Source organism: Sphingopyxis sp. (assembly GCF_036261875.1).
Classification (GTDB): Bacteria; Pseudomonadota; Alphaproteobacteria; order Sphingomonadales; family Sphingomonadaceae; genus Sphingopyxis.
Window position 1 is genome coordinate 115344 of sequence record NZ_DATAJZ010000013.1, and the last position, 57157, is coordinate 172500.

Consider the following 57157-nt stretch of genomic DNA (forward strand, 5'->3'; position numbering starts at 1 on the left):
CGAGGCGGCGCTCTTTGCCTATCTCTATTTCTGGTTCCGGTCGATCGATCCCACGATGGGCGACCATGAAAAGGCGCGAATCTTCAGCCTCGCGCTGACCATCGCGGTGCCGGTCGCGCTGCTCGCCGGACGCTGGGCCGACCGCCACGGCCGCCCTTTCGTGCCGCTCGCCGTCGCCGCGGTGCTGACCTGCGCGGGGCTGATCGGCATGGCGCTCGCCGCCGATCCCACGTCGGCGAAGGCGGCCTATCTCGTTTTCGGGATCGCGACGACCGCCTTTCTGTCGCTCCATAGCGGACAGACGCTGCGTGTCCTGCCGCGCGCCGACCATCGCGGGCGCGACCTCGGCATCTTCAACCTCACCAACACCATCCCTTCGCTGATCATGCCGTGGCTCACCATCTCGCTCGTGCCCGGCTTCGGCTTCGACGCGCTGTTCCTGCTGCTCGCGGCGCTCGCGGCGACGGCGGTGCTGCTTCTCGCCACGATACCGCGCACCGCCTGATTCCCGTTGCCGAACAGGATGCTTGATTTCGCGCAGGGGCTGTGCGAGAGGAAAATTGATAACGTTCACAAATATCGAGGATGGGAGAGACGATGCGGAAGGCGATGGCTCTGGCGACGGCGCTGCTGCTGGCGGGAAGCGCCGGCATGGCGATGGCGGACAGCCCCGCGCCGGGTTCGGCGACGGTCCATCCCGATCGTTGGCCGGAAGCGAAAAGCCCCGCCGCGATCACCGATGCCGCGACCGAAGCGCGTATCGACGCGCTGCTCGCGCGCATGACGATCGAGCAGAAGGTCGGCCAGCTCATCCAGGCCGACATCAGCACGATCACCCCCAAAGACCTCGAAACCTACCCGCTCGGTTCGATCCTCGCCGGCGGCAACAGCGGCCCCAATGGCAATGAGCGGTCGAGCGCGGAGGATTGGGCGAAGCTGGTCGGCGCATTTCGCGCCGTGTCGCTGCAGCCGCAGGCGAATGGCGTCGCGATCCCGATCATCTTCGGCGTCGACGCCGTTCACGGTCATAACAATGTCCCCGGCGCGACGCTGTTCCCGCATAATATCGGCCTCGGCGCCGCGCACGATCCCGAACTGATCCGGCGCATCGGACAGGTCACCGCCGCCGAGATCGCGGGCAGCGGCATCGAATGGACCTTCGCCCCGACGCTCGCGGTGCCGCAGGACCTGCGCTGGGGGCGCAGCTACGAAGGCTATGCGTCCGACCCGAAGCTCGTCGCCGATTATGCGACAGCGATGGTGCTCGGGTTGCAGGGACCGCTCGTCGCCGGACGCTCGGTCGACGGCACGCATGTCGCCGCGACCGCGAAGCATTTCCTCGCCGACGGCGGCACCTTCGAGGGCAAGGATCAGGGCGACGCCCGGATCGGCGAAGAGGAGCTGATCGCGAAGCATGCGCAGGGCTATCCCGCGGCGATCGACGCGGGCGCACTGACCGTGATGGCCAGCTTTTCGAGCTGGAACGGGGTCAAGAACCACGGCAACAAGGGGCTGCTCACCGACGCGCTCAAGGGCCGCATGGGCTTTCAGGGGTTCGTCGTCGGCGACTGGAACGGCCACGGCCAGGTCGCGGGATGCAGCGTCACCGATTGCCCGCAGACGATCATGGCGGGGCTCGACATGGTCATGGCGCCCGACAGCTGGAAGGGCCTCTATGCCTCGACGCTTGCCGAGGCGAAGGACGGGCGCATCACCGCGGCGCGGCTCGACGATGCGGTGCGGCGCATCCTGCGCGTGAAGTATAAGCTCGGCCTGTTCGACGTCGAGCATGTCGACCGCGGCGACGTGTCGGCGGTCGGCGCCCCCGACCATCTGGCGATCGCGCGCGAGGCGGTCGCGAAATCGCTGGTGCTCCTCAAGAACAATGGCGGCGTGCTGCCGATCCGGCCCGGCGCGCGCGTGCTCGTGACCGGCCCCGGTGCCGACGACATGGCGATGCAGGCGGGCGGCTGGACGATCAGCTGGCAGGGCACCGACGTCACCCACGCCGATTTCCCGAACGGGCAGACGATCTGGGAAGCGCTGGACAAGGCGGTGCGCGACGCGGGCGGGACCGCGACGCTGTCGGCGGACGGCGCTTATGCGGAAAAGCCTGACGTCGCGGTCGTCGTCTTCGGCGAGCGCCCCTATGCCGAGTTCCAGGGCGACGTTCCGACGCTCGACTATCAGCCCGCCGAGGCGAAGGATCTTGCCGTCCTGAAGACGCTCAAGGCGGCGGGGATTCCGGTCGTTGCGGTCTTCCTGTCGGGACGCCCGCTGTTCACCAATCCCGAGATCAACGCCGCCGACGCCTTCGTCGCGGCCTGGCTGCCGGGGTCGCAGGGCGCCGGCGTCGCCGACGTGCTGGTCGCGCAGCGCGACGGCAAGGCGGCGCGCGACTTCACCGGCACGCTGCCCTTCGCCTGGCCCGCCGACGCGCGATCGCCGATCGAAAAGCCCCAGTTCGCGGTCGGCTATGGCCTGACCTATGCCGACCGAAAGACCGTGCCGCTGCTGTCCGAAAAACTCGGGGTCGATATCGCGGCGATGCTCAATGTCGCCAATTTCTTCTCGGGCGGTCGCGCCCGCGCGCCGTGGCTGCTCTCGATCGTCGACGCCGGCGGCTCGCGGCAGGTCGAATCGGCGCCGGTGGACAGCAGTTACGGCCTGCTCAGCGCGCGCTCGGTCGACGTCGCGGCGCAGGAGGATGGCAAGAGCTTCGTCTGGACGGGCCCGGCCTCCTTCCGCCTCGCGGGGCCGCCCGCCGACATGACGCGGCAACTGAACAACAGCTTCGCGCTCAGGATCGACTGGCGGATCGATGCGGCGGGTCCGGCGACGCTGGCGTTCGGCGGCAAGGCCTTCGATCTGACCGCGCTCGTCGCGGCGGCACCCGCGGGCAAGGTGGCGACGATCAAGGTTCCGCTGCGCTGCTTCGCCGACGCGGGCGCCGATCTGGCGCATGTCGATTCGCCGGTGACGATTAGCGGCGACAAGGGGCTGGCGGTGACGCTGGTGAATACGAATGTCGAGGCGGTGGGTGAAAATCTGGCTTGTCCACCCGCAGCGCACGGCTAACAGGAAAAGCTGACCGTAAAAAGGGCCGCGCCGCCGGTCCGGAGATATCAGGGGAGAAGATCATGGCATTGGCGCCGAACGTCGCGACGAGCACCGATCCGAATCCGGAGGCAGGCCAGAGCGGCGGCAGCACGCGGGTCGTGCTGATCCTCGCCTTTGCGGTGTTCTTCCTGCTCGGCGGAGTGACGAACATCAACGACCTGCTGGTCGGCAAGTTCAAGCCGATGTTCCACCTGACGCACGCGCAGGCGAATCTGGTGCAGATGGCCTTCTTCATCGCCTATGCCGCCTTCTCGATCCCCGCCGGTATCATCATGTCGAAGCTCGGCTATATCCGCACCTTCGTGCTCGGCTTCGCGATCGTCGCGGCGGCGGCCTTTCTGTTCATTCCGGCGTCGGCCGCGGCATCCTACCCCGGCTTCCTCGCCGCGCTTTTCTGCATCGGCGCCGGGATCACGGTGCTGCAGGTAGCGATGAATCCGGTGATCACGACGCTGGGGCCGGTCGAAACCTCGCACAGCCGCCTGACCTTTGCGCAGGCGTTCAATTCGATCGGCGTGTTCCTGATGGTCTATGGCGGCGCCACCTTCCTGCTCGGCGATTCGCAGCCGCTCGACGCCGAGACCGCGAGCGAAGCGCAGATCCAGGCGTATCGCGTCGCCGAGGGGGCGTCGATCGGCACCGCCTATATGTGGCTCGGCCTGTTGATGCTGGTGATTGCGGCGCTGTTCTGGATGTTTCGCTCGGCGCTCGATCGCGCCAAGGCCGAAGACGTGAAGCTCGATGGCACCTGGGGCCTGCTCGCCCACAATCGCCGCGTCCAGTTCGGCGCGCTGTGCCTCTTCACCTATGTCGGCGCCGAAGTGGCGATCGGCTCGAACCTCATCGCCTATCTCGGCGAACCGAGCGTCATGGGGCTGGACCTTCAGGCCGCGGGCAAGCTGGTCGCGATCTATTGGCTGGGGGCATTGGTCGGACGGCTGCTCGGCGGCTTCATCCTGCGGCTGGCGAAGCCCGGGCGCGTGCTCGCAATCTTTGCCGCCGGGGCAATTTCGCTGATCATCCTGTCGGCCGTGACGACCGGCACGGTGTCGGGCTGGGCGCTGATTCTCGTCGGTTTGTGCAATTCGCTGATGTTTCCGACGATCTTCAGCCTGGGGACCGAGGGGCTGGGCGAGCAGACGCCGCAGGGATCGGGCATCATGTGCACCGCGATCGTCGGCGGCGCGATCGTCCCCTATCTGTTCGGAACGGTGGCGGATATCGGCGGCAACATTCGGCTCGCGCTCGTGGTGCCGCTGATCTGCTACGCGATCATCGCGAGTTTCGGGCTGTGGGCGGCGCGCCGCGCGGCGGCCTGACGATCCTGCGGCCTCCGCTTGCGCCGCCTGCCCGGGCGGGGCATGGCTGACGGGCGCGCACTGTCCGCGCGCACGGCAGGAGCAAGGTCATGGCCCAGGGCATCGCACGCATCGGCAAGGACCGCTATCGCACCGAGATCGAGGTCGGCGGCCGCCCACTCGTCGCCGACGAACCGCCGGCGCTCGGCGGGCAGGGTGCGGGCTTTGCGCCTTACGACCTGCTCCTAGCCAGCCTCGGCGCCTGCACCGCGATCACGCTGCGCATGTATGCCGACCGCAAGGGCTGGCCGCTCGAAACGCTCGAGGTCGGCCTTCGCCTCCACGGCGTCGAGGACCGCCGCATCGCGCGAACGCTGACCATCGCCGGGCTCGACGAGGAACAGAAAGCCCGCCTTGCCGATATCGCCGAACGCACCCCGGTGACGCTGACGCTGAAGAACGGCCTGCCGATCGACACGCGGCTGGGGTAATTCCCTTCGCGGTACGAAATCGACCGATCGGGCGTCCCGGCAAGCTCGTGTCGGTGAAGCGCAGCAGATATGGAGGTCTGTTCCCAACGGGATATGGCAGCGTTCCGCCCTCTTCACGCAATTTTTAGGACTCGTGGGATATCTCTCCGACTCAGGAGATTTGCCATGCGTCGTTCGGTTGTGAAAATCGCTGCCCCTTTTTTCGTCGCTCTCGCGGCCATCGCGGTCCCGGCGAATGCCGCGTCGGGCGACTTGTCGTCGAATAGTTCGTCGGGCTCAGTGACCTTCACTGTCATCATCCCCCCACTCGGGCCGGCCATCCGCGCCGCCAATGCCGGTGCGGTCGGTCTGTGGACGATCGCGGACGCCAATGAAGGCCTTATGATAAAGGTCAACGATCAGGGTGCAAAGCCGACGCTGAGCCTGTTTCATCGCGAAGGCGCGGAGGTTCTGGTCAGCCTGTCGGGGCAGGGAAGCTGCGCGTCGCTCCTCCAATCTGCCAATGACGGTGGCCTCGAAAGCGAGCATTATGGCCTTGCCGGACTTCAGGCAGGTGTGAATGTCTTTACCATTTCGGCGCTTTAGGGATTCTCGGATAAAATATTGATATCGAAGAATGTTATGGGCCGAGGATGCGTATCCTGCGGTCGATTTTCCGCGTAAAGCGCGCAGGTTATGCCCCAAGATAAGTCACGGAAAAAAATCATTATTGTTGATATGTGACGGCTGTAACGGTGACCCCCGACATGTTACTTAACTTCTGATAAATCCTTGTTTCGTTGAGGGACACCATGCATCCCGGCGCATCGGCGCCGGGGAGGCGTGAAAAAGACAATACCCTGTAATAAAATGATTTTTCTCGGACTCTCGTCCCGGGCGCCGTGTGGCTTTTGCCGCCCGGCGTTTTGTCCGTTGGACTTGCTCGCCGCCAGAAGATAACATTTTGTTAAATCAGGACCGAATCACATGATTCGTGGGGGATGGGGATTGGGAAAGCGTTTGAAATTGGTCTGGCGAGCTGGCGCTGTGCTGTGCGGCTTTGCGCTTGCCACGCCTGCTTCGGCGCAGCTTGCGATCGATCGGCTGTGGGTCGATATGGGGGGCGGCAGCGTTCGTCGCTCCGATCTCGTGGTTCGCAACGAGAGCAAAGATAAATATTACATCACTGTCGCGACTTCGGAAATTGTTAATCCCGGTACCGCCCAGGAAACGCGCGAGCCGGGAAGCAATCCCGAGGAACTTGGATTGCTTGTCACGCCGGGACGCATGATCCTCGAACCGGGACAGATGCGCGCGATCCGGATCGTATCCCTGAATCAGGGACTGTCCAAAGACCGCGTCTATCGCGTCAATGTCACGCCGCAGATCGGCGAGCTTGGCGCGGCATCGGCAGCGCCCGACTCGCGGGGGCTGGCGATCAAGTTGCTCGCGGCCTTTGACGTATTGGTGACGGTGCGTCCCGAAAAGGGCGATGCGACGCTGGTCGTGCACCGCGACGGCAATTTCCTGGACCTGACGAGCGCCGGCAACAGCAATGTGTTGCTGCTCGACGGGAAGATTTGCCCCGCAGCGGGGAAAGCGCTGAGCCAGGCGACGCAGGATTTCATCGTCGCGCAGGACGAGCAGGAATATGCGCGTCAGGCGGAGCAGGCGAAGGAAACTGACGGTGAAGCGCCGCCGAAGCCCGAGCGCGATTTCGGGCCCGACGGCTGCGTCGGACTGTCCGGCAAGCGCCTTTACGCCGGCAACAGCTGGCGGCTTCCCGCTGCGGTCGGCGAAGAACTTCGATTCAATCGACGCGATTCGGCGTCGCAGGATTTAGCGCCCATCACGATCCGCTGCGACGCAGCGGACGGCGAGGGGGCCAGTAATTCCAAGTATTGCGTGGGAGCAAGCTTGGAACCCGCGCCGGGGGGGTCGCAAAATGCTCCGGCTAATTCACTTACCCAAACTGCGAATGGAGAGTTTAAATGAAGAAGCTTGCTTTTGCGGCGGCCACGGCCGTTCTTGCCATGTCGGCGCCGGCTTTCGCCGCGACCGATGGCGCGCTTTCGACGACGTCGAGCACGGGCGACCTGCAGCTCAACGTCAACATCCCGAAGATGGTGCGCGTTTCGGGTCTCAACGATCTGACGATCGACGTCACCCCGGCGATGCTCACCGAGCCCTATCACAGCCGTGAAGACGCGACCGATCATTTCTGCGTCTATTCGAACGATGGTGCCGATGGCGCCTATTCGATGGCGGTTACGGGCACGGCCGGCAGCGGCGCTCCGTTCGCGCTGAGCGGTCCGGCCCCGCTGCCCTATTATATGTGGACGTCGGACAATACGAACCAGTTCAAGAGCTATCGCTTCAACGGTTCGACCACCAGCTATCTGTCGAACGGCGACGGCAATGGCCGCCGCACCACGCTCGACTGCTCGGTCGAAGGCGATAATGCGACGATCAAGTTCGGCGTCAACGATTCGGCCCTGATCGCGGCGCAGGCCGGCACCTACACCGACACCGTCACCGTGACGGTTTCGGTCATCTGATCGGGATCGAAGGGCGCCGTCCGCGGCGCCCTTCTTTCTCTTTTTCTTTTGGGGGGATATCCGGATGCCGAAGTTTGCGTTTCCAATGACGCTCCTTTTGGCGTCGGTAGCGATTGCGATGCCGGCTTCGGCCGACGAGGCCTCGGCCTCGCTGAAAATTCTGTCGGGCGCTTCGATGGCGGCTGACTGGTATGGGGACGGCGCGGTCACGATGCGCAAGCAATTGTGCGTCGCCAGTTCGACCGGGCGCTATTCGCTTGATGTCACGATGCCGGGCGCCTTGTTCGGAAAGACGCCGGGCGATTCCGCAATCGAGGTGCGCTTCGCAGATGCGGCGGGTTTTGCGCAGAGCAGGAGCGTTTCGGGACCGAGCCAGATCGTCTTTTCGGGGACTTCGGTCTCGGGCGCTGAGGATTGTCTGTCGGGCACCTTGGCATCGATCGAGATATATGTTCCCGCAACGACATTGATGTCGCAGCCCGCGGGCAATTATTTCGACCAGATTTCCCTCGCTGTTCGTCCTCTCTAGACTCGATAGAAGACGCCGGTGACCAGGCCCATGCATGATCGCTCCGCGAGGGCACCTTGCTTCGCTGTTCGCGGAAGCATCAGTCTTGTCGCGCTGGCGGTTGCGCTGCTGTCGTTCCATGTCGAGGCGCAGGAAGCCGAAAAATCGCCGCCGCCGCGCCAGATCGCGCTAACGGTCGCGCAGAATGTGCCACCGGGTTTCGAGGATATCGACGAAACGGTCGAGACCGTTTTCGACATTTATTTCGCCGGGCGCCTTGTTGGCACTGCGCCCGTCCGCGTCGCGAACGGCCAGGCGACCTTCCTGAATCCGGACGTTGTCGCAAGCATGCTGCCCAGCCGGATCGATCGTCAAAAGGTGATCGCGCTCCTTTCGTCGCCGCTGCCGACGAACGAACGGCTTCGCTGCCTGCCGGGACGTACTGCCGATTGCGGCACTTTGCCGCCCGATCAGGCGGGCGTGATCGTCAATCCCGAACGCTTTTCCCTCGATCTGTTTCTGACTTCCGACTTTTTTCTCGAGCCGTCCGAAGACGATCTCTATCTTTCGGATCCGATCAGCGGCCCATCGCTGATCCAGACCGCGCTGGTGTCGTTCAGCGGCGGCGAGAATGGCGGCGGCAACCTCAATTTCGGCGCAACGCTCGACACGCTCGCCAGTATCGGCCGGACCTCCTTCGTCGCGCAGACCCTGCTGCGGGACGATGGCTCGAATCTCCAACGCGCCTATTTCCAGCATTTCTGGCAGAAACGGTCGGCTGCGGCCGGATTTCTGCAACAGAATTCGTCGATCTCGTTCAACACCTATCGCATGGTCGGCGCCGAATATGGCAGTTTTTTCGGGGCACGCCGCGATCTGGCGGACGGGTTGCAGACGCCGCTCGAAATCATCCTGCCGCGCGCCGCGCAGGTCGAGGTTTATCGCGACGATGTGCTGATTCACGCTGCGCGGCTGGAGGGCGGGCTGCAGCAGATCAGTACCAGTAATTTCCCGTCGGGTTCCTATCAGGTTCATATTATCGCGCGCGACGGCGATCAGATTCTTCTCGACGAAAATCGGCTCTATACCAAGACGACCGACCTGCCACCCGAGGGCGAATGGGCATATCGGATTCGCGCCGGCGTGCGGGTCAGCGATTTCGATGTTTTCACGCCTTTGCCGGGTTCGACGTTGGGTAGCAGGCGACCTTTTTTCCCTCATGTGACGAACGAACCGCTCGTCTCGCTGTCGGCGACGCGCCGGGTCACGCCGGGGATCGGGTTAGGCGGGGAGATTCTGGCGGTCGACGACAGCGTCTATGCCGAAGGGTCAGCGATTGCCTATCTGGGCAATGTCAAGGGAGTCGCGGCCGCCGCGCTCGGCACCGACGGAGCCTATTCCTTCCAGCTCAATTCGATCGCCCAGATCGGACGCTTCAACATCAGCCTGATCGGCCGCCATGCGCGGCTCAAGGATGATTTCATCGGACCGCAGGACGACGAATTCCGGCCCTTCTTCCGGTCCGAAGACACGGTGCAGGGCGGGGTCAGCTTCGACATCGGTAGCGGCAATCTTTCGTTTAGCGGCTCCTATACCAGCACGCCGGGCTTTCGCGATCGTTATATCCTGAGCGCGCGCTATTCGCGCAGTCTGAATATCGGGTCGATGGGTCTTGCGCGGCTTGCTGCCTATGCTCAAAAGGCAAATGACGACTTGCGTGTCGGCTTGACGGTGACGTTCCTCAAGCGGCTCGATCGCAAGACCGTGCTGACCTATGGCGGCGGCGGCGAATATCGGTCGAAAAGCGATGTCGCCCCGAAACGCGAGGGTGCCTATCCGGTCGCCAATGTCCAGCTGTCGCGTCAGGATCGGCTTGGCACTGTTGATCTCACCAGTCAGGCGGGTATCAGCACCGACTCAGAGCGCAACCGCGCCTATGTCTCGTCGACCGCGGTATCGAACTATGGCGCGCTCGATATTACCGCCGATTATGAAAACCGCCGCGGATCGAATTCGCCCGGCGAATTTGGCGTCAGTGGCAATCTGTTCTCCGGCATCGTGATCGGCGGCGGCAAGGTTCGTTTCGGAATTCGCCAGCCTGGCGGCGACGCCGCATTGCTGATCGACGTCGAACGTCCCGAAAGTGATCGCGAGACCGATCTGCGCGACGAGGGACGCTATCGCATCCTGCTCGGCAACCAGTTCATCGGATCGGTTGCGCCCGGCAAGGCGGCGACTTTGGTCGCGCAATCGTTCCGCGACTATCGGGTCGGACTTCAGCCCGAAGGATCGCCGCCATATTCGGTCGATCTTTCTACCCGCCGTGTCCCTCTCTATCCGGGCAACGTCGCGCTGGTGAAATATACGATGACGCGCGTTGTCGCGATTTTCGGCCGCTTGCTCGACCAGGCCGGCCAACCGATCGGCGGCGCGCGCGTGTCGGGTAAAGGCGACACGACGGTTACCGACGACAACGGCTATTTCGTATACTCCGCGAGCAGCGACGACCGGATTGAGCTGTTCGACAAGTCGGACAAGGTCTGCCACACGATTGCGATGGGCGAGGTGCTCAAAGCCATGCCGTCCGGCGGCCATCAGGACTATTTGAAGATCGGGGATATCCGGTGTGACGTCGCCGTCCCCATTCCCGCTTCGCCCGTTCCTGTCGCTGCCGCTCCGGTTGCTCCCGTCCCGGCCGATGCAGCCGATGATGGCGAATCCAAGCCGCAGGCCGAAGCCGATATCGATCTGCGTTTGAACGGTGAGGCGAAGCACGCGCTCGCCATGGCGGAGCCTCGTGGTTATCCGGTCAATCTGCTTCCTGATGGTTTCGATCCGGCACCGGTGGCGGAAGCTGATGTGCGCCTCGACCTTACTGCGCTGCTGAACGCGCGAGGACCGCTGCTGACGGGCAATAGCGCCGATGCGGTGATGAAGTCCTTCAGACGGCTGGAGAGGATCTGCCGCGATTCGGGCATGAATTGTCCGGACGAGCCAACAGGCAGCATGCGCGGTTAGGGTTGGACCCCCGAGAGCCGACATCGTTTATATGCCTCCTGGGCTTGACCGCTGAAAGAGCCGCCCCTCAAGCCATCGTTTACGCCGCCTTTACCACTCCCGGTGCATGACATGCCCGATGTTTGCGACTGGGGACATGTGATGGACAGCTTGCGCGGACTGCTTTCGGGCAGCCACGATCAGGACGAGGGTGCCATCGACGCGCCGCCCGTGGTCGGGGTCGACGAACGGCGGATGCAGGTCAGGGCCTATAATCATTGGGCGTCGCTGCTGGCCGACCGCGCTTATCCTTCGGTCGAGGATCTCGATCTCGATAGCGCCGATTTCGGACCCTATGCGGTCCTGCTCGACTTCACCGCGGGAATGGAAAATCCGGGCCTGTCCTATATCGGCGACCGGCTGCGCGCCGAATCCGCGATCGACGACGAGGTTCACTACATCAACCAGATTCCCGGCCGCTCGCTGCTGTCGCGGCTGACCGACCATTATCTTCAGATCATCGCCAACCGCGCGCCGATCGGCTTCGAGGCCGAGTTCGTGAGCGATCGCGGCGTGACGATCATGTACCGCGGCATCCTGCTGCCCTTTTCGTCCGACGACGACACGATCGATTTCATCATGGGCGTGATCAACTGGAAGGAAGCCGCGCCCGCCGATCAGGCCGAGGAGCTGCAGCTCTCGGTCGAGCAGGCGCTGCGCAGCGCCGCGCCGCTCACCGCGCCGGTGCCGGTATGGGCGGACGGCCCCGATTCCGGACATATCGAGGACGAAGCCGACGCCGCGCCGGGCTTCGCCGCGTTCGCCGACGAGGGCGCGATGCCGGAGGTCGGGACCCTCGACGAGGATGATGCCGCAGACGCGCTTCCGGGCGCCGACGCCGAGCTCGCCGATTGGCTGGCGCTGGCGCGCGAAACCGCCGAGCGCGCGCTTGCCGCCGACAGCCGCAGCCGCTCCGCCCTCTATCAGGCGGTCGGCAAGGCGTGGGATTTCGCGCTCGCGGCCGAGGCACAGCCCGACGCTTTCGCCGAACTGCTCGCCGACGCCGGTATCGCGGCGCAGGAGCGCGCGTCGATGACGCCGGTCGTCAAGCTCGTCTTCGGCGCCGGCTACGACAAGACGCGGCTGGCCGAATATGCCTGTGCGCTCGGCCACGCGAAGGAAGAAGGGGTCGGCGCGGGGGCGCTGGCGGCCTATCTCGACCGCTATCCCGGCGGCCTCAAGGGCCTCGTCAAGGATGCGCGCGCGCGCCGCAAGACGGATGCGCCGGACCGGGCCGACGCGGATGCGAAGCTGGAGGCGCTGCGCGGCGCCCATCCGGCGCTGATCCTCGAACATGACGCGGGCGAGGCCGAATTCGTCGTGCTGATCGCGCGCGCGATGCCCGGCGGCCATATCGGCATCGTCGCCAAGGCGGCGGACGATGCCGCGCTGGTCGCGCGGCTCGCGAAGAAGGCGGTCCCGATCAGCGGCATATAGGGCCAAGCTCGATAACTTCCCGCCATTCCTGTGAAAGCAGGAAGCCCGCTATTCTCCATTTCTTCTTCTTCGTGCCTTTGTGCCTTCGTGCGAGTCCAATAAATCTCGCACAAAGGCACAAAGGCACAAAGGCACGAAGAGAAGCTGGATTCCCGCTTTCGCGGGAATGACGAAGGAAGAGGCGGGCGGATCAGGACTTAACAGTTTCTGACTCTGGAGCCGTTCCGGCATCCCGAAGCCGCCGCGTGATCGACAAGTTTTCTCGAAGAAACGAAGCGCGGCCCGACCCAATTTGCTGCTGCGCAACAGGAAATCCGAAAGTTGAAATTATTTTGCGTGGACCTTGCCAAGGGGTTGAGCCGTGCGCGCCGCAGGCGCATAGGAGCGGATGCGAAAGGGTCATTGCCATCCCCCGGCAGCGACCCGCCTCTTTTCGTTCGGGATGCTGCAACCCTATGTCTTCCAAATTGACCGAATCCGCCGACGCCGAGTCCTCTTCGGCGGCGCCCGCCGCTGTTAAGATCGCCCCCCAAATCTCCAAGGCCTATCAGGCCGCGCTTGCGGGCAGCGCGCTGCCGGGCGAGGGCGATGACCTCGATGCGAAGATGCTCGCGACCGCGGGCGATTTCGCCGCGCGCGCGTCGCTCGAACGCGGCGAGGGCAAGCCGTCGCTGCTTCTCGAACCGATGGCGGGCGACGGTCCCGACCGGCGTATGCGGCTGGTGGTCGTCAACGACGACATGCCGTTCCTCGTCGATTCGACCTCGCAGATCGTGAGTTCGCAGGGGCTGGCGATCCACCGTATCCTCCATCCCGTCGTCTCGGTCGAGCGCGACGCGAAGGGCCGGCTGACCGGCGCCGACGCCGGCAAGGCCGGCAGCCGCCGCGAATCGGTCATCTATATGGAGCTGGAGCGCGGCGATGCGCGCGCGCGCCGCCGCCTGCTCGACGCGCTCGAAGCCTCGCTCGCCGACGTGCGCGCCGCGGTCGCCGACTGGAAGGCGATGCGCGCCGCGATGCTCGCCGATGCCGCGATGCGCGCCGACGGCGAAGCCGCCGAACTGCTGCGCTGGTTCGAGGGCGGGGCGATGACGCAGCTCGGCCACGAATGGCGCACCCGCGACGGCGCCGTCCACGACGCGCTGGGCATTTCGACGAGCAGCGCGGGCCAGCTTCTCTCGCCGAACGCGCTCAAGGCCGCTTTCGACTATTTCGACCGCGGCGGCGCGTCGCCGCTTCTCCTCAAGTCGAACCGCTTGTCGGCGGTCCACCGCCGCGTGCTGCTCGATCTCGTCGTCGTTCCCGAATATCAGGGGAAGAAGGCCGAGCGGCTGTCGATCCATGCGGGGCTGTGGACCAGCGCCGCGCTGTCGACCCCGCCCGCGAAGGTGCCGGTGCTGCGCGCGCAGCTCGACGCGCTGATGACGAAGTTCGGTTTCGATCCGACGGGCCATGCGGGCAAGGCGCTCGCCCACGCGCTCACCGCGCTGCCGCACGATCTGCTCATCGCGTTCGACAGCGCCTCGCTCGAGGAACTGGTGCTGACCTCGATGTCGATCACCGACCGCCCGCGGCCGAAGATCGTGATGGTCCGCAGCGCGCTCGGCCGTCACCTCTTCGCTTTCGTGTGGCTGCCGCGCGACGAAGTGTCGACGGGCCGCCGCCTCGCGGTCGAATCGCTGCTGGTGCGCGAAGCGAAGGCCGGGGTGATCGGCTGGACGATGGTGCTGGAGGATGGCGGCGCCGCGCTGCTCCGCTTCACGCTCGACCTGCGCGGCGACGGCGTGGTGCCCGACGCCGACGCGCTCGGCACCCAGCTCGAACAGATGGTGCGCGGCTGGCAGCCCGAGGTCGAGGCGGCGCTTGCGCTTCGCGGCGACGCGGGCCGCGCCGCGGCGCTCGCCGCGCGCTTCGCCCCGCTCTTCCCCGCCAATTACCGCAACCTCTATAATCCCGAGGAAGCGGCGCGCGACATCCTGCGGCTGCGCGACCTCGACGCCGAGCATCCGCGCAGCGTCCGCCTCGCGAAGAAGAGCCTCGACGGCGACGATCGCCTGCGGCTGAAGGTCTATAGCGCGGCGGGTCCGCTCGCGCTGTCCGACGTCGTTCCGGCGCTCGAACATTTCGGTTTCGAGGTGCTCGAGGAAATCCCGACCGAGCTTCACGTCCGCGGTGCCGACGACGAGGCGGCCGAACAGCCGACCTTCATCCACGATTTCTCGCTGCGCCTGCCCGCGTCGGTCGACGAGACCGCGCTGCTGCCGCATGTCGAGACGATCGAAAAGGCGATCGCCGCGGTGCTCGACGGCCAGGCCGAGAATGACGCCTTCAACCAGCTCGTGCTCGTGACGCAGACCGATCCGCAGGCGATCGTCTGGCTGCGCGCCTGGTTCCGCTATCTGCGCCAGGGTGGCTCGTCCTATGGCCTTGACACGGTGGTCGCGGCGCTGCGCCACGCGCCGAAGCTGACCGCGGCGCTCGTCGAGCGCTTCCGCGCGCTCCACGATCCCAAGGCGAAGGATGCCGCGCGCGCCGAGGCGCTGGGCGCCGAAATCCTCGCCGATTTCGCCGACATCGCATCGATCGACGACGACCGCATCCTGCGGCTGTTCCACGCGGTGATCGGCGCGACGCTGCGCACCAACGCCTTCGCGCCCGCCGCCGCCGAGGCGCTGGCGTTCAAGATCGATTCGAGCCAGGTTCCCGGCCTGCCGAAGCCGCTGCCGTGGCGCGAGATCTGGGTCTACAGCCCGCGCGTCGAGGGCGTGCATCTGCGGGCCGGTCCGGTCGCGCGTGGCGGGCTGCGCTGGTCCGACCGCCGCGACGACTTCCGCACCGAAATCCTCGGGCTGATGAAGGCGCAGCGCGTCAAGAACGCCGTCATCGTGCCGACCGGAGCGAAGGGCGGCTTCTATCCCAAGGCGTTGCCCAGCCCGGCCGAGGACCGCGATGCCTGGTTCGCCGAGGGCACCGAATGCTATCGCATCTTCATCCGCTCGCTCTTGTCGGTCACCGACAATCTGGTCGGCGGCAAGGTCGTGCATCCGAAGAATGTCGTGATCCGCGACGGTGACGATCCCTATTTCGTCGTCGCTGCCGACAAGGGCACCGCGACCTTCTCCGACGTTGCCAATGCGCTGGCGATGGAGCGCGACTTCTGGCTCGGCGACGCGTTCGCGAGCGGCGGCTCGCACGGCTATGACCACAAGGCGATGGGCATCACCGCCAAGGGGGCGTGGATTTCGGTCCAGCGGCACTTCGCCGAGATGGGCATCGACGTGCAGGCCGACCCGGTGCAGGTCGTCGGCTGCGGCGACATGTCGGGCGACGTCTTCGGCAACGGCATGCTGCTGTCGAAGTCGATCCAGCTCGTCGCGGCGTTCGACCACCGCCACATCTTCCTCGACCCCGCTCCCGATGCGGCGAAGAGCTGGAAGGAACGCGACCGGCTGTTCAAGCTGCCGCGGTCGAGCTGGGACGATTATGACAAGAAGCTGATCTCGAAGGGCGGCGGCGTCTTCGCGCGCAGCCAGAAGAGCATCCCGCTCAGTCCCGAGGTGCAGGCGGTGCTTGGCCTGTCGCAGGCCGAGATCGAGCCGACGGCGCTGATCTCGGCGATCCTCAAGGCGCCGGTCGACCTCTTGTGGTTCGGCGGCATCGGCACCTATCTGAAGGCGGCGAGCCAGAATAATGCCGAGGTCGGCGACCCCGCCAACGACGCGCTGCGCGTCGATGCCGAGGATCTGCGCGTCCGCGTCATCGGCGAGGGCGCCAATCTGGGCGTGACGCAGGCCGCGCGCATCGCCTTCGCGGCGAAGGGCGGGCGGCTCAACGCCGACTTCGTCGACAATAGCGCGGGCGTCGACTGCTCGGATAACGAGGTCAACATCAAGATCGCCCTCAATCGCGAGATGATCGAGGGCCGCCTGGCGCAGGACGACCGCGACGCGCTGCTCGTCCGCATGACCGACGATGTCGCGGCGCTGGTGCTCGAGGACAATCGGCTGCAGGCGCTCGCGCTGTCGATCGCCGAAAAGGGCGGGTCGGCGGCGGTGCCGTCGCTGGTGCGGATCATGGAGACGTTCGAGGCGTCGGGCCGGCTCGACCGCAAGGTCGAGGGGCTGGCGGCGAACGACGAACTGCTGCGCCGTGCACAGGAAGGGCGCGGGCTGACGCGGCCCGAACTCGCGGTGCTGCTGTCGACCGCGAAGCTCGCGCTGCAGGACGCGATCGAGGCCAGCGAGCTGCCGAACGATCCGGCGCTCGCCGGCGACCTTGCCGCCGCCTTCCCGGCGGAGATGCAGCGCGATTTCGCGACCGCGATTGCCGAGCATCAGTTGCGGCGGGAGATCATCGCGACCAAGCTCGCGAACCGGATGATCAACCGCATGGGCGTCGTCCATCCTTTCGAGCTGGTCGAGGAGGAAGGCTGTTCGCTCGGCGAGGTCGCCGCGGCCTTCGTGGCGGTCGAGCGGCTGCTCGACATGAAGGATCTGTGGAGCGCGCTCGACAGTGCGAAGATCGACGAGAGCATCCGCCTGTCGCTGTTCAGCCAGGCGGCGTCGGCGATGACCTCGCAGATGGCCGACCTGCTCCGCGTCAGCCCGGCGCTGGCGCAGCCGGGGCCGATCGTCGCGCGTCTCGAACCCGGCGTCGATCGCCTGACCGCGACCGTCGACACGCTGCTCAGCGCGTCGGTTCGCGGCCAGTGGGACATGCTCGCGCAGCAACTGCTCGACGCCGGCGCACCCGAGGCGCTGACCGCGGCGGTGGTGCGGCTGTTCAAGACCGACGGCGCGATCGGCATCGTCGACCTTGCCGCGCGGCGCGGCGACGACGAGGTCGCGGTGACCAGCGCCTTCACGCATCTGGGCGAAGCGCTCGGGCTCGACTGGGCGCAGACGCTGGCGGCGCACATGAGCCCCGCCGACCCTTGGGAACGCCTGCTCGTCAACAGCCTTGCGCGCGACTTCCAGCAGATGCGGCTCGGCTTCCTCGCCGGACTGCCGAAGGGCGATCTCGACAAGGCGGTGACCAAATGGCTCGCGGACAATGCGCCGCGCGTCGCGCAATTCCGCGCCACGGTCGACCGCGCGCGGACGATCCCCAACCCGAACGGCGCCATGCTCTCGCACATCGCGGGGCAGGCGCGCGGCTTGCTGGGGCGGTAGCCGATCTCGTCATTGCGAGCGAAGCGAAGCAATCCAGTGTGGCGTAAACCGCCCTGGATTGCTTCGCTTCGCTCGCAATGACGAATGAAAGAAAGTCAATGAAGTCGATGCCCTACCAGCCGCGCGTCGCGATCCTCGTCCCGGTGCCCGATTACAACGAAAGATGGCAGCCCGCCTTCGCGCGCAAGGCGGCGGCGCTGACCGCCGCCGGGCTGGCCGTCGAGCAGCGCCCGTGGACCGATCCCGGCGATCTTGGGGGCTTCGACCTGATCCTGCCGCTCTTCGCCTGGGGCTATCAGCGCGACGTCGCCGCCTGGTACGGCCTGCTCGATCGGCTGGAGGCCGAGGGCTTGCCGGTCGCGAACCCGGTGCCGGTGCTGCGCTGGAACAGCGACAAGGCCTATCTCGCCGAACTCGGCGCAAAGGGCGTCGCGGTGGTGCCCACGGTCGAGATTGCGGCGCTGGACGACGCGGGCCTTGCCGAAGCGCGCGCCGCGCTCGGCGCCGAAGAGGTGGTGATCAAGCCCGCCATCTCGGGCGGCGCCGACGGCACCCATCGTCTCGCGCCCGGTGCGGTGGTACCGGCGGATGCGCGCGGCCGCCGCCGCCTCGTCCAGCCGCTGATGCCGGGAATCCTGACCGACGGCGAAATGTCGCTCTTCTTCTTCGACGGCCGGTTCAGCCATGCGATCGTCAAGCGCGCCGCCTCGGGCGACTTTCGCGTCCAGGAACAGTTCGGCGGGCGCGAGACGACATGGGACGCCACCCCCGCCGCCCGCGATCTTGCCGCTGCCGCGCTCGCCGCGGCGCCCGACGCTCCGGTCTATGCGCGCGTCGACATGGTCGGCGATGCCGCGGGCCAGCTCCACATCATCGAACTCGAGCTGATCGAACCCTCGCTGTTCCTGCACCACGCCCCCGACAAGGGCGCGGCGTTCGGGCGGGCGGTGGCGGGTGCGGTCACTGGTCTGGCCGCCGCGCGCTGATCGCCAGCCAAGGCCCCTGTCGGCCATCATAGCCACCGCCGATATAGTCCTCGATCGCGTCGATCCGCCACGGCGCCGCCGCGCCATAGGCTGCGCGGAGAGACCCGGCGTCGGGATAATTGAAATAGCGTCCCGCCGCATCGCGCCCGGCGGTCCCGCCGCCCTTGTAAGTCGCGGAATGGGTGCCACCGGGCCTGAGCGCGCAGAACACACGCGTCAATATGCCGGGCAGCGCGGGAAAGGGAACGTGCAGCAGGCTGGCATGGGCCCGGACGGCATCATAGTCTTCGTGTGCATCCAATTCGTCGAAGCGCATAACGCGCACGGTGCGGCCGAGGCGCGTGCTGGCGAGCGCGGCCATTTCGGGGGTGCCGTCGGTCGCATCGACATCGTGCCCCGCCGCGATCATCGCTTCGGCGTCGCGGCCGCTGCCGCAACCCAGTTCGAGAATGCGCGAACCCGCGGACAAGCGGTCGAGGAAGGAGGCGAGCCATCGGCTGACGCCGCCGGGGCCGCTTGCGACATAATCGGGCGCCTCTTTCGTATAGAAGGCCAATGTGGTCGGATCGAAGCTGGTGCTGTCCGAAGGCCGGCTCATTCCTCCGCCCCTCGCTGCCGCCACAGCCATTGCCGGATCGCCGAGGTCAGGTTCGGCGGATCGTCCGCCTCCATCCGCTCGACGTCGATCCGCGCGACCAGCGCGTTGACCGGCAAGGCCTGACGCCGCGCTTCGTCTTCCAGAGCCTCCCAGAACATCGGTTCGAGGCTGATCGAGGTCGGATGACCGGCGATGGTGACCGAACGTTTGACGGGCGGGTGGAGGGGGGCGGGGGCATCCATCCCCCTTATCTGCCGTTCGCATCGCGCCAAGTCGAGAGGCTGTCGAACAGGCGCTGCGCCTTGGGTGCGATCGACCTTGCGTAAAACAACTGTGTCCCCGCGAAGGCGGGGACCCATCTCCGGCCGGTTCCATCTTGCACCGGCCGGAGATGGACCAGTATCGGGTTGACCATGCCCCGCATGGTCAAGGATCGTCCGGGGGACGATCCGACCCGATGCTCCTTCGCGGGGGAACACGGGTTTCAATCGAAGACGATCATCCTCTGACTTATCGTTCGCTTTGCGAACGCCTTCGTTACGCGCCTGCCGCCGTCAATACATATGCTGCCCGCCGTTGATGCTCATCGTCGATCCGGTGACGAAGCCCGCATTCTCGCTGCACAGGAAGGCCACGCCGCGCGCGATTTCTTCGGCCTGGCCCAGCCGCCCGACCGGGATCTTCGCGACGATCTTTTCGAGCACCGGCGCCGGCACCGCGGCGACCATGTCGGTGTCGATATAGCCGGGCGCGATCGCGTTGACCGTCACGCCCTTCTTGGCGCCTTCCTGCGCCAGCGCCTTGGTGAAGCCGTGGATGCCCGATTTGGCGGCGGCGTAATTGACCTGGCCATATTGTCCCGCCTGGCCGTTGATCGAGCCGATGTTGACGATACGGCCCCAGCCGCGCTCGACCATGCCGCCAAAGGTCGCCTTCGCCATATTGAAACAGCCGCCGAGGTTGACGCGCATGACATCGTGCCAGTCGTCGTAGCTCATGCGGGCGAGGGTGCCGTCGCGGGTGATGCCGGCGTTGTTGACGACGATGTCGATGGGGCCGAATTCGGCCGCGATCGCCTCGCAATTGTCGATGCACGCCTGGTGGTCGCCGACGTCCCATTTGCGCGCCGCGATGCCGGTGCGTTCGGTGAAGGCGCGCGCTTTTTCGTCGTTGCCGGCATAGTTGGCGACGACGGTCACGCCGGCTTCCTTCAGCGCGAGGCTGATCGCCTCCCCGATTCCGCGACTGCCACCCGTGACGACTGCGATTCGTGCCATGTTCGATGCTCTCCCAAAAGCGGTTCTGCTCCTTGCTTAAGACGCGGATTCGCGCGCCGCAAGTTGACCGGAACGTCAAGGGAGAGAGGCGGTTAATCGTTCCCCAGCACCCGCATCCGCGAAAAATCGCCCATCGCCAGATCGGCCTTGCGGATCGCGATGACGAGCGACGCGCCGTTCGGATGGGCGAGGCCGAGGAGGCCACCCGGCGGCAGTTCGAGCATCACCGCGTCGCGTTCTTCGTCGAAGCCCGCCATCGCGCGCGACGGGCGATCGGCCATCAGGCCAATCCCGTCCGCCGCCATGGCCGCCCACAAAGGCTCGAAAAAACCGCGCGCCGGGGCGGAGAGCCGGTCGGGATTCGCGCAATAGGCGTGCCGGATCTGATCGAACAGCAGGGCGCGATAGGCATCGACCCACAGGTCGCCGTCGGGGCGGCGTCGTGTCAGCGGCAGGGTCAGCGTTTCGACTTCATCCTCGCCGCTTTCGGGGTCGGGATGCGCCGCGACCTGCGTCCAGCGGATCGCGTGGAGCGCCGCCATCACCGCGGTCGCGTCGCTGGGCAGAAAACCGGCATCGGCGGCGGCGCTTTCGCGGATGATCGCGACGATCTCCGCGGTGCGTTCGGCGGCGTCGCGATTGGCCTCGGCGGCATCCTCGATCGCCTGCGCCAGTTCGTCATTGGCATCCGCGGGCGGCGTGCCGTCGGTGGGCAGCGTGAGGACGCGGCTTTCGAGCATTTCGGCCATCGCCAGCATCGAGGGCCAGTCGAACGGATGAAAGGCGGGGTCGGCGATATCATAGTCCGCCGCGAGCAACATCGCCGCTTCGGCATCGCGCGCTCCGGCGGCTTCGGGGATCATATCGACCGGCCATTCGGGCAAGGCCCGAACGACCAACGCGGCCATGTCGGCGTCCTTCATTCCAAAGGCATGAAAATAGGCGGGTCCCACGGCGTGGGACGGGTCGCGCGGCGCGCCCTCTTCGGTCAGATGCAGCGCGGTCACCGCGCCGCTGTCGGGATGGGTGAAGAAGGCGAGCCAGCCGGTGCGCGGGCCGAGCCCGTCCCACAGCATCGGCGGCAGGTCGGCGCAGGCGATCTGCGCGATGAAGTCGCCCTCGCGGCCGTCGATCACCGGCCAGGACGTCATGGCGGGAAGGCGCGGGCGGCCGCCCATCCAGCTTTTGCGCAGGATCGCGTCGCGCGGCGGAATCTGCGGCATCAGCCGGACGCCGCGCGTTGCGGCCGGGACCGGATCGGCGCCATGCGCCTGCCGTTCGACCTCGGCCGCGAGCGCTTCGAGCGCCGCTTCGTCGATCGCGGGTGTTTCGGGAAGCTGGTCTTCGGCCGGCGAAGAGGGCGCAAGATCGGGGAGGCGGCGCAGATCGGCGATGTCATCCGCCGATTCCGGCTCGGCCTCGGTGGACTGCCTGGCGATCGGATCGGGGTCGTCGAACGGCATGGGTTCGATCGGCCGTTCGACCGCGGCGCGGCTGACCCGCGCGAGGCGCGACGGCGCGATTTCGATGGGCTCGACCGCGGGCTCCTTCTTGCGCGCGAAGCCCGAAAAGCGGCTTTCGCCCGGTTCGCGCGCGATCTTCGGGATTTTCGGTGCAGCGGGTGCCGGGCGTCGACGGTACGACCGCCACGCCGCAAACAGGAAGAGCAGGAAGACTGCCGTGAGGCCGGCCAATATCCATGCCGCCCGATCGAGATCGCTCATGACTCGCCCTTTTGCAAAACGCGACACCGGCCAGACCCGCCGCCGCCGAGGGCCAGTCTAATATAAGGAGTTAAAAAGGAGGTAAGCGCGAACCCTTAGCCGTTTCCCCTTCTCGTCATCCCGGCGAAGGCCGGGATCTCGCCGGTGCGTCAGGCCGAAACGGTGAGATCCCGGCCTTCGCCGGGATGACGTTCCTTCAGGGCTGATCAAGCTCAGAGCCACCCGGCGAGTTCGCGACGGACGAGCGTTTCGAGCATCGCCACCCCCGCCGCGCTGTCGTTCAGGCAGGGGATATAGGCGAAACGCCGCCCGCCCGCCGCCTCGAACCCCGCCTTGCCGCGAATCGCCAGTTCCTCGAGCGTTTCGAGGCAGTCGGCGGCGAAGCCGGGGGCGAGAATGGCGACGCTGCGGCCCTCGCGGCCGAGCCGCGCGAGCGTCGCGTCGGTCGCGGGCTCCAGCCATTTGGCGCGGCCGAAGCGCGACTGGAACGCGACCTCGACCGGGCGGCCGAGCGCCTCGGCGAGCAGACGCGCGGTCAGGACGCACTGGTCGTGATAGGGGTCGCCGAGCGCACGCGTCCGTTCGGGCATCCCGTGAAAGCTTGCGACCAGCGTGTCGGGGACGAAATCGAGCGCGGCGAGCCCCGCCTCGACCGACGCTGCGAGCGCGCCGATATAGGCGGGATCGGCGGGATAGGGCGGTAGGAAGCGCAGCGTGGGCTGCTCGCGCATCGCCCCGAGATGCGCGGCGACGGCATCGACGGCGGTGGCGGTCGTCGCGGCGCAATATTGGGGATAGAGCGGCGCGATCAGGATGCGGCGGCATCCCGAGGCCATCAGCGCGTCGATCGCCGCGCCGATCGCGGGCTCGCCATAGCGCATCGCATAAGCGACCTGGACATGCGCGCCGAGCGCCGCTTGCAGGGCTGCCGTCTGGCGGCGGGTGATCGCGGCGAGCGGCGAGCCTTCGTCGGTCCAGACCTGCGCATAGGCCTCGGCCGATTTGCGCGGCCGCGTCGGCAGGATGGCGCCGCGCAGGATCGGCTGCCACAGCAGCGCCGGAATCTCGACGACGCGGCGGTCGGACAGGAATTCGGCGAGATAGCGGCGCACCGACGCGGGCGTCGGCGCATCGGGGGTGCCGAGATTGACGAGCAGGACGCCGATGGTGGACATCAGAGCGGCTGCGCGGACAGCGGCAGGCGGCGGATGCGATGGCCGGTCGCGGCGAACATCGCATTGGCGATCGCGGGCGCGACCGCGGGAACGCCGATTTCGCCGAGCCCGCCGGGATCGCGGTCGCTGTCGACGAATTCGATCAAAATCTCGGGGATTTGCGCGAGGTGGGGCAGGCCGAGCTGGCCGAACTTGCGCGCGGTCGCGAGGCCGCCCTCATAATCGGTCGTCGCGCCGACGGCGGCGGCGAGGCCGAAGACCAGCCCGCCCTCGACCTGCTGGCGCGCGATCGCGGGGTTCACCAGCCGCCCCGCATCGACGACCGCGACGAACTGTTCGACCTGCAGCCCGCGCTCGCTCGGCCGCGCGGTCGCGACCAGGGCGATATGGCTGCCGCGCATCGAGTGGCAGGCGAGGCCCTGCGCGGTGCCCGACAGGCCGCCCTCCCACCCCGCGAGGCTGGTTGCGGTGAGCAGGCAGCGCGCGAGCAAAGGCGATTTGCCGAGCATCGCCATGCGATAGGAGAGCGCGTCCGACCCCGCGCGCGCCGCCATCTCGTCGATGAAGCATTCGGTGAAGAAGGCGGTGTAGCTGTCGGCATTGCCGCGCCAGCGCGCGGTCGGCAGCCCGATGTCGGCCGGGCAATGATCGACCGCGAAATGCCGGATGTCATAGGCGTTCGCCAGCCCCTCGACCGCGACCGCGTCGGGCGCGCCCGCAGCATCGCGCTGGGCGACGTCGGCGGGGGTGTTGTCGAACAGGCGGGCGCGGACCTCGTGATTGGTCGGCGGCACCGCGATGCGCGCGACCAGCGCATCGATCCCGCCCGCGGCGTTGAGTGTCGCGATCATCTTGGCGCGCGCCGGCGCGCGCGGGATATCGCGCATGATCTCCTCGGCGCGCGACCAGGCGAGTTGGACCGGACGTTTGATCTGCAATGCGATGATCGCCGCCTGCACCGCGACGCTGTGATCGAGGCAGGCGTCGAACGAGCCCCCCGCCATCATCGGAAAGAGGGTGACGTCGGATGGCGACAGGCCGGTCGCCGCCGCGATCGCGTCGCGGCACTGGGCGGGGGCCTGCGTCGCGACCCAGACGCGTAGCCGCCCGCGATCGGGGGCGGCGGTCGCGGTGCGCGTCTCGATCGGCGCGTGGAGCGCGGGGGCGACGGCATAATGCGCCGAGACCTTCGTCCGCCCCTCCATCGCCTCGGCGACGTCGCCGGTCTTTGCGATGCGATAGCCGTCGGCCTTGAGCGCGGCCGCCAGCACCTTGTCGATGCGGTCCGAGGAGATGGGCGTTCCGGCGGTCTCGAACACCGGCGCGAAATGGTCGAGCGCGCGGTTCGCCGCCCACCAGTTGCGCGCGACGGTCGCGAACCAGCGGTCGTGCTCGACAATGTGGAGCAGGCCGGGCGATGTCATCCCCGCCTTGCGGTCGATGCTCTTGAGCCGCGTCGCACCGAGCGGTCCCTGCCGGATCGCGGCGAAGACCATGTCGGGCAGGCGGATGTCGCCGGCATAATTGGCCGACCCGTCGACCTTCGACGGCAGGTCGAGTCGCGTCAGTTCCTTGCCGTAAAGCGGGTCGCCGCTGCTGGCGCGATAGACGGGTTCGGCGGGCGGTTCGAGCAGCGCGGCGGCGGCGGCGACGTCGCCGAACCGCAGCTTCTTCTTGCCGAAGGTGACGAAGCCGCCCTCGGTATCGCATTGCTGCCAGTCGGCGTCCCAGCGCCGCGCCGCCGCCATCATCAGCAGCGCGCGCGCCTGCGCCGCGGCGTCGCGGCACGGCCCCTCGAACATCCGCACCGACGAACTGTTCGCGGTCAGCATCACCGCGTGGCGCACCGCCCACTCGCGCCGCGCCCAGCCGCGCACGTCGGAGACGAAATCGGGGACGAGGCGGCGTGGGGTAAAGACCGCGCTGTCCTCGTCGACGACCAAAGTGTTGGTGTAGAGCGGATTGATCGGTGCGGTCTCGACCGCGATCGTCCGCCAGTCAGCGCCGAGCTCGTCGGCCATGATCTGCGGCAGCAGCGTGGTGACGCCCTGGCCCATCTCGCATTGCGGGACGACCATCGCGATATGGCCGTCCTCGCCGATCTTGAGGAAAGCGTTGAAGACATGCTCGCCGCGCGCCGCGGTGAGATTGGGCTCATAGTCGCGCGGCCAGAAGGTCCACGCCAGCGCCAGCCCGCCCGCGGCGGTCGCGCCGACGAGAAGCTGGCGGCGACTGACATGCGGCAGCCGCGTGCCGCTTTGCCCCACCTTGTCCCTGATGCCCGTCATTGCCCACGCTGATAGTCGGCGCGGTTGAGCGAGGCAAAGCCTTTCCCGTCAAATCGGCATTACCTCAATTCCGTTCGTGTCGAGCGAAGTCGAGACACCCATCTGGGTGGCGCTGCCTTGAGGGGTGTCTCGACTTCGCTCGACACGAACGGGAAAGGGGATGGGCTTGTATGCGCAGCTTTACCGCAGCAGCCCCAGCCGCGGAATCTCGACCTTCGGACAGCGGTCCATCACCACGGTCAGCCCCGCCGCCTCGGCGCGCTGCGCCGCGGCCTGATCGATCACTCCGATCTGCATCCACACCGCCTTCGCGCCATGGACGATCGCCTCGTCGACCGCCGCGCCGGCGTCGGCGCTGTTGCGGAAGATATCGACGATCTCGGCGGGCGGCTCGACATCGGCGAGGGTCGCGACGACGGGCGCGCCGTGGATCGTCTTGCCGGCATGGCCGGGGTTCACCGCGATCACGTCGTGCCCCTGCCGGATCAGGAAGGCGAGCACCTCGTTCGAGGCGCGCGCGGGGTTGGGCGAGGCGCCGACGACGGCAATACGGCGCGGTTGCCCCAGCAGGTTGCGGATTTCACCCTCGTCGTTGATCGCCATCATGTGCCCTTTCTTGCCGCGAGCCAATCGGCGATCTTCGCCGCTATCGCGTGGAACGGCTCGCCGAGCGGGTCGGTTCCCGCCGCCGGGGGCACGCCGCCGTCGCTCGCGAGGCGGAGCCCCATCGACAGCGGCACGCGGCCCAGAAAATCGAGCCCCATCGTCTTCGCTGCCGCCTCGGCGCCGCCGCTCCCGAACGGATCGCTGACCTCGCCGCAATGCGGACAGGCATAGCCCGCCATATTCTCGACCAGCCCGATCAGCGGCACGTCGGCCTGCTCGAAAAAGCTGATTGCGCGCGTCGCGTCCATCAGCGCGAGATCCTGCGGGGTCGAGACGATGACGGCGCCCGCGGGCTTGTGCTTCTGGATCATCGTGAGCTGGACGTCGCCGGTGCCCGGCGGCAGGTCGACGATCAGCGTGTCGACGTCGCCCCAGCTCGCGTCGACGAGCTGTTCGAGCGCCTTGCCCGCCATCGGCCCGCGCCACGCGATCGCCTGGCCGGGCGCGGCGATCTGCCCGGTCGACAGCATCGGCACGCCATAGGCGTTGGGGACGGGAACGAGCTTCGATCCGCGCGCTTCGGGCTTCACCCCCTCGCTGTCCATCAGCCGCGGCTGCGAGGGGCCATAGATGTCAGCGTCGACGATCCCGACCTTCACCCCGCGCCGCTGCAGCGCGACCGCGAGGTTGGCGGCGAGCGTCGACTTGCCCACGCCGCCCTTGCCGCTGCCGACCGCGATCAGCGTCAGCCCCTTGCGCTCGGCGGTCATCGCGACGCGCACCGAGGTCACGCCGGGCCGGGCGAGCAATCCGGCGCGGAGCTTATCCTCCAGCGGTTTGCGGTCGCCCTCTGCGAGGCCGGTGACGTCGAGGACGATGGCGAGCGTGCCCTGATCGTCGAGAAAGCGGAGGCCCGAGGTGCGGCCGCCGCTAAGGTCGGTCGCGATGCTGGCGAGAGGAGCGGTGTCGGTCATGCCCTGCGCAGATAGGCGCGGCGCGGGTGAAAGCCAGCCATTTTCTCTTGCCCCCCTGTTAATCGCGCTGGTCCTCCCTATAAAAGCAGGCATGAGCAACGAAAGTGACGGCAGGATGGCGGGCCGCTTCCCGATGGGAATGCGGCGATTTTTCCATCAGATCAGCCAGATGGCGAACAGCCCGTGGGGCAACGGCCCCAAGGGCGGGAAGGACGGCGGCAAGGATGACGGCGGCGACCGCAACGGCCCGCGCAATCCGTGGGTGACCCCCGATCCCGCCGACCCGGCACGCGGCCGCAAACCGCGCGGCCCCTCGGCGCTCGACGAATTGCTGCGCAAGGGGCGCGGCAGCTTCGGCGGCGGCGGGGCGGACGGCGGCGGGGGCTTCAACCTCGGCGATTCGGCGAAGGTCTGGAAATGGGGCATCGGCGCGCTCGTCGTGGTCTGGTTCGTCTTTTCCTCCTTTCACATCGTGCCGCCCGAAAAGGAAGGCGTCGTCACGCGTCTCGGCAGCTATTCGCGCACCGTCGGGCCGGGGGTCAAATTCACCTGGCCGGCGCCGATCGAACGCATCCGCACCGAGGACGTCCGCGCGATCCGCACGATGCAGATCGGCTCGCCCAATGCGACCGACGAGAATTTCGTGCTGACGCGCGACCAGAGCATCGTCGACCTCGCCTATGAGGTCCGCTGGTCGATCCGCGACCCCGAACTCTATATCTTCCAGCTCGCCGACCCCGACGGAACGCTCCGCGAGGTTGCCGAAAGCGCGATGCGCGCGACGGTCGCCAATTTCGACCTCGTCCAGGCGATCGGCCCCGGCCGCGTCGAGATCGAGCGGCAGGTGCAGCAGCGGATGCAGGAATTGCTCGACCAGTATCGCGCCGGGGTGACGATCCAGGGGATCGCGATCCGCCAGGCCGACCCGCCGAGCCAGGTCGACGAAGCGTTCAAGGAAGTGACTGCTGCGCGCCAGAAGCGCGAATCGGACATCAACCTCGCACGCGCCTATGAACAGCAGGTGCTCGAACGCGCACGCGGCGACACCGCCGCCTTCGACAAGATCTACGAACAGTATAAGCTCGCGCCGGGCGTGACCCGCAAGCGGCTCTATTATGAAACGATGGAGGGCGTGTTGTCGAACATCGACAAGACGATCGTCGAGGCGCGCGGGGTGACCCCCTATCTGCCGCTGAACGAAGTCCAGCGGCGGGCGAACGCGGCCCCCGATGCCGCCGCGAAGGGAGGCCAGTGATGTTCGAGGGCCTGTTCCGCCATCCGCTGCGCCTGCTCGTCGGCACCGTCGCGCTGCTCGTCATCCTGTCGCAGACGCTCGCGATCGTCCCCGAGGACAAGCAGGCGCTGATCCTCCGCTTCGGGGAGATCGAGCGCACCGTGAACCGCTACAAGCCCAAGGAGAGCTTCGGCCATTCGGGCGCCGGGCTCGTCCTGCGCGTGCCCTTCACCGACGGCATCCAATATATCGACAAGCGCATTCTCGGCGTGAACATGGAGCGCCAGCAGGTGCTGTCGACCGACCAGCAGCGGCTCCAGGTCGACGCCTTTGCGCGCTTCCGCATCACCAATCCGGTGCGCATGTACACCGCGATCCGCACCGAGGAGCGGTTGCAGCAGCAGCTCGCGACGATCCTCGGCTCGTCGCTGCGCAACGAGCTCGGCAAGCGGACCTTCGCGACCCTGCTGTCGCCCGAACGCGGGCAGGTGATGGACAATATCCAGATCGCGCTCAACCGCGAGGCGAACAAATATGGCGCCGAGATCATCGACGTGCGGATCAAGCGCGCCGACCTGCCCGAAGGCGCGACGCTCGAGGCGGCCTATAACCGGATGCGGACCGCGCGCGAGCAGGAAGCGATCACGATCCGCGCCGAGGGGCAGAAGGAAGCGCAGATCATCCGCGGCAACGCCGACGGCGAAGCGGCGCGCATCTATGCCGCGAGCTTCGGCAAGGATCCCGAATTCTATGATTTCTACCGCGCGATGCAAAGCTATCGCCAGACCTTCCTCGGTCAGGATAATCGGGGAACGACCTCGGTGATCCTGTCGCCCGACAATGAATATCTGCAGCATTTCAAGGGTGGTTGAGGAAGAAATCCGGCGAATGAACGGAACTTGCAACGTCTGTTCATGTTCAAACGACGTTAAGCCACGGCCGAGCAGATAGCGGCACGCCGGGGTCAGAGATTTTTTCGCAAGAGAAAAGGAATTGCGATCGTGCGTTATGTTTATGGCATCACTTCGGCCCTGCTGATGGGCGGCACGGCGCTGGCGCTCGTCACCCAGTCGCCGGTGATCGCGCAGGTTGCGCAGAACGAGAGCAGCGAGATCGCGAAGGCGGTACCGCGCGCCGGCGCGCCCGAAAGCTTCGCCGACCTTGTCGAACAGCTTCAGCCTGCGGTGGTCAACATCTCGACCAAGCAGGAAGTGACGCTCGGCGTCCGGCTCGATCCCTTCGCGGGAACGCGCGAGCCGGTGACGCAGGAGCAGCAGGGCGGCGGCTCGGGCTTCCTGATTTCCGACGACGGCTATATCGTCACCAACAACCATGTCGTCACCGGCGGCCCGCGCGGCGACGCGGTGAATCAGGTCGCGGTGACGCTGACCAACGGCAAGGAATATAAGGCGCGCATCGTCGGCCGCGACGTCGCCTCCGACCTCGCGCTGCTCAAGATCGACGCGACGGGGCTGCCCTTCGTCAAGTTCGGTGACAGCGCCAAGGCGCGCGTCGGCGACTGGGTGGTCGCGATCGGCAACCCGCTCGGCCTCGGTTCGACGGTGACCGCGGGCATCATCTCGGCGGTGCAGCGCAACCTCGGCGGCGGCGGCGCCTATGACCGCTATATCCAGACCGACACCGCGATCAACCGCGGCAATTCGGGCGGTCCGTTGTTCGACCTCAAGGGCAATGTCGTCGGCATCAACAATATGCTGATCTCGCCCGTCGGCGCGAACATCGGCGTCAACTTCGCGATCCCCGCCGAAGCGGCGATCCCGGTGATCAACGCGCTGCGGTCGGGCGAGAAGATCGAGCGCGGCTATCTCGGCATCGGCATCGCGCCGATCGGCGAGGATCTGGCCTCGGCGCTCGGCCTGCCCAAGGATCGCGGCGAATTCGTCCAGCGCGTCGAGGACGACGGCGCGGCGGCGAAGGCCGGCATCAAGCGCGGCGACGTCGTGACCAAGGTCAACGGCAAGGACGTGACCCCGTCGCAGAGCCTGTCCTACATCGTCGCCAACACCAAGCCCGGCACGCGCATCCCGATCGAGGTGGTGCGCGACGGCAAGACGATGACGCTCTATGCGGTCATCGGCACGCGCCCGCCCGAGGAAGAACTCGCGGGAACGACGTTCGACCCCGAGGATGAGCAGGCGATGCCCGACGATCCGAAGGGCAGTGCCGACACGGCGATCCAGAACGAGCTCGGCCTTGCCGTGCAGCCGTTGACCCCCGACATCGCCCGCGCGATCGGTGTCGATACGGGGACCAAGGGCCTCGTGATCGCCGCCGCCTCGTCGAGCAGCGACGCCGGCCGCAAGGGCCTGCGCCGCGGCGACGTGATCGTCAGCGCCAATCGCGCCTCGGTGACGACCAGCGACGCGCTCGCCAAGGTCATCGCCGACGCGAAGAAGGCGGGCCGCGACGCGGTGCTGCTCGAAATCCTGCGCCGCGGCGGCCCCTCGGCCTTCATCGCGATCCGCATCAAGAGCTGATCCCCACCGCGCGACGCGCGCTGGAAAAAAGAAAGAGCGCCGCGACCATGAGTCCGGCGCTCTTTTTCTTTGCCCGGCGGGTTAAATGTTCCTATTATGTTCACATCGCATGAGTCGGGAGAGAGACGATGATTGGATATGTGACGCTGGGCACCAACGACCTCGCCAGGGCGGCGGTCTTCTATGACGCGATCGCCGGCGAACTGGGCGTGCCGAGGATGATGGACTACGACGGCTTCATCGCCTGGGGCAAGGAGGGCGGCGGCGCCGGCATTGGCCTCACCCGCCCGTTCGACGGCTAGGCGGCGACCGTGGGCAACGGCGTGATGGTCGCGCTCGAGGCAAAGGACAAGGAACAGGTCCACCGTCTCTATGACATTGCTCTCGCCAACGGCGGCACCTGCGAAGGCCCTCCGGGTCCGCGCGGCGAAGGCTTCTACGCCGGCTATTTCCGCGACCCCGACGGCAACAAGCTCAACGCCTTCATCATGGGGTGAGCAGCGTCCGGTTCGGGTGGAGGGCGGTCATAAACATCCCCACTTTCGTCATCCCGGGCTTGACCCGGGATCCCGCTTTTTTGGGGAGTGGGCGGGCTTCGACCTCAAGCGGGACCCCGGATCAAGTCCGGGGTGACGAGATAAGCTATGGCCACCTTCGGCCGGAACCAGCCGGCTCCCTCCCGCCCGAAACCGCTTTCCTATTATGCGCGGCCATGATCTATCCTTGCGGATGATCGCATCCGCAACGCACAGGATGTTTTTGGGCGGCCGGCGGCCACTGGCCGCCTCGTGGGTCGTTAAAGGCACAAAAGACACATTCGGGCACCGCTCATGCGGGGCTTTTGTGCCCTTAAGCCTCCTCGCCAATCCCGATCTCCGCGATTTGCGCGTGAAGTTGCGCAGTTTTCCGTCCTTCTCGCCTTCATTCCTACCGCGCCCCGCCGCCGCCCGCGGCTTTGCCGATTGCCCGACGCCGCGCGCCGCTCTAGACCCTTGGCAAGGTGCCCAGAGTGGAGGAATGGACAGTGAGCGACGGCAGCGAAGCGACCGAAATCTACATTGGCCTCGGCGGCGGAGGGGCACCCGACGGGCCGCGCCAGTCGCTGGTATTGAAGCGCGCGAACCGCCACGGGCTGATCGCCGGGGCGACCGGCACCGGCAAGACGGTGACCTTGCAGGGGCTGGCCGAAGGATTTTCGGCGGTCGGCGTTCCGGTGTTCGTCGCCGACGTGAAGGGCGACTTGTCGGGCATGGCGATGGCGGGCAGCCCGACCGCAAAGACGCACGAAGCCTTTGCCAAGCGCGCGGCGGAAATCAGCGACACTGGCTGGAGCTATCACGATAATCCGGTGATCTTTTGGGACCTGTTCGGCGAGCAGGGGCATCCGATCCGCACCACCATCTCCGAAATGGGGCCGCTGCTGCTGGCGCGGCTGATGGGCCTCAACGAAGTGCAGGAAGGCGTGCTCGCGATTGCGTTCCGCGTCGCCGACGAGCAGAATCTGCTGCTCCTCGACCTCGGCGACCTGCAGGCGATGCTCGCCTGGTGCGCCGAGAATGCCGATGAGCTGACGACCAAATATGGCAATGTGTCGAAGGCCACGGTGGGCACGATCCAGCGCCAGCTCCTGACGCTCGAAACGCAGGGCGGCGACCATTTCTTCGGCGAGCCCGCGCTCGACATCCAGGACATGATCCGCCTCGACGACAATGGCCGCGGCTATGTCAACATCCTCGCCGCCGACAAGCTGATGGCGAGCCCCAAGCTCTATGCGACCTTCCTGCTCTGGCTCTTGAGCGAGATGTTCGAGACGCTTCCCGAGGTCGGCGATCCCGACAAGCCGAAGCTCGTCTTCTTCTTCGACGAGGCGCATCTGCTCTTCGACGACGCGCCGCCCGCGCTGACCGACAAGATCGAGCAGGTCGTGCGCCTGATCCGCTCGAAGGGCGTCGGCGTCTATTTCGTGACGCAGAACCCGATCGATGTGCCCGAGGCAGTGGCGGGCCAGCTCGGCAACCGCGTTCAGCACGCGCTCCGCGCTTTCACCCCGCGCGACCAGAAGGCGGTGAAGGCGGCCGCCGACACTTTCCGTCCCAATCCCAAGGTCGATGTCGCGCGCGAAATCACCGAACTCAAGGTCGGCGAGGCGCTTGTCTCGCTGCTGATGGCCGACGGCGCGCCGTCGCCGGTCGAACGCACGCTGATCAAGCCGCCCTGCTCGCGCGCGGGACCGCTCGACGTCAAGGAGCGCGCGATCATCAAGTCGATCTCGCCCGTCGCCGACAAATATGACACGCCGGTCAACCGCGAGAGCGCCGAGGAGCTGCTCGCCGCCAAGGCCGAGCAGGCGCAGGCCGCCGCGGTCGAGGCGAAGGCGCAGGCCGAGGCCGACAAGCAGGCCGCGATCGCCGCGAAGGAAGAGGCGAAGCGCAAGGCCGCCGAGGAACGGGTACGGCTGCAGCAGGAAAAGGCCGCGGCGCGCGAAGCCGCCAAACCGTCGATGGCGGACAAGATGATCCAGTCGGCGGCGCGCTCGGCGGCGACGAGCCTCGGCCGTCAGGTCGCGGGCAAGTTCGGCGGCCAGCTCATGCGCGGGATTTTGGGCAGCCTGTTCAAATAAGGCGCGACCCACCCATCCTCGTCACCCCCGCGAAGGCGGGGGTCCAGCCTCAACGCGATGCCGGAAAGCTGGATCCCCGCCTTCGCGGGGATGACGAAGGCAGGATGGTTTCGGCAGCCTATCTCCCCTTCAGCCAGGCGCCGACCTCGCCCTTGATCCGCGGGCGGCTGACGCTGCGTTCCTTGAGCGTCGCGATCGTCTTGTCATAGGGCTTGCGGACGTCGGCGGGCAGCGGCGCCGCAATCGCCTCCAGCTTGGCGACCATCGCCGGATCGGTCGAGGAGGCGGCGAGCCCCGCGAGGAAGCGCGCGCGCGCCGAGGCGTCGATCAGCCGGTCGACCGCGGCCTGGTTGGCCTGCGCGAAATCGACCGCCATTTCGGCGTGATTCCGGGCGACCGCGCCGATGATCGCGGCGCTCGTCGTCTTCTCCGGCTCGTCGGTCAGCGCGAGGTCGAGTGCGCGCTTGGCAAGGGCCGTGTCCCTGGCATTGCCGAGCAAGGTATAGAAGGTGCTACGTTCGACCGCCGATTTGGAACTCTTCGCCATCGCGCGCAGCTTGTCCCATTCGGCCGCGCTCGCATGGGTCGCGACGATACCGAGCCAGCGCGATTTGAGCGCTCCGTCGAGCGCCGCAGGGTTGCGGTCGAGCAGGGCGAAGCGGCGGCGCGCCTCGGCCAGCACCCCGGCATCGCCGATCGTTCCGAGCGCGCCCAGCAGATCGGAGCGCAGCACGCTGTCGAGCGCGGGTTCGCCCGGCCGCGCGTCGAATCCGAGCCGCCGCATCGCCGGTGCGAGTGCCGCTGCGGCGCGCGCCGCGATCTGCTTCTGCACCGTCGGCTGGTCGTCGAAGAGATTGTAGAGCGCTTCATAGCGGCCCGCGACGTCGCCGGTCAGCTTCGGGTTCGCTTCCTTCGGCGCCGCGGCGAGCAGGTCGAGCGCCGCGCCCATCGGCTGATAGCCCGCATAAGCGAGCGCGAAATTGTCGCCGAGCAGCCCGAGCTGGTCGATCGGCGCGAGGCTGGCGAAACGGCCGCGCAGCGCGGCAAGCGCGGCGGGCGAATAGAGGGTGCGATAATAGCCCGCCTGTCCCGCGTTGATCAGCACCGGCCCGCAGCCGGGCAGGGTCAGCGTCCCCGCGCCGCCCGTGATCACCTGCCGCGCCACCGCGCCGTCACCGGCGCGCGCGAGCACCGGCACCTGCCAGCGCCGCCCCTCGGCGTCGATGCTGTCCTTGCGGTCGCGCGAAAATTCGCTCTGCGTGACCTGGACGGTCGTGGCGCCGCCCGCGCAGGCGATGCCGCCGACGCGCAGCAGCGGGATGCCCGGCTGGCCCGTGAAATCATGCGCGATCGCGGTCAGCCCCGTCGCGCCCGCCGCCTCGACCGCGTTCCACAGATCGTCGGTGCGCGTGTTGCCATATTTATGCTGCGCCACATAGGCGCGCAGCCCATCGCGCCACTTGTCGGCCCCGGCATAGGCCTCCAGCATCGTGATCACCGCTTCGCCCTTCTGATAGGTGATCGCGTCGAACGCCTGGTTGCTGTCCTCGACGGTGCGGATCGTCTGGACGACCGGGTGCGTCGTCGCAAAAGCATCGAGCCCCATCGCGGCCTCGCGCCCGCCGACGCGACCCAGCAACGGCTGCCAGTCGGGGTGGAAATGGTCGCTCGCCTTCGTCTCCATCCAGCTCGCGAAGCCTTCGTTGAGCCACAGATCGTCCCACCACGCCATGGTGACGAGGTCGCCGAACCACTGGTGCGCGACCTCGTGCGCCTGGACGGCATAGATCGCCTGCCGCGTCGCCTCGCTGGTGATCTTGGGGTCGTCGAGCAGGATGCGCTCGAAGGTGAAGATCGCGCCCCAATTTTCCATCGCGCCGAAGAATTGCGACTGGCCGGGGCCTGCGACATTGTCGAGCTTGGGCAGCGGATAGGGCTGGCCGAAATAGTCGCCATAATAGGTCAGCAGCGGCGCGAGGCTGTCGAGCGCGAAGCGTGCCTGTTCGCCCGATCCTTTGGGGGAGACGATGCCGACTTCGGCGCCGCTTTCGCTTTTCTTGGCGAGCCGTTCGAACGGGCCGGTCGCGAAGAAGAGGAGGTAGGACGACATTTTCGGCGAAATCTGGAAGCTCACCTTCTTGCGGCCGCCCTCGACCGGCGTTTCGCTTGCCACGGGCATGTTGCTCACCGCCAGATCGTCCGCGGGAACGATCGCCGACAGGCTGAAGGTCGCCTTGTAGCTTGGCTCGTCGAAGCTCGGGACGAAGCGGCGCGCGTCGGGCGCCTCGAACTGGGTGAACAGCCCGCGCGTGTCGGCGCCACTCGTCTTGTCGGGATAATCGAGCGCGAAGAGGCCGTTCGCCTGGGTGCCGATGACGCCCGTATAATGGGTTGCAAGGCGATAGGTGCCCGGCGCGATCGGCGCGGGGGCGGTGAAGGTCACCGTCTGCGCCCCGGCGTCGGTCGTGGCGGTCAGCGGGAGAGGCTTGCCGTCGGGGCCGGTCAGCGTTGCGTCCGCAAAGGTGAGATCGAGCGCATTCATCACGATCGTCGTCGAGGGCTCGTAGAGTTCGAGATCGATCGCCGCATCGCCCGTGAAGCTCAGCGCCTTGGCATCCGGCGTGACGCTGATGTCGTAATGGAGCGGGCGGGCGATGCGCGGAAGCTGGCTCGGCACGCTGGCATCGAGCGGCGCGCCGGTCGGCGCCGGCATCAGCGCGACGGGCGGTGCGGGCGGCGCGACCCCCGGCTGCGCGGCGCAGGCGGAGAGGCCGAGCGCCGAGACGGCGCTGACGAGCAGAAGGCGTGTCGAAATTTTCATGGCTGCGATCCCCGGTTATGATGCGGACCGGGCTACGCCGATGCCCAGGCCCACGCAACGGTCCCTTTCGGCGAGCGGTCCATGGCTCTCGACAGACGACAAAAACTGAGGCAGCTTCGGTTGCATGACAAAACCTATATTGCCCGGAGAGGTATCCGCCGCCGTCGTCGACCCCGCCGCCTATGGCGAATGGGACGCGCTTCACGAACAGCTTGCCTGGGCGCGCGCCAACGCGCCGCTCGCGGTCGCCGAAAACCCCGATCACGACCCCTTCTGGCTGGTGACGCGCCACGCCGACATCATGGCGATCGGCCGCGACTCGCAGCGCTTTGCCAGTGCGATCCGCCCGACCGTGCTGACCAATCGCGACGGCGAGGCGCTGGCGCGCGCCGCGACGCCGGGGAACGACGGCCACCTGATCCGCTCGCTGGTGCAGATGGATGCGCCCGACCATATGAAATACCGCTTGCTGACGCAGAGCTGGTTCATGCCCAAGAATCTGAAGATCGTCGAAGAGCGCGTTCGCCACCATGCGCGCGCCGCGGTCGAACATATGCTCTCGCTGGGCGGCGAATGCGATTTTGCGCGCGACGTCGCGGCGCATTATCCGCTGCGCGTGATCATGGATATCCTCGGCGTTCCGGTCGAGGACGAGCCGCGGATGCTGATGCTGACGCAGCAGCTCTTCGGGTCGACCGACCCCGAACTCAACCGCAACAAGGTCGAAATAACGAGCGCCGAGCAAGCGATCGCGATGCTCCATTATGTCATCGCCGATTTCGAAAATTATTTCCGCGATCTCACCGCCGACCGCCGCGCCAGTCCGCGCGAGGACATCGCGACGGTGATCGCCAATGCGACGATCGACGGCGGGCAGATTCCCGACCGCGAGCTGGCCGGCTATTATATGATCGTCGCGACTGCCGGCCACGACACGACGAGCGCCTCAACCGCGGGCGCGATCATGGAACTGGCGAAGAATCCGGCGCTGTTCGCGCGCTTCCGCGACGCGGAGGCCGAGAAGGCGGGGCTGATCGAGGAGGCGATCCGCTGGACGACCCCGGTGCAGCATTTCATGCGCAGCGCGAAGGCCGATGTCGAGGTTGGCGGGCAGACGATCCGCGAGGGCGACTGGCTGATGCTCAACTATGTCTCGGCGAACCGCGACGAGGCGATCTTCGACAACCCCTTCGCCTTCGACCCCGACCGCGCGAAGAACCAGCAGATCGCGTTCGGCTTCGGCGCGCATGTGTGTCTCGGCCAGCATCTCGCGCGGATGGAGATGCGGATATTGATGGAGGAGTTGCTGCCGCGATTGAAGAGCCTCGAACTCGCAGGCGACCCGGCGCGGGTCGAATCGGTGTTCGTCGGAGGACTCAAGCGGCTGCCGATCCGGTTCGAGGCGGCGTAGGGCCGTTTTCGACCGGAAGCGGACCTGAGTAACATCGTCATCCCGGACTTGATCCGGGATCCATTCATCCAGCGCTGAGAGAATGGATCCCGGATCAAGTCCGGGATGACGAGAGATTATAGGCGGCACGTGAGCGACAGCTTTCATCCCTTACCTTCGTCATTCCCGCGAAAGCGGGAACCCAGTGTGGGATCAGCCTACGCACGCTCTGGGTTCCCGCTTTCGCGGGAATGACGAAGGTGGGGAAAGTTCGCTCACCACCCCAAAGCTGACGGGCCGAAGCCGAAGCCTCAGACCTTCTCGCCGGGAAAGAAGCGCGCGATCACGTCGCTGGCCAGCCGTGCGGGGCGCAGCGTTTCGGCGTCGATGCAGCACCAGCTCGACTTGACCTCGGCGAGCACGTCCTCGCCGCGCTTGATGATCGTTTCGTAGAAGGCGCGCGCGCCCTGCACCTTTTCGAGGATGACGGTCGCGATGACCTGATCGTCGAGGAAGGCGGGGCGGCGATAGGTGATCTCGTGCTTCAGCGCGACCCAGAGATGCTGCGCCACCGCCTCGGGCGGCGCGATCTTGCGCCAGTGCGCCAGCACCGCATCCTGCACCCAGCTCAAGTAATGGGCATTGTTGACATGCCCCATGAAGTCGATCGCGTCGGGACCGACCTTGATGTCATGGTCGTGGGGAAGGGCTGCGGCGGTCATGGCGTTGACACTAATGTCAATATTTGATGACGGAAAGGTGAAAGTTCGGGATTCCGCTGCCTTTTGTCGAAAAGGACGGTGCTCGCGGATAAGGCGGGGCAGGGAATGTCTCACGCAAAGGCGCAAAGGCGCGAAGAAGAAGGTCCGCGCTGACAGGCCCTTTTCCCATCGACGTCGCGGCCGACCGCGCGGCTGGAAGGAGAAAGCTGCTTCGTGGCAAGCGCTGGCCTCTTCACGCCTTCACGCCTTCGCGCCTTTGCGTGAATCAAGAAAGCGCTTTCGCCGCGCCTTGCTACCCCCGCCCGCGATAGGGGGCGACGCCCTGGTCGGGAAGCCAGAGGCTCGCGGGCGGCGGGCCCGATTGCCAGAAGACGTCGATCGGAATGCCGCCGCGCGGATACCAATAGCCGCCGATGCGCAGCCATTGGGGCTGCATCTCGTCGAATAGGCGGCGGCCGATGCCGACGGTGCAATCTTCGTGGAAGCCCGCGTGATTGCGGAACGAGCCGAGAAACAGCTTGAGGCTCTTCGACTCGACGATCGTTTCGTCCGGCGCATAGTCGATGACGAGATGCGCGAAATCGGGCTGGCCGGTCACCGGACAGAGCGACGTGAATTCGGGCGCGGCGAAGCGGACGAGATAAAGGTCGCCGGGGCGCGGATTGGGGACATAGTCGAGCACCGCCGCCTCGGGCGAGGCAGGCAGTTCGCTCGATTGGCCGAGATGTTTCGGCGCGAGCGGGGGATGGCTGGAATCGGACATGGAAACCGTCTAGTGCGCAGCGCGGCCCCTGTCATCCCGGATCACCGGCGAACGATGGGGGGCCGGGGTTCAGCGCCGATTCAGCGGCGCAGCGGAATGGCCAAGTACGGGATTGCGGATTCGGAAAATGACGGTGCGGAAACTCGGGCGAGGGGAAAGAGCGGCGCGCTTGTCGCTAGCTGCGCTGGCGGCTTCGCTGGTGGCGGGCGGGCTTCCGCCCGCGGCCGCGCAGACCGAGCAGCCGACCCCCGCGCCTTCGCCGACCCCCACACCCACCTCGACGTTCCGCCTGCCGCCTGCCGACGACGGGCGGACATCGGGCGTGCAGGGGCCGTCCGACAACGGCTTGCCGCCGCTCGCCCCGGGAGAACGGCGCGGCCCGCCGACTCCGGCGCCGACACCTGCTCCCGCACCGCGCACCACGACGCCCACGGTGGTTCCGACCCGGCCGACGCCCGCGCCATCCGCCTCCGCGCCCGCCGCCCGCCGCGATACGCCGCCTGCGGCCGTGAGCGCGCCGCGCGCCACACCCGAACCCGCGACCAGCGCGCCCGTCTCCGCCGCCCCCGTGGCGGCGGCTCCCGATTCGGCGACGCCCGCCGTGGAAGCGCCGTCGCCCGCGACGCCTGGCTTCTCGGTCGATCCGACCGCGCCGGTGGCGGACGCGTCGCCCGGCGATGACGCGGCTCCGGCGACCGGCGGCGACGGCAATCCGCCGCTGTGGGCGTGGCTGCTTGCCGGGCTCGTCGCGGTCGGCGCGGGTATCTGGTATTGGCGCCGCCGCCCAGCATTGGCGGGCGATACGCCCAGCGAGTCCGAACCGCCGCAGCCCCTGCCGCGTGCCGCCGAGTCCGTTCCCGCGCCGCGCCGTGCCGCGCCCGTGGCGCCGCCCGCTCCGCGCCCGCAGCCCGTGGCGCCACCGGCCCAACCGGTCCCGTCGCCGCTGGTGACGCGCCCGACGGCCGAACAGCGGGCGCAGGTGGCGATGACGCTCGATATTCGCGGCATCCGCATGACGAGCGAGCAGTTCATCGTCGCCTTCACGCTGGGCCTCAAGAATGAAGGCCCGGTCGCGGCGACCGGGCTGATGATCCGCATCGCGCTCAACCAGGGGTCGGCGATGACCGAGCCGGTGCTCGCGCGTTTCTTCGACGGCGCGGGGGGCAGCGTGCTGCGCGACGATATGGCGCTGGCGTCGGGGGCGGGCGAGCAGGTCGCGACCGAGGTCATGCTGCCGCGCGCCGCCGTCGAGCCGCTGATGATCGGGGGCAAGCCGATGCTGATCCCGGTGCTCGTCTTCGACGTCACCTATCATTGGGACGGCGAGGGTGACGCCTTCGGGCAGAATGCCGGCAGCTTCGTGCTCGGCCGCGAACAGGGCGCGAGCGGAAGCGAGAAGCTCGCGCCGCTGCCGCTCGACCACCCCAATCTGGTCGTCAACCGGCCGGGCGCGCGAACGACGGCGATCCGGCGCATTCAATAGGTTTTCTGTTGCAGTGCAGCATGGACTGGGGCAGACCGCGACCGTGCTTGAAAAAGGGCACGCCGGGGCATAGGCTTGCCGTCCCCGGAAAGAAGAGAGCGACGCAGGATTGATCGCGGCGAGGGACAGGCAAGAAGGTTCCCGCGCGGTCGCAACAGGAGCATGACATGGACGCCTTGGTCTCAACCGACTGGCTGGAACGCGAACTGGGGGCATCGGACCTGCGGGTGGTCGATGCGACGAAATTCATGACCGGAACCGATCGCGACGCGCGCGCGGAATATGAGGCGGGACACATCCCCGGCGCGGTGTTCATGGACCTGGCCGAACTGGCTGACACGAACAGCGCCATCGAGAATATGGCGCCGACCGCCGAGAAATTCGCGAGCCGCATGCAGTCGCTCGGGCTCGGCGACGGCAGCCGCATCGTCATCTATGACGACAGCCCGCTGAAGAGCGCGGCGCGAGCGTGGTGGCTGCTCAAGCTGTTCGGCGCGCACGACGTCGCGCTGCTCGACGGCGGGCTCGCCAAATGGAAGGCCGAGGGGCGTCCGCTCGAAATGGGCAAGCAGACACTTCGCCACCGTCACTTCACCGTGTGGCGCGATGCCAAGGCGGTTCGCACCAAGGAGCAGATGCTCGAAAATATCGCGAGCGGCGGCGAGCAGGTCGTCGATGCGCGCCCCGCGGCGCGCTTCACCGGCGAGGAACGCGACCCGCGCCCCGGCATGGCCCCCGGCCATATCCCGGGTTCGGTCAGCCTGCCGCACGCCGGCCTGTTCAACGCCGACGGCACCTGGAAGCGCGGCGACGACCTCAAGGCGGCGTTCGACGCGGCGGCCGTCGACCTCGAGAAGCCGCTGATCACCACCTGCGGCAGCGGCATGACCGCGACCGTCGTCGCCTTTGGCGCGCACCTTCTCGGCAAGGAGGATGTCGCGGTCTATGACGGAAGCTGGACTGAATGGGGCGCCGACCCGGCGACGCCGAAGGCGACCGGCGCGGCTTGAGCCTGCGGTGCCGCCGTCCGATTATGTGCGGCGGCACTGGATTTTGCATCCTGCTCCGCTAACAAGGCGGGGATGAGCGACAGCGACGACGACAGCCTCCGCCCCGCGACGAAACTGGTGCAGGGCGGGCGGCGGCCCGAATGGACGGGCGATCCTCGGCTCGGCGGCGGGGTCGTCAATCCGCCGGTGTGGCGCGCCTCGACGATCCTTTACGACAATATCGCCGATCTCAAGGCGCGGGGCCATGCGACGCATGACAAGCTCTATTATGGCCGGCGCGGGACGCCGACGGTCTGGGCGCTCGCCGATGCGCTGACCGGACTGGAGCCGGGGGCCGAGGGCAGCCTGCTTTACCCCTCGGGAGTCGCAGCGATTTCGGCGGGGCTGCTCGCGCTGTTGTCGCCCGGCGACCATCTGCTGATGGTCGATAGCGCCTATGAGCCGACGCGCTCCTTTTGCACCGGCATGCTCGCGCGGATGGGGGTGCGGACAACCTTCTACGATCCGCTGATCGGTGCCGGCATCGCCGGCCTGATCGAGCCCGAAACGAAGCTGATCTTCCTCGAATCGCCGGGCAGCCTGACCTTTGAGGTTCAGGATATTCCCGCGATCACCGCAGCGGCGCGCGCCCGCGGCGTGCTGACGATGCTCGACAATACCTGGGCGACGCCCTTGCTCTTCCCCGCGCTCGCGCACGGCGTCGACGTGACGATGATGAGCCTCACCAAATATGTCGGCGGCCACAGCGACGCGATGATGGGCAGCCTGACCGCCACGAAGGCGGTGTGGCCGAAGCTGCGCCATGCGACCTATCAGCTCGGCCAGGCGGTCTCGCCCGACGATTGCGCGCTGGTGCTGCGCGGCCTCAGGACGCTCGACGTGCGGTTGACGCGGCACGGCGAGAACGGACTTGCGGTGGCGACCTGGCTCGCCGGGCGTGCCGAGGTCGGGCGCGTGCTGCATCCGGCGCTGCCGGGCGACCCGGGCCACGCCCTCTGGTCGCGCGACTTTTCGGGGACCAGCGGCCTGTTCGGCTTCACGCTGAAGGGCGCCGACGACGCGGCGCGCGCGCGCTTCATCGACGCGCTCGCGCATTTCGGAATCGGTTTCAGCTGGGGCGGCTACGAAAGCCTCGCCGTGCCGGGCGATCCGCAGACGATCCGCACCGCGACGCGCTGGACCGATTCCGACCCGCTCGTCCGCCTGTCGATCGGGCTCGAGGATCCCGCCGACCTGATCGCCGACCTCGAACGCGGCTTCGCGGCGCTATGAGCGCCAGGGAAAGCCTGCGCGACAGCATCGGCCGCGTCGCCGAGGCGATGCAGGCGATCGGGCTCGACGTCGGCTCCTATCGCCTGTCGCTCTATGGGCTGGTCTCGGCGATCATCGTCGCGGTGCTGCTGTGGATCGGGGTCAAGCTCGTGATGCGCGCGATCAAATGGCTGCTGCGCCGTAACACCCAGATCGACCAGGCGCAGCGGCTGCTTACCGAGAAGCTGATCGCGATCGCGCTCTTTTCCTTCGCGCTGCTGCTCGGCATCGACCTGCTCGGCATCGATCTGACGACGCTTGCGGTCTTTTCGGGCGCGGCGGGGCTGGCGATCGGCTTTGGCCTGCAGAAAACGGTGGGCAATCTGATCGCGGGAATCATCCTGCTGATGGACCGCTCGATCCAGCCGGGCGACGTGATCGTCGTCGGCGACGCCGCGTCGATGGGCAGCGGGCCGCTGCCCGGCGGGGTGCCCAATGTCGGGCGGGTCGCGAAGATCGGCGTGCGCGCGGTCAATATCGTCACCCGCGACGGCAAGAAGCATCTGATCCCGAACGAACTGCTGATGACCCAGCCGGTCGAGAACTGGAGCTATTCGAGCCGCGACGTGCGGGTGCGGATGCGCATTCCCGTCGCCTATGAATGCGATCTGCGCGCGGCGCAGGCGATCATCGTCGAGGTCGCGAAGGCCAATCCGCGCATCCTCGCCGATCCCGAGCCGGTGGTGTGGATCACCGCCTTCAGCGAACGCGCGGTCGAGCATGAGCTGCGCTACTGGATTTCGGACCCCGAATCGGGGCTCGGCAACATCCAGGGCGAGGTGTTCCTGGGGATATGGGAACGGTTCAAGGCGGCGGGAATCCGCATTCCCTATCCGCGGCAGGATGTGCGGCTGGTCGAACAGGACGAGTCGCCAAGTGCCTGAAATTCGTCGTTGCGAGCGAAGCGAAGCAATCTCCAGCTATCGCCTGATCGGACCGATAGCTGGAGATTGCTTCGTCGCTACGCTCCTCGCAATGACGAGGTAAGGGCGCTTAAACCCCGTGCGCCTTGGCGCGCTCGATCCCATCGAGGATGATCTGCTTCGCTTCGTCGACGTCGCCCCAGCCGCCGAGCTTGACCCATTTGCCGGGTTCGAGATCCTTGTAGTGGGCAAAGAAATGCTCGATCTGCTGGAGCACGATCTCGGGCATGTCCTTGTAGGTCCGGACCTTGTCGTAATAGGGAAAGGTCGTGCTGACGGGGACGCAGAGCAATTTTTCGTCGCCGCCGGCATTGTCTTCCATCTTGAGCACGCCGATCGGGCGGCACTTGACCACCGCGCCCGCGACCACCGAGGTGCGCGCGACGACGAGCGCGTCGAGCGGGTCGCCATCGTCGCCCAGCGTGTGCGGGATGAAACCGTAATTGGCGGGATAGCGCATCGGGGTGTGAAGGAAGCGGTCGACGAACAACGCGCCCGACGCCTTGTCGAACTCATATTTCACCGGCTCGCCGCCGATCGGCACTTCGATCAGCACGTTCAGGCTGTCGGGCGGGCTGTCGCCCGCGGGGATCAGGTCGATGCGCATGGGAGATGTCCTTTTGTATTTTTGGAATCGCGCGCGCCTTTAGCGCCGGATGGCGCGGAAAGTCGAGGGGAAGCTTGTTCCCCTCCCGCTTGCGGGAGGGGAAATCAGAGTTGGCGCTTCGACGCCAGCAGGCGGTCGAACCAGTCGGGTCCGGCGCCGGTCTTTTCGAGGTGCGGCCAGCGCAGCCCGCCATGATAGTCGATGTCGACCGTCCGGTAGCGCCCGCCGCGCTCGACGAGCAGGCTCACCGGGGTCTTGCCGTCGGTCGCGGCGCGAATCGCGGCCTCCATGCGGTCCTTGGCATAGGCGACGCCGTCGACCGCGACGATCTTCGTACCGTTGACGATGTCGGCCCGGAAGGCGGGGCCGTCCCACAGGATGCTGCCTGCGACGCCGTCCTTGTCGATCGTCATGCCGAGTGAATGGGTGAGGTCGTAATTTTTCGCGCGCGCCATGCGGCCGCGGTCATAGGCGTTCGGTGTGTCGCGCCAGACGAGGCGATAGCCCGCGCGCTCGATCCCCGCGACCGGCGCGGGCTGGCCGGGAAGCTGCATATGCTCGTGGAGGAATTTCGCCCAGTCATAGGGGTGGACGGCGTTCAGCGCCGCGACGACATCGTCGAAATCATAGGTGACCTCGCCCCAGTCGCCGGTCTTGCCGCCGAAGAAGCTCCTCGCGAAATCGTCGAGGCTTTTCCGGTCGTTCGTCGCCTGGCGGATGATCATGTCCGCCTCCAGCCACATCAGCGAGCCCTCGTTGTAATAATCCTCGGTGCGCGTCGCGCTGGGGAAGGCGCGCGCCTTGCGTCCCGCGATCACGGGGTCGAGCGTCGTATCCTCGACCGACCGCCAGTCCCGGCCCGCCTGGACGCTGTAGTAAGCGGCGTTGGTCGCCCATTCGGACAGGATCATGTCCTTCGACTGCATCCCCGAGCGGCCCGCGAGGACCAAGTCCCAGAAGCTTGTCTGCCCTTCATAGACCCAGAGGAGATTGCCCTGCATCGGCGTGCGGAAATCGGGGGTCCAGAGCTTGGCGGGGCGGCGGTATTTGCCGTTCCAGCTATGGGTGAACTCGTGCGGCAGCAGTCCGCGCAGCGTCTCGCCATCGTCCCATTTGGTGAAATAGTCGGGGCTGCTGCTGTTCTCGCTGCTGCGATGATGTTCGAGCCCGATGCCGCCGAGTTCGTCGGTCAGCGCGAGCAGAAATTCATAGCGGTCGAAATGACGGCTGCCGAACAGCGCCACCGCCTCCGCCACCATGGCGGCGTGGCGCGCGATCTGGTCGGGCTTGGCGCCCAGATATTGGGCCTCGTCGGCGACGACGTTCAGCGTGACATTCTGCCCCAGATCCCATTTGCGATAATAGCGGCCCGCGAACATCGGGCTGTCGACCAGCGTTTCATAGCTGGTCGGCGCATAGCTGTAGCGATTGCCCGACACTTTGAGGCCATCGAGCGCCGCGGCGCCGGTCCAGCCGTCGGGGAGCGTCACGTCGAGCTGGACCGGGATGTTGCGGGTGAAATATCCTGCGGGATAGAGGCTCACCTGCTCCCATTGCAGGTTCATCATCGCCGGGGTGGCGACGACGCGGCCTTCGCTCGTCCGCGTCGGCGACAGGAAATCGAAGGCAACATCGATGCTCTTGGCGCCCGCGGGCACATCGATGTCGAAGGCGTAGACGTCGGTCGGCTGACGCGTCCAGATGAGCGGTTTGCCGTCCGCGCTCGCCTTGAAGCCCGCGATCTCGGCGATCGCGCCGCGCGGCGCGTGCTTGCCGGGCAGCCATTGCGGATAGAGCAGGGTGAGCTTCCCCGCCTTCGCGACCGGGATCGTCTGCCGGACGCGGAAGATGCCGCGCATATAATCGGTGGCGTCGACCTTGAGCAGCATCGTCCCCGGCCAGGGCTTGTCGGCGGGCAGCGGAATGATGTGCGGCTGGACCACCGGCTGCGGACGGCTGTTGCCGTCCTCTGCGTAGAGCGCGGGGGCGAAGGCGATGAGGGCGGCTGCGGCGAGCGATGCGACGAACGGTGTTTTTTTCATGATCGCTTCTCTGCCGTCAAAAACCGCCAAGGTCCAGCAAACGCTCTGCAAGCGCGCTTTGCCTTTCGACCAAAACCCATTAGACGCGCGGCGCATGAGCAAGGACAAGAATGCGAAGATCAAGGCGCCGCAGCCGGTGCGCGGCACCCAGGACATGCTTGGCGATTTCGCCGACCGCTTCGGCCATGTCGTCGACGCGTTCGACCGGGTGCGCCGCCTTTATGGCTTCAAGCGGGTCGAGGTGCCGGTGATCGAGCCGACCGCGGTCTTCGCGCGCTCGCTGGGGGAAACCACCGACGTCGTATCGAAGGAAATGTATTCGTTCGAGGATCGCGGCGGCGAATCGATCACCCTGCGGCCCGAATTCACCGCGGGAATCGCGCGCGCCTACATCACCAATGGCTGGCAGCAGTTCGCGCCCCTCAAGGTGGCAACGCACGGCCCGCTGTTCCGCTACGAGCGGCCGCAAAAGGGCCGCTATCGCCAGTTCCACCAGCTCGACGCCGAAATCATCGGCAGCGACAGCCCGCTCGCCGACGCCGAACTGCTGATCTTCGCCGACCAGCTTCTGAAGGAGCTGGGCGTCGCCGAGGGCGTGACCTTGACGCTCAACACGCTCGGCGACGCCGACAGCCGCGAGGCGTGGCGCGCGGCGCTGGTCGAGCATTTCATGGGCCATCGCGCGAGCCTCAGCGAGGACAGTCTCGAGCGGCTCGACAAGAATCCGCTGCGCATCCTCGACAGCAAGGATGCGCAGGATCGCCCGGTCGCCGACAGCGCGCCCGATATCGATGCCTATCTGACGAGCGAGGCGCAGGATTTCTTCGGCGCCGTGACCGCCGGGCTCGACGCGGCGGGCGTGGCGTGGGAACGCAACGCGCGGCTGGTGCGCGGGCTCGACTATTATCGCCACACCGCGTTCGAGTTCGTCACCGACCGGCTCGGTGCGCAGGGCACGGTGCTCGGCGGTGGGCGCTACGACGGGCTGATCGAGACTCTGGGCGGGCCGCCGACCCCGGCGGTCGGCTGGGCGGCGGGGATCGAGCGGCTGGCGATGCTGCTGGACGATGATGCGATCGACAATCGGCTCGATGCGGTGTTGGCGGTCGAGGACGACGGCCAGCTTGCGCGCGCGATGCGGACGCTCGCCGACCTGCGCGCCGCGGGCTTCGCGGCCGAGATCGTCGCGACCGGCTCGCCGCGCAAGCGCTTCGACAAGGCGGCGAAGATTCCGGCGCACGCGCTGGTCTCGGTCGGCACCCGCGACGGCGCGGCGCATATCAATGTGCGCGGCGACGGCGAGCGGGCGAAAGAGGTCGAGACGATCGTCCGTGGTGTGGACAACGACTGATGCCTTATTCTTCGTCATTCCCGCGAAGGCGGGAATCCAGCTTTTCGATGTTGATGATCAGCCGGCGCCCAAGCTGGATTCCCGCCTTCGCGGGAATGACGGGGTTGGGGACGTGACGTGACCTCGGTTTCCGAAAAACAGATCGATGCCATCATCGAGCGCCACGCCGCTTTGCAGGCGCGGATGGCGACGGGCGATATGGCGCCCGCCGATTTCGTCGCGGCGTCGAAGGAGTTCGCCGAGCTCGAACCCGTCGCGAAAGCCGCCTCGGAAGTGACGCGGTTGCGCGGCGAACTCGTGTCGCTCACCGAGATGCTCGCCGACCCCGAAATGAAGGCGATGGCGGCCGAGGAACTCCTCGCAGTCGAGGCCGCGCTGCCGGCCGCCGAGCACGACCTCGCGATCAAGCTGCTGCCCAAGGACGTCGCCGACGAGCGTGCCGCGATGCTCGAAATCCGCGCCGGCACCGGCGGCGACGAGGCGGCGCTGTTCGCGGGTGATCTGCTGCGCATGTACAGCCGCTATGCCGATGCGCAGGGCTGGAAGGTCGAGCTGATCTCGGCGAACGAGGCCGAGGTCGGCGGTTACAAGGAAGTCGTCGCCAGCGTCGCGGGGCAGGGCGTGTTCGCGAAATTGAAGTTCGAAAGCGGCGTCCACCGCGTCCAGCGCGTCCCCGTCACCGAAAGCGGCGGTCGCATCCACACCAGCGCCGCGACCGTCGCGGTGCTGCCCGAGGCCGAGGAGGTCGATGTCGCGATCGACGAACGCGACCTCAAGATCGATATCTACCGCTCGTCGGGCGCGGGCGGCCAGCATGTCAACACCACCGACTCGGCGATCCGCATCACCCATATCCCGACCGGCCTCGTCGTGATCCAGCAGGACCAGCGCAGCCAGCACAAGAATCGCGCCAAGGCGATGCAGGTGCTGCGCGCGCGGCTCTATGACCTCGAACGCGCGCGCGTCCACGATGCCGAGGCGTCGGCGCGCAAGTCGATGGTCGGGTCGGGCGACCGTTCCGAACGCATCCGCACCTATAATTTCCCGCAAGGGCGCGTGACCGATCACCGTATCAACCTGACTCTCCACCGCCTCCCCGAGATTTTGGAAGGGCAGATGGACGAGCTGATCGACGCGCTGATCGCGGAGGATCAGGCGCAGCGGCTGGCGGGGCTGGGTGATGGCTAGCCGCGAAGGAGATATAAGCGACAATCTCCGCACCGCGACCAGCCTTCTGTCGGCAACCAGCGATACCCCGAGGCTCGATGCCGAATTACTGATGGCGCACGCGCTGGGGATCGAGAGGCAGGCGCTCCTGCTCGATCCGGCGCGCCATGCGGTGCCCGATATCTATGTCCACCTCGTCGCGCGGCGCATGGCGAACGAGCCGATCGCCTATATCGTCGGCTATCGCGATTTCTGGACGATTCGCGTCGAGGTCGGTCCTGGCGTGCTGATTCCGCGCCCCGACAGCGAGGCGCTGATCGAAGCCTGTCTCGATATCCGCCGCGAAAGGGCCGGCGGCTGGCCGCGCCGCATTCTCGATCTCGGAACCGGCCCGGGCACGCTGCTGCTCGCGGCGCTCAGCGAGTTTTCCGATGCGACGGGGCTTGGCGTCGATGCGTCGGAATATGCGCTCGCTTATGCCCGCGACAATGCCGAGGGGCTTGGCCTCGCCGACCGCGCGTCGTTCCTGCCGGGCGATTGGGGCAGGGGGGTGGAGGGGCCGTTCGACCTCATTTTCTGCAATCCGCCCTATATTGCCGAGACCGAGAGTCTGATGCCCGACGTCGCCGATCACGAGCCGGTCGAAGCCTTGTTTGCCGGTGTCGACGGGCTCGACGATTACCGCCGGATCATCCCCGATCTGCCGCGCCTCCTGACGACAGATGGCATGGCGATCCTTGAAATCGGGCATCGACAACGCATATCGGTAACCGAGCTTGCCGAAGCAGCGGGATTTGCCGTCCGATGCAGACAGGATCTGGGCGGCCGCGACAGGGCGCTTTTGCTGACCCGCGCCTGACGGACCCGCACAATTATTCGCTTGGTTTCCGCCGCAAAGCGCTGTAGGGGCGGGCTCACAGACCCGGCACGGTTCCCTTGACGGTCCGGCTGGTCTGTTTCCCACTTACGATGCTGGTGCGGGGCCGTGGGGCCCGGCGCAAGCGGTAAAGGGCAAGAACCGCGCGGACAGCGCGGGCGCGACGCGCAAATGGCGCGGTCGGCCAAAAGGGGTTGGCGTAGCTTATTAGCTTATCAGGATGTCTCAGTTGAACATGAACAACCGACAGAGCGGTCGCCGTCGCGGCCGCAACAACAACGGCAGCAACAATAATCGCTCGCAATCGGGCGGCCGGGGTGGTGCCGACCAGGCCAATCGCATCGACAGCCGCGCGCGCGGCAACGCGGCCCAGATGATCGAGAAATACCGCAATCTCGCGCGCGACGCGCAGCTTTCGGGCGATCGGGTCCAGACCGAATATTATCTCCAGTTCGCCGACCATTATTTCCGCGTGCTGAGCGATTTCCGCGCTCGCCAGGAAGAGAAAGCGGCGGCGAACGGGCAGGAGCGCAGCCCCGAGCGCCATCGTGAAATTCGCGGCGTCGAGGATTTCGACGGCCATGACGACAGCGACTTCGAGGCCGATGTCCCCGCCGAACGCACCGAGAGCGGTCGCGACAATCGCGAGCGGCAGAACGGTGATCGCAATGGTGGCGAACGTCAGGGCGGCGAGCGCCGCGACGAGGACGATCATCGCGGCAATCGGCAGCCGCGCGAGCGCGGCAATAACCGCCGTGATCGCGACGAAAACCGTGCCCAGTCGGCCGAGGCCGAAGATGACGGCGAGGCTGCGGCCGAAGACGCGGCGCCCGCGCCGCGCACCAACCGCCGCGGTCCGCGCCGCGCCCGCCCGGCCGATGCCGAAGAGGGCAATGCCGGTATCGACACCGCGGTGCTGCCGCCCGCGATCGGGCGCCCCGAACCTGCCCCCGAAGCGAATGTCGCGGAAAGCACCGATGCCGCTGTGGAAGCGCCCGCGCCCAAGCCGCGCCGTACTCGCCGCACGCTGGCGGCGCGCGATACCGGGGTCGAAGCGGCCGAATAAGCCCGCGATTTCGCACTGGTTTTTGCGCGGAACATGCCATAGCCTCCCCCGGACAGCCGTTCGGGGGAGCTTTTTATGCGCGCTTTGACAGTCACTTGCTTTCTGGCGCTGGCGCTCGGCGCCGGCCCCGCCGCGGCGCAGGACCCGGCCGCTGGCAGCGCGCAGGGCGAGCTGTCGGTGACCATCTATAATGGCGGCCAGTCGCTGGTTCAGGACATCAGGCAGATCGGCTTTCCCGCTGGGCGCTCGCGCCAGGAATTTCCCGACGTGTCGGCGCAGATTCGCCCGCAGACGGTGTCGTTCAGCGCCGCGGGCACAGCGATCGTCGAGCAGAATTTCGATTACGACCTGCTGTCGCCCAATGCGCTGATGCAGAAGGCGGTCGGCGAGATGGTGACGCTGCTGCGGATCAATCCCGCGACCGGCGGTGAAACGCGCGAGCGCGCGAAAGTGCTCGCGGTCAATGGCGGCGTGGTGCTCGATAACGGCGGGCGGATCGAGATATTGCGCGACGACGGGCTGCCGGTGCGAGTGATCTTCGACAAGATTCCGCCGAACCTGCGCGCCAAGCCGACGCTGTCGATCACGGTCGAGAGCAAGAGCGCCGGGACGCGGCCGGCGACTTTGTCCTATCTGACCGGCGGACTCGGCTGGTCGGCGGATTATGTCTCGCTCTACGACGAAAAGGCGGGGACGATCGATGTCCAGGGCTGGGTCACGCTGACCAACAACACCGGGACGACCTTTGACAGGGCGCGCACGCTTCTGGTGGCGGGCACGCCATCGGCGGCCGGCATGGCGAGCTATGGCGGCAGCTATCGTCCGCGGGCCATGCCGCCGGGCGAACTGCGCCGCGCGGGCACCGAGACCGCGCCGCGCGAGCAACTCGGCGACTATTATCTCTATCCGCTGGCCGAACGCACGACGATCGCCAATGCGCAGACGAAGCAGGTGAGCTTCCTCGACGTGGCGAAGGTGCCGGCGCAGAAAATTTACGAATATACGGTCGGCGGCTTCGACAATATGACCGAGCCGGCGAGCGCGGCGAGCGTGATCAAGTTCAACTCGAGCGCGCAGGGCGGTCTTGGCGACGCGCTTCCCGCGGGGACGGTGCGCTTCTATCAGCGCGACCTGCGCGGCGACCCGCAGTTCATCGGCGAAAGCCGGATCGGTCATACTCCGATGGGCAGCGAGCTCGGGCTCAAGACCGGCGACGCCTTCGACGTCAAGGTGAAGGCGACGGTGGTGTCGCGCGAACGCCGGTCGGACAGAATCTGGCGGTCGTCGATGTCCTATCTGCTCACCAACGCGCGGCCCCAACCGGTAACGGTCGATCTCGTCCAGCGCGGGCTCGATTGGTATTGGGACGACACGCGCATCATCACCGAAAGCCAGAAGAGCGAAAGGCTCGATAGCGACGGGACCAAATGGCGCGTGACGGTGCCCGCCAATGGCGAAGCGACGATCACCGCCACGTTCGAAACGCGTTACTGAGCCGCGCCGCGATGCGCCGGTCGCTGGTCCCGCTGCTGTTTTTCGCCGTGTCGCCCGCAGCGGCCCAGAGCGTCGTGACCTCGACCGCCCCCGATTCGGTTTCGGTCAGCGCGTTTCGCGATCCTGGACGCGGCGAGGGCGGCGAGATCGATCTCGACAGCCTCGAAGGGTTCGCGCTGATTTCGGAACAGCGCACGATCGACCTGCCGGCGGGCGAATCGGTGCTGCGCTTCGAGGGGGTGGCTGAGGGGATGGTCGCTGTATCGGCGATCGTCACCGGCCTGCCGGGCGGAGTGGTGCAGAAGAATCGCGACACCGCGCTGCTGTCGCCTGCCAGCCTGCTCGATGGCTCGCTCGGCAACCGCGTCCATCTTCGCCGTACCAATCGCGCCACAGGAAAGGTCACCGAAGAGGATGCCTTCATCCGCTCGGGCCCCGATGGCGCCGTCGTGCTGCGGACCGCGGCGGGTTACGAGGCGCTGCGCTGCTCGGGCCTTCCCGAAACGCTGACCTATGACGGGGTGCCGAAGGGGCTGACCGCGAAGCCGACGCTGTCGGTGACGACGCGCAGCCCCAACGCCCAGCGGGTGACGGTCACGCTCACCTATTTGTCGACGGGGTTCGACTGGGCGAGCAATTATGTCGCGCGCGTCGCGGGCGATGGCAAGACGCTCGACCTCTTCGCCTGGCTGACCGTCGCGAACAGCAATGGCGAGAGCTTTGCCGACGCGAATCTCTCGGCGCTCGCGGGCACGCTCAATATCGAGCAGGATTTCGATGAACTGGTCGAGCCGCCGCCGCAACCGCAGCTTCGCCTGTCCTGCTTTCCGACCGGCAGCGGGCGCTATGGAATCCCGCCGCCGCCCCCACCACCCCCGCCCCCGCCCGCCCCGATGGCGGGTTACGACGAGATCATCGTCACCGCGCAGCGGCGGGAAGCGAAGCTGATGGAGGCGCCGATGGCGATCACCGTCGTCGATACCGCCCAACTCGAGGATCTGGGCGACCTCAAGCTCTATCGCGTACCGATGCGGGTGACGGTCGCGGCCAATGCGCAAAAGCAGGTCGCGCTGCTGGTGAAGGACAAGGTGCCCTTTCGCACCGTCTATCGCCTGCGAACCTGTCCGACCTGCGAGCCGAAGAACGAGAGCACCGAGATCGTGCTCCGGATGGAAAACAAGGAATCAGGCAACCTCGGCATCCCCTTGCCGAGCGGGCAGGTCGCGGTGTTCGAACCCGCGCTGGGCGAGGAACTGCTCGCGGGCGAAGGGGCGATGCGCGACCATGCGGTCGGGGAGACGGTCAATCTCGTCATCGGCGAAAGCAGCCAGGTGCTCGTCACCGCCGACAATTATTATGCGCCGGGCAAGGAAGGCGACGATTATCGCCTGACGGTGACGAACGCGAATCGCTTTGCGGTCGCGCTCGAACTCGGGTTCGAGATTGACGATCTGAAGCGGGTCGATTCGCGGCTGCGCAAGCTGCCGCGCAAGGACGGACTGCCGACCTGGATCGTCACCGTGCCTGCCAACAGCAGCCGCACCCTCGACTATCGCGTAAAGGATTAGATCGGCGGCAGCGGGCGCGGGTGGTGATTCGCGTCGAGCGCGACGAAGGTGAAGACGCCCTCGGTCACCTTCACCTCATTTTCGCCGCGGTCGCGCGTCGCCATCACTTCGAGTCGAATCGCGAGCGAGGTGCGGCCGCGCCGTTCGATATGGGCATAGATGGAAATGACGTCGCGCAGCAGGATCGGCGCGATGAATTCCATCGTCTCGATCGCGACCGTCGCGACGGCGCCCTGCGCCTCGCGGCCCGCGACGATGCCGCCGGCGATGTCCATCTGGCTCAGCACCCAGCCGCCGAAGATATGGCCGTTGGCGTTGATGTCGGCGGGGCGGGGGACGACGCGCAAAATCGGGTCGCGCGGAGGCGAATCGGTGGCCCTATCGGTCATGATTCATGTCCGGATCGTCAGCGAACGGGTCTTCGATCGCCTCGTCGTGGCCGCTGCCGCTCGACAGGAATACGAGCCCCATCAGCGCGGCGCCGAGCATCACCGACAGGCCGACGCCGGCCGCGGTCGCGATGACCATGTGGATGGTGAACTGGTCGCCGAGCGTATAGCGCAACCAGGCGAGCGCGATGATCACCGCCGCGAAGGAGACGAGCGCCATGCCGCGCATCAGCCGGCGATAGCGCGCCCAGGCGATATCCGACGTCGAGCGGTCGTCGAGCGGCGAGTGTTTGACCATGGGCCTTCCATGAACCAAGCGGGCGCGAAGGCCAAGCGGCAATGGGGACACTCGGCAGGGGCGGGGGGCAGAAGCCGGTTTCGGCATTGCCGCGAATCATGTTAGGCTTTGCCGGCAACGGACGAGAACAAGGGAGCGGCACCTATGACGATCGGAGCGATTCTTCACGGGCGCGTGAGCGCGGTGATTTCGGCGCGGCCGGGCGATACGGTGCGCGCGGTGATCGATCTGCTCGCCCAGCACCGCATCGGCGCGGTGCCCGTGGTGGAGGGCGATTCGATCGTCGGCATATTTTCGGAGCGCGACCTGGTGCGACTCATGTCCTCCTATGGCCCCGAAGCGCTCGACCGCAGTCTCGACGAGGTGATGACCAAATCGCCCGTCACCTGCGATTCGGGCATGGCGGTAATGGGGGCGCTGTCGCAGATGACGCAAAAGCGCATTCGCCACCTGCCGGTCGTCGATGGCGGGCGACTCGTCGGTTTCGTGTCGATCGGCGACCTCGTCAAATATCGCATCGACCGGATCGAAGCCGAAGCGGCGGCGATGCGCGACTATATCGCGTCCTGATTCTGCGCGTAATGGCAGCCGCTATGCGGCGGTCGGATCGGCCGCCGGCTGGCGGTGAGTGACGACGCGAATCGCTTCGAGGAGCGCCGCGCGCTCGAGGAACCAGAGCAGCGCGCCATAGAGAATCGCGCCGGACCCGGCGAGCAGCGCGAGTCGAACCGGTGCCGCCCAGCCGAGCCTGGTCAGCGTCTCTTCCCCAAATCCCACCGCCACCGCCATGACCAGCGCAGGCGCGACTCCGGGCAACATCGCGCGGCCGATGTCCGCTAACGACACCCCGATCAGCGGCGCCGACAGCCGCGCGGTCAGGATCAGAAGCAACGGCGCGGCGATGAGCCAGGCCCAGGCCATGCCGATCAGGCCCCAATGCGCCCCGGTGAGAAAAGCGGTCGGAAAGAGAATCGCGCCCCCGAGCGCGGCGAACATCGCAATCGAGGGCTTGCCGAGCGCGTTGGTCAAGGGTGCGAAGAGAATCTGCGCCGTCATCGGCATCAGCGCGAGCGAAATGATCTGGATATAGGGCACCATGCCGAGCCATTTCAGTCCGAACATCGTTTCGACCATCGGCGCCGCGACGACCGTGAGCCCACAATAGAAAGGGGCGGCGACGAGCATTAGCAGACGGACGGCCTTGAGGAAGTTCCAGCGCACCGCGGCCGGATCATCCTTGATTCGCGAATAAGCGGGAAAGGCGACCTCGTTCAGCGGCGGCACGAACTTCGCCATGAAGATTTGCGCGAGAAACAGCGCTTCGGCGTAGAGTCCGAGCGAATGGGCATCGAATCGCCCGCCGGCGATGAAGACGTCCGACTGGCTCTGCACCAGCCAGAAGAGCTGGGCGAACAGAATCGCCGAGCCGAATCCGATGATCTGGCCGCAGCCCCGGAAGTCGAAGCTCGGCCAGACAAGCAGCCGCACCGCGATCGTGAAGCCGATCGCGCGCGTCCAGAACAGCGCGATCGGCGCATAGATCAAGGTCCACACGCCATATCCCGCGAGCGCGCAGCCGAGCGCGGTGCCCGCGCCGGCGAGCGCCGCCAGCAGATTCACCAATGCCAGCCGCCGGAAATCGAGCGCGCGGCTCATCATCACCTGGGGGAGCGCGATGAAGGGAGTCGCGAAATAGAGCAGCGCCTGCACGCGCAGCAACTCGGCGACCCTGGGCTGGCCGTAATAGGCGGCCGCAAGCGGGGCGCCGAAGAACTGGATCGCGGCGAGCGCCGCGTTGAGCAGCAGCAGCAGGCCGAACGCCTGCCGGATTCGGAACGGATCGACCGAATCGGATTGCACGAGCGCGCTCGCGAATCCCCAGCCGTTGAGGAAGGTCAGGAAGGACAAGATGACCTGAGTCATCGCGAAAAGCCCATAATCGGCCGGATCGAGCAGCCGAATCACGATCAAAGTGACCGACCAGGTGATCAACTGCGCGAGAATCTGGCTGCCCGAACGCCAGATAACGGCGCTGCGTACGCGGCGTCCAAAAGCGTCCCTGCTCTCCTTCCCCGTCCCGGAGTCCTTGAATTCCGCGCTTTCGCTCACCATTTCGTCCTTCTCGCCCAGGGCTTCCCCAGGCGCTGAACAACTTTTGAAACAAAATTGCAAAAAGGTTGTTGACGCGAATCACCGAGGGGCCTAGAGGCCTGTTCACCGGACGGGGCGCGGCGCCAGACGCCACGCTCCAGCCGGTCGCCAACAGATACGGACAG

Annotated in this window: 45 protein-coding genes and 1 pseudogene (1 of these 46 running past the window's edge); 29 read left to right on the forward strand and 17 right to left on the reverse strand. The window is 66.7% G+C overall.

The window, feature by feature from the left end; all coding sequences use genetic code 11:
* From VHO04_RS07460 to VHO04_RS07495, 8 genes are all read left to right on the forward strand, one after another.
* On the forward strand, positions 1 to 505 hold the 3' portion of the coding sequence (locus VHO04_RS07460) for an MFS transporter (RefSeq protein WP_329627728.1). It extends 707 nt beyond the left edge of the window; only the last 505 of its 1212 coding nucleotides appear in the window; its start codon lies off the left edge, out of view; the stop codon is at positions 503 to 505.
* A gap of 104 nt (positions 506 to 609) precedes the next feature.
* Complete coding sequence (locus VHO04_RS07465) at positions 610 to 3078, forward strand: glycoside hydrolase family 3 protein (protein WP_329627729.1); 2469 nt, start codon at positions 610 to 612, stop codon at positions 3076 to 3078.
* A 62-nt stretch (positions 3079 to 3140) separates the two neighbouring features.
* Positions 3141 to 4439, forward strand: coding sequence for a sugar MFS transporter (locus VHO04_RS07470; protein ID WP_329627730.1), 1299 nt, complete (start codon positions 3141 to 3143; stop codon positions 4437 to 4439).
* Between the two features lie 89 nt (positions 4440 to 4528).
* On the forward strand, positions 4529 to 4909 hold the full coding sequence (locus tag VHO04_RS07475; RefSeq protein WP_329627731.1) for an OsmC family protein: 381 nt from the start codon (positions 4529 to 4531) through the stop codon (positions 4907 to 4909).
* Between the two features lie 165 nt (positions 4910 to 5074).
* The gene (locus VHO04_RS07480; protein ID WP_329627732.1) at positions 5075 to 5494 is read left to right on the forward strand and encodes a hypothetical protein; all 420 of its coding nucleotides are present in this window, start codon (positions 5075 to 5077) and stop codon (positions 5492 to 5494) included.
* 381 nt (positions 5495 to 5875) lie between these two features.
* The gene (locus VHO04_RS07485) at positions 5876 to 6883 is read left to right on the forward strand and encodes a hypothetical protein (RefSeq protein WP_329627733.1); all 1008 of its coding nucleotides are present in this window, start codon (positions 5876 to 5878) and stop codon (positions 6881 to 6883) included.
* Positions 6880 to 7446, forward strand: coding sequence for a hypothetical protein (locus VHO04_RS07490; protein ID WP_329627734.1), 567 nt, complete (start codon positions 6880 to 6882; stop codon positions 7444 to 7446). Before VHO04_RS07485 ends, VHO04_RS07490 begins: the two co-directional genes overlap by 4 nt.
* An 85-nt stretch (positions 7447 to 7531) precedes the next feature.
* Positions 7532 to 7975, forward strand: a complete 444-nt coding sequence (locus tag VHO04_RS07495) for a hypothetical protein (protein ID WP_329627735.1) — start codon at positions 7532 to 7534, stop codon at positions 7973 to 7975.
* A 168-nt stretch (positions 7976 to 8143) separates the two neighbouring features.
* On the opposite strand, the gene VHO04_RS07500 is transcribed toward VHO04_RS07495, so the two are convergent.
* Positions 8144 to 8917 carry a hypothetical protein gene (locus tag VHO04_RS07500; protein ID WP_329627736.1) on the reverse strand — a complete coding sequence of 258 codons (774 nt, stop codon included), beginning with the start codon at positions 8915 to 8917 and terminating at the stop codon, positions 8144 to 8146.
* Here VHO04_RS07500 and VHO04_RS07505 point away from each other — a divergent pair.
* The 4 genes from VHO04_RS07505 (at position 8843) to VHO04_RS07520 (ending at position 18605) form a co-directional block, all read left to right on the forward strand.
* Positions 8843 to 10972: a TcfC E-set like domain-containing protein gene (locus VHO04_RS07505; protein WP_329627737.1), complete on the forward strand. Its 2130-nt coding sequence runs from the start codon at positions 8843 to 8845 to the stop codon at positions 10970 to 10972. The genes VHO04_RS07500 and VHO04_RS07505 overlap by 75 nt on opposite strands.
* Before the next feature lie 141 nt (positions 10973 to 11113).
* A complete protein-coding gene (locus VHO04_RS07510; protein WP_329627738.1) occupies positions 11114 to 12448 on the forward strand; it encodes a hypothetical protein in 1335 nt (444 codons plus the stop codon).
* Between the two features lie 455 nt (positions 12449 to 12903).
* Complete coding sequence (locus VHO04_RS07515) at positions 12904 to 17619, forward strand: NAD-glutamate dehydrogenase (protein WP_329627739.1); 4716 nt, start codon at positions 12904 to 12906, stop codon at positions 17617 to 17619.
* A 98-nt stretch (positions 17620 to 17717) separates the two neighbouring features.
* Positions 17718 to 18605 carry a hypothetical protein gene (locus VHO04_RS07520; protein ID WP_329627740.1) on the forward strand — a complete coding sequence of 296 codons (888 nt, stop codon included), beginning with the start codon at positions 17718 to 17720 and terminating at the stop codon, positions 18603 to 18605.
* Here VHO04_RS07520 and VHO04_RS07525 read toward each other — a convergent pair.
* The 8 genes from VHO04_RS07525 to VHO04_RS07560 all read right to left on the reverse strand — a co-directional run bounded on the left by VHO04_RS07525 (position 18580) and on the right by VHO04_RS07560 (position 27247).
* Positions 18580 to 19203: a class I SAM-dependent methyltransferase gene (locus tag VHO04_RS07525; protein WP_329627741.1), complete on the reverse strand. Its 624-nt coding sequence runs from the start codon at positions 19201 to 19203 to the stop codon at positions 18580 to 18582. The two genes, VHO04_RS07520 and VHO04_RS07525, sit on opposite strands and share 26 nt — an antisense overlap.
* Positions 19200 to 19445 (reverse strand): ribbon-helix-helix domain-containing protein, encoded by a 246-nt coding sequence (locus tag VHO04_RS07530; protein WP_329627742.1) that lies wholly within the window; start codon positions 19443 to 19445, stop codon positions 19200 to 19202. The genes VHO04_RS07525 and VHO04_RS07530 overlap by 4 nt, the downstream gene beginning before the upstream one ends.
* Before the next feature lie 312 nt (positions 19446 to 19757).
* Entirely contained in the window at positions 19758 to 20480 is a 723-nt protein-coding gene (phbB, locus tag VHO04_RS07535) for an acetoacetyl-CoA reductase (RefSeq protein WP_329627743.1), read from the reverse strand.
* 92 nt (positions 20481 to 20572) lie between these two features.
* A complete protein-coding gene (locus tag VHO04_RS07540) occupies positions 20573 to 22204 on the reverse strand; it encodes a DUF1963 domain-containing protein (RefSeq protein WP_329627744.1) in 1632 nt (543 codons plus the stop codon).
* A 212-nt stretch (positions 22205 to 22416) separates the two neighbouring features.
* A complete protein-coding gene (gene hemH, locus VHO04_RS07545) occupies positions 22417 to 23379 on the reverse strand; it encodes a ferrochelatase (protein ID WP_329627745.1) in 963 nt (320 codons plus the stop codon).
* Complete coding sequence (locus VHO04_RS07550) at positions 23379 to 25667, reverse strand: xanthine dehydrogenase family protein molybdopterin-binding subunit (RefSeq protein WP_329627746.1); 2289 nt, start codon at positions 25665 to 25667, stop codon at positions 23379 to 23381. The genes hemH and VHO04_RS07550 overlap by 1 nt, the downstream gene beginning before the upstream one ends.
* Positions 25668 to 25847: 180 nt before the next feature.
* Positions 25848 to 26270 (reverse strand): CoA-binding protein, encoded by a 423-nt coding sequence (locus tag VHO04_RS07555; RefSeq protein ID WP_329627771.1) that lies wholly within the window; start codon positions 26268 to 26270, stop codon positions 25848 to 25850.
* Positions 26270 to 27247 (reverse strand): Mrp/NBP35 family ATP-binding protein, encoded by a 978-nt coding sequence (locus VHO04_RS07560; protein WP_329627747.1) that lies wholly within the window; start codon positions 27245 to 27247, stop codon positions 26270 to 26272. The genes VHO04_RS07555 and VHO04_RS07560 overlap by 1 nt, the downstream gene beginning before the upstream one ends.
* Positions 27248 to 27338: 91 nt before the next feature.
* On the opposite strand from VHO04_RS07560, the gene VHO04_RS07565 reads away from it, so the two are divergent.
* From VHO04_RS07565 to VHO04_RS07585, 5 genes and pseudogenes are all read left to right on the forward strand, one after another.
* On the forward strand, positions 27339 to 28502 hold the full coding sequence (locus tag VHO04_RS07565; RefSeq protein WP_329627748.1) for a protease modulator HflK: 1164 nt from the start codon (positions 27339 to 27341) through the stop codon (positions 28500 to 28502).
* A complete protein-coding gene (locus VHO04_RS07570) occupies positions 28502 to 29353 on the forward strand; it encodes a protease modulator HflC (protein WP_329627749.1) in 852 nt (283 codons plus the stop codon). Before VHO04_RS07565 ends, VHO04_RS07570 begins: the two co-directional genes overlap by 1 nt.
* Positions 29354 to 29482: 129 nt before the next feature.
* Entirely contained in the window at positions 29483 to 30979 is a 1497-nt protein-coding gene (locus VHO04_RS07575; RefSeq protein WP_329627750.1) for a Do family serine endopeptidase, read from the forward strand.
* A gap of 128 nt (positions 30980 to 31107) precedes the next feature.
* Positions 31108 to 31476: pseudogene (locus VHO04_RS07580) on the forward strand (VOC family protein).
* A gap of 527 nt (positions 31477 to 32003) precedes the next feature.
* Positions 32004 to 33599, forward strand: a complete 1596-nt coding sequence (locus VHO04_RS07585) for a helicase HerA-like domain-containing protein (RefSeq protein WP_414713091.1) — start codon at positions 32004 to 32006, stop codon at positions 33597 to 33599.
* Between the two features lie 118 nt (positions 33600 to 33717).
* Here VHO04_RS07585 and VHO04_RS07590 read toward each other — a convergent pair whose 3' ends face one another.
* Positions 33718 to 36420 carry a M1 family metallopeptidase gene (locus tag VHO04_RS07590; RefSeq protein ID WP_329627751.1) on the reverse strand — a complete coding sequence of 901 codons (2703 nt, stop codon included), beginning with the start codon at positions 36418 to 36420 and terminating at the stop codon, positions 33718 to 33720.
* Between the two features lie 124 nt (positions 36421 to 36544).
* On the opposite strand from VHO04_RS07590, the gene VHO04_RS07595 reads away from it, so the two are divergent.
* Positions 36545 to 37831, forward strand: a complete 1287-nt coding sequence (locus VHO04_RS07595) for a cytochrome P450 (protein WP_329627752.1) — start codon at positions 36545 to 36547, stop codon at positions 37829 to 37831.
* A gap of 290 nt (positions 37832 to 38121) precedes the next feature.
* Here the strand turns inward: VHO04_RS07595 and VHO04_RS07600 are convergent, their stop codons facing one another.
* Both VHO04_RS07600 and queF read right to left on the reverse strand, forming a co-directional pair.
* Positions 38122 to 38532 carry an acyl-CoA thioesterase gene (locus VHO04_RS07600; RefSeq protein ID WP_257547501.1) on the reverse strand — a complete coding sequence of 137 codons (411 nt, stop codon included), beginning with the start codon at positions 38530 to 38532 and terminating at the stop codon, positions 38122 to 38124.
* A gap of 292 nt (positions 38533 to 38824) precedes the next feature.
* Positions 38825 to 39295 (reverse strand): preQ(1) synthase, encoded by a 471-nt coding sequence (queF, locus tag VHO04_RS07605; RefSeq protein ID WP_329627753.1) that lies wholly within the window; start codon positions 39293 to 39295, stop codon positions 38825 to 38827.
* A gap of 169 nt (positions 39296 to 39464) precedes the next feature.
* On the opposite strand from queF, the gene VHO04_RS07610 reads away from it, so the two are divergent.
* The 4 genes from VHO04_RS07610 to VHO04_RS07625 all read left to right on the forward strand — a co-directional run bounded on the left by VHO04_RS07610 (position 39465) and on the right by VHO04_RS07625 (position 43983).
* The gene (locus VHO04_RS07610; RefSeq protein ID WP_329627754.1) at positions 39465 to 40778 is read left to right on the forward strand and encodes a hypothetical protein; all 1314 of its coding nucleotides are present in this window, start codon (positions 39465 to 39467) and stop codon (positions 40776 to 40778) included.
* Positions 40779 to 40945: 167 nt separating this feature from the next.
* Complete coding sequence (sseA, locus tag VHO04_RS07615) at positions 40946 to 41788, forward strand: 3-mercaptopyruvate sulfurtransferase (RefSeq protein WP_329627755.1); 843 nt, start codon at positions 40946 to 40948, stop codon at positions 41786 to 41788.
* Between the two features lie 72 nt (positions 41789 to 41860).
* Positions 41861 to 43060: a cystathionine beta-lyase gene (gene metC / locus VHO04_RS07620; RefSeq protein ID WP_329627756.1), complete on the forward strand. Its 1200-nt coding sequence runs from the start codon at positions 41861 to 41863 to the stop codon at positions 43058 to 43060.
* Positions 43057 to 43983 carry a mechanosensitive ion channel family protein gene (locus tag VHO04_RS07625; protein ID WP_329627757.1) on the forward strand — a complete coding sequence of 309 codons (927 nt, stop codon included), beginning with the start codon at positions 43057 to 43059 and terminating at the stop codon, positions 43981 to 43983. Before metC ends, VHO04_RS07625 begins: the two co-directional genes overlap by 4 nt.
* Positions 43984 to 44092: 109 nt before the next feature.
* On the opposite strand, the gene ppa is transcribed toward VHO04_RS07625, so the two are convergent.
* Entirely contained in the window at positions 44093 to 44629 is a 537-nt protein-coding gene (gene ppa, locus VHO04_RS07630) for an inorganic diphosphatase (protein WP_329627758.1), read from the reverse strand.
* A 104-nt stretch (positions 44630 to 44733) separates the two neighbouring features.
* Positions 44734 to 46671 carry a peptidase M61 gene (locus tag VHO04_RS07635; protein WP_329627759.1) on the reverse strand — a complete coding sequence of 646 codons (1938 nt, stop codon included), beginning with the start codon at positions 46669 to 46671 and terminating at the stop codon, positions 44734 to 44736.
* 94 nt (positions 46672 to 46765) lie between these two features.
* On the opposite strand from VHO04_RS07635, the gene hisS reads away from it, so the two are divergent.
* The 6 genes from hisS (at position 46766) to VHO04_RS07665 (ending at position 54194) form a co-directional block, all read left to right on the forward strand.
* A complete protein-coding gene (gene hisS, locus VHO04_RS07640) occupies positions 46766 to 48022 on the forward strand; it encodes a histidine--tRNA ligase (RefSeq protein WP_329627760.1) in 1257 nt (418 codons plus the stop codon).
* Positions 48023 to 48139: 117 nt separating this feature from the next.
* Entirely contained in the window at positions 48140 to 49210 is a 1071-nt protein-coding gene (prfA, locus tag VHO04_RS07645; protein WP_329627761.1) for a peptide chain release factor 1, read from the forward strand.
* A complete protein-coding gene (gene prmC, locus VHO04_RS07650; protein WP_329627762.1) occupies positions 49203 to 50048 on the forward strand; it encodes a peptide chain release factor N(5)-glutamine methyltransferase in 846 nt (281 codons plus the stop codon). Before prfA ends, prmC begins: the two co-directional genes overlap by 8 nt.
* Positions 50049 to 50301: 253 nt before the next feature.
* Positions 50302 to 51132: a DUF4167 domain-containing protein gene (locus tag VHO04_RS07655; RefSeq protein ID WP_329627763.1), complete on the forward strand. Its 831-nt coding sequence runs from the start codon at positions 50302 to 50304 to the stop codon at positions 51130 to 51132.
* Positions 51133 to 51207: 75 nt separating this feature from the next.
* Positions 51208 to 52626, forward strand: a complete 1419-nt coding sequence (locus VHO04_RS07660) for a DUF4139 domain-containing protein (RefSeq protein ID WP_329627764.1) — start codon at positions 51208 to 51210, stop codon at positions 52624 to 52626.
* Positions 52560 to 54194 carry a hypothetical protein gene (locus VHO04_RS07665; protein ID WP_329627765.1) on the forward strand — a complete coding sequence of 545 codons (1635 nt, stop codon included), beginning with the start codon at positions 52560 to 52562 and terminating at the stop codon, positions 54192 to 54194. Before VHO04_RS07660 ends, VHO04_RS07665 begins: the two co-directional genes overlap by 67 nt.
* Here VHO04_RS07665 and VHO04_RS07670 read toward each other — a convergent pair.
* Together VHO04_RS07670 and VHO04_RS07675 are read right to left on the reverse strand one after the other, a co-directional pair.
* A complete protein-coding gene (locus VHO04_RS07670; protein WP_329627766.1) occupies positions 54191 to 54583 on the reverse strand; it encodes an acyl-CoA thioesterase in 393 nt (130 codons plus the stop codon). The two genes, VHO04_RS07665 and VHO04_RS07670, sit on opposite strands and share 4 nt — an antisense overlap.
* Positions 54573 to 54881 (reverse strand): hypothetical protein, encoded by a 309-nt coding sequence (locus VHO04_RS07675; RefSeq protein ID WP_329627767.1) that lies wholly within the window; start codon positions 54879 to 54881, stop codon positions 54573 to 54575. The genes VHO04_RS07670 and VHO04_RS07675 overlap by 11 nt, the downstream gene beginning before the upstream one ends.
* A 144-nt stretch (positions 54882 to 55025) precedes the next feature.
* Here VHO04_RS07675 and VHO04_RS07680 point away from each other — a divergent pair, with 144 nt between their 5' ends.
* Complete coding sequence (locus VHO04_RS07680) at positions 55026 to 55451, forward strand: CBS domain-containing protein (RefSeq protein WP_297659860.1); 426 nt, start codon at positions 55026 to 55028, stop codon at positions 55449 to 55451.
* A gap of 21 nt (positions 55452 to 55472) precedes the next feature.
* Here VHO04_RS07680 and VHO04_RS07685 read toward each other — a convergent pair whose 3' ends face one another.
* On the reverse strand, positions 55473 to 56993 hold the full coding sequence (locus VHO04_RS07685; protein WP_329627768.1) for a lipopolysaccharide biosynthesis protein: 1521 nt from the start codon (positions 56991 to 56993) through the stop codon (positions 55473 to 55475).
* Between the last annotated feature and the right edge of the window lie 164 nt (positions 56994 to 57157).

Coding starts and splice junctions, on each gene's coding strand:
- VHO04_RS07465 (WP_329627729.1), top strand. CDS start 610: ATGGCTCTGGCGACGGCGCTGCTGCTGGCGGGAAGCGCCGGCATGGCG.
- VHO04_RS07470 (WP_329627730.1), top strand. CDS start 3,141: ATGGCATTGGCGCCGAACGTCGCGACGAGCACCGATCCGAATCCGGAG.
- VHO04_RS07475 (WP_329627731.1), top strand. CDS start 4,529: ATGGCCCAGGGCATCGCACGCATCGGCAAGGACCGCTATCGCACCGAG.
- VHO04_RS07480 (WP_329627732.1), top strand. CDS start 5,075: ATGCGTCGTTCGGTTGTGAAAATCGCTGCCCCTTTTTTCGTCGCTCTC.
- VHO04_RS07485 (WP_329627733.1), top strand. CDS start 5,876: ATGATTCGTGGGGGATGGGGATTGGGAAAGCGTTTGAAATTGGTCTGG.
- VHO04_RS07490 (WP_329627734.1), top strand. CDS start 6,880: ATGAAGAAGCTTGCTTTTGCGGCGGCCACGGCCGTTCTTGCCATGTCG.
- VHO04_RS07495 (WP_329627735.1), top strand. CDS start 7,532: ATGACGCTCCTTTTGGCGTCGGTAGCGATTGCGATGCCGGCTTCGGCC.
- VHO04_RS07510 (WP_329627738.1), top strand. CDS start 11,114: ATGGACAGCTTGCGCGGACTGCTTTCGGGCAGCCACGATCAGGACGAG.
- VHO04_RS07515 (WP_329627739.1), top strand. CDS start 12,904: ATGTCTTCCAAATTGACCGAATCCGCCGACGCCGAGTCCTCTTCGGCG.
- VHO04_RS07520 (WP_329627740.1), top strand. CDS start 17,718: ATGAAGTCGATGCCCTACCAGCCGCGCGTCGCGATCCTCGTCCCGGTG.
- VHO04_RS07525 (WP_329627741.1), bottom strand. CDS start 19,203: ATGAGCCGGCCTTCGGACAGCACCAGCTTCGATCCGACCACATTGGCC.
- VHO04_RS07530 (WP_329627742.1), bottom strand. CDS start 19,445: ATGGATGCCCCCGCCCCCCTCCACCCGCCCGTCAAACGTTCGGTCACC.
- phbB (WP_329627743.1), bottom strand. CDS start 20,480: ATGGCACGAATCGCAGTCGTCACGGGTGGCAGTCGCGGAATCGGGGAG.
- VHO04_RS07540 (WP_329627744.1), bottom strand. CDS start 22,204: ATGAGCGATCTCGATCGGGCGGCATGGATATTGGCCGGCCTCACGGCA.
- hemH (WP_329627745.1), bottom strand. CDS start 23,379: ATGTCCACCATCGGCGTCCTGCTCGTCAATCTCGGCACCCCCGATGCG.
- VHO04_RS07550 (WP_329627746.1), bottom strand. CDS start 25,667: ATGACGGGCATCAGGGACAAGGTGGGGCAAAGCGGCACGCGGCTGCCG.
- VHO04_RS07555 (WP_329627771.1), bottom strand. CDS start 26,270: ATGGCGATCAACGACGAGGGTGAAATCCGCAACCTGCTGGGGCAACCG.
- VHO04_RS07560 (WP_329627747.1), bottom strand. CDS start 27,247: ATGACCGACACCGCTCCTCTCGCCAGCATCGCGACCGACCTTAGCGGC.
- VHO04_RS07565 (WP_329627748.1), top strand. CDS start 27,339: ATGAGCAACGAAAGTGACGGCAGGATGGCGGGCCGCTTCCCGATGGGA.
- VHO04_RS07570 (WP_329627749.1), top strand. CDS start 28,502: ATGTTCGAGGGCCTGTTCCGCCATCCGCTGCGCCTGCTCGTCGGCACC.
- VHO04_RS07590 (WP_329627751.1), bottom strand. CDS start 36,420: ATGAAAATTTCGACACGCCTTCTGCTCGTCAGCGCCGTCTCGGCGCTC.
- VHO04_RS07595 (WP_329627752.1), top strand. CDS start 36,545: ATGACAAAACCTATATTGCCCGGAGAGGTATCCGCCGCCGTCGTCGAC.
- VHO04_RS07600 (WP_257547501.1), bottom strand. CDS start 38,532: ATGACCGCCGCAGCCCTTCCCCACGACCATGACATCAAGGTCGGTCCC.
- queF (WP_329627753.1), bottom strand. CDS start 39,295: ATGTCCGATTCCAGCCATCCCCCGCTCGCGCCGAAACATCTCGGCCAA.
- sseA (WP_329627755.1), top strand. CDS start 40,946: ATGGACGCCTTGGTCTCAACCGACTGGCTGGAACGCGAACTGGGGGCA.
- metC (WP_329627756.1), top strand. CDS start 41,861: ATGAGCGACAGCGACGACGACAGCCTCCGCCCCGCGACGAAACTGGTG.
- VHO04_RS07625 (WP_329627757.1), top strand. CDS start 43,057: ATGAGCGCCAGGGAAAGCCTGCGCGACAGCATCGGCCGCGTCGCCGAG.
- ppa (WP_329627758.1), bottom strand. CDS start 44,629: ATGCGCATCGACCTGATCCCCGCGGGCGACAGCCCGCCCGACAGCCTG.
- VHO04_RS07635 (WP_329627759.1), bottom strand. CDS start 46,671: ATGAAAAAAACACCGTTCGTCGCATCGCTCGCCGCAGCCGCCCTCATC.
- hisS (WP_329627760.1), top strand. CDS start 46,766: ATGAGCAAGGACAAGAATGCGAAGATCAAGGCGCCGCAGCCGGTGCGC.
- prmC (WP_329627762.1), top strand. CDS start 49,203: ATGGCTAGCCGCGAAGGAGATATAAGCGACAATCTCCGCACCGCGACC.
- VHO04_RS07655 (WP_329627763.1), top strand. CDS start 50,302: ATGAACAACCGACAGAGCGGTCGCCGTCGCGGCCGCAACAACAACGGC.
- VHO04_RS07660 (WP_329627764.1), top strand. CDS start 51,208: ATGCGCGCTTTGACAGTCACTTGCTTTCTGGCGCTGGCGCTCGGCGCC.
- VHO04_RS07665 (WP_329627765.1), top strand. CDS start 52,560: ATGGCGCGTGACGGTGCCCGCCAATGGCGAAGCGACGATCACCGCCAC.
- VHO04_RS07670 (WP_329627766.1), bottom strand. CDS start 54,583: ATGACCGATAGGGCCACCGATTCGCCTCCGCGCGACCCGATTTTGCGC.
- VHO04_RS07675 (WP_329627767.1), bottom strand. CDS start 54,881: ATGGTCAAACACTCGCCGCTCGACGACCGCTCGACGTCGGATATCGCC.
- VHO04_RS07680 (WP_297659860.1), top strand. CDS start 55,026: ATGACGATCGGAGCGATTCTTCACGGGCGCGTGAGCGCGGTGATTTCG.
- VHO04_RS07685 (WP_329627768.1), bottom strand. CDS start 56,993: ATGGTGAGCGAAAGCGCGGAATTCAAGGACTCCGGGACGGGGAAGGAG.